Annotated in this window: 55 protein-coding genes and 2 pseudogenes (2 of these 57 running past the window's edge); 43 read left to right on the top strand and 14 right to left on the bottom strand. The window is 42.5% G+C overall.

What is annotated here, in order from left to right:
• Positions 1-778 carry the 5' portion of a helix-turn-helix domain-containing protein gene (locus VZF35_RS13855; protein ID WP_407305668.1) on the bottom strand. The gene continues 71 nt to the left of window position 1, outside the view, so only the first 778 of its 849 coding nucleotides appear in the window; it begins with the start codon at positions 776-778; its stop codon lies beyond the left edge, outside the window.
• A 235-nt stretch (positions 779-1,013) separates the two neighbouring features.
• Between VZF35_RS13855 and VZF35_RS13850 the strand changes: the two genes are divergently transcribed.
• The 10 genes from VZF35_RS13850 (at position 1,014) to VZF35_RS13805 (ending at position 10,551) form a co-directional block, all read left to right on the top strand.
• Positions 1,014-1,832, top strand: a complete 819-nt coding sequence (locus VZF35_RS13850; protein ID WP_407305666.1) for a methyltetrahydrofolate cobalamin methyltransferase — start codon at positions 1,014-1,016, stop codon at positions 1,830-1,832.
• A gap of 60 nt (positions 1,833-1,892) precedes the next feature.
• Positions 1,893-3,023: a uroporphyrinogen decarboxylase family protein gene (locus VZF35_RS13845; protein ID WP_407305664.1), complete on the top strand. Its 1,131-nt coding sequence runs from the start codon at positions 1,893-1,895 to the stop codon at positions 3,021-3,023.
• 152 nt (positions 3,024-3,175) lie between these two features.
• Positions 3,176-3,808 (top strand): corrinoid protein, encoded by a 633-nt coding sequence (locus tag VZF35_RS13840; protein ID WP_407305662.1) that lies wholly within the window; start codon positions 3,176-3,178, stop codon positions 3,806-3,808.
• Between the two features lie 276 nt (positions 3,809-4,084).
• Positions 4,085-4,801, top strand: a complete 717-nt coding sequence (locus VZF35_RS13835; RefSeq protein WP_407305660.1) for a FadR/GntR family transcriptional regulator — start codon at positions 4,085-4,087, stop codon at positions 4,799-4,801.
• A 284-nt stretch (positions 4,802-5,085) separates the two neighbouring features.
• On the top strand, positions 5,086-5,370 hold the full coding sequence (locus VZF35_RS13830; protein ID WP_407305658.1) for a UxaA family hydrolase: 285 nt from the start codon (positions 5,086-5,088) through the stop codon (positions 5,368-5,370).
• Positions 5,371-5,372: 2 nt separating this feature from the next.
• On the top strand, positions 5,373-6,527 hold the full coding sequence (locus tag VZF35_RS13825; protein WP_407305656.1) for a UxaA family hydrolase: 1,155 nt from the start codon (positions 5,373-5,375) through the stop codon (positions 6,525-6,527).
• A 413-nt stretch (positions 6,528-6,940) separates the two neighbouring features.
• Positions 6,941-8,380, top strand: a complete 1,440-nt coding sequence (locus tag VZF35_RS13820) for an NAD-dependent succinate-semialdehyde dehydrogenase (protein WP_407305653.1) — start codon at positions 6,941-6,943, stop codon at positions 8,378-8,380.
• 167 nt (positions 8,381-8,547) lie between these two features.
• Positions 8,548-9,435 (top strand): nickel-dependent lactate racemase, encoded by an 888-nt coding sequence (gene larA / locus VZF35_RS13815; RefSeq protein ID WP_407305651.1) that lies wholly within the window; start codon positions 8,548-8,550, stop codon positions 9,433-9,435.
• Positions 9,405-9,815: a hypothetical protein gene (locus VZF35_RS13810; RefSeq protein ID WP_407314622.1), complete on the top strand. Its 411-nt coding sequence runs from the start codon at positions 9,405-9,407 to the stop codon at positions 9,813-9,815. The genes larA and VZF35_RS13810 overlap by 31 nt, the downstream gene beginning before the upstream one ends.
• A 19-nt stretch (positions 9,816-9,834) precedes the next feature.
• On the top strand, positions 9,835-10,551 hold the full coding sequence (locus tag VZF35_RS13805; RefSeq protein ID WP_407305649.1) for a FadR/GntR family transcriptional regulator: 717 nt from the start codon (positions 9,835-9,837) through the stop codon (positions 10,549-10,551).
• Between the two features lie 124 nt (positions 10,552-10,675).
• Here VZF35_RS13805 and VZF35_RS13800 read toward each other — a convergent pair whose 3' ends face one another.
• The 3 genes from VZF35_RS13800 to VZF35_RS13790 form a co-directional block, all read right to left on the bottom strand.
• Complete coding sequence (locus VZF35_RS13800) at positions 10,676-11,731, bottom strand: oxidoreductase (protein ID WP_407305647.1); 1,056 nt, start codon at positions 11,729-11,731, stop codon at positions 10,676-10,678.
• 39 nt (positions 11,732-11,770) lie between these two features.
• Entirely contained in the window at positions 11,771-12,109 is a 339-nt protein-coding gene (locus VZF35_RS13795; protein ID WP_407305645.1) for a hypothetical protein, read from the bottom strand.
• Between the two features lie 129 nt (positions 12,110-12,238).
• Complete coding sequence (locus VZF35_RS13790) at positions 12,239-13,081, bottom strand: ketose-bisphosphate aldolase (RefSeq protein ID WP_407305643.1); 843 nt, start codon at positions 13,079-13,081, stop codon at positions 12,239-12,241.
• 311 nt (positions 13,082-13,392) lie between these two features.
• Between VZF35_RS13790 and VZF35_RS13785 the strand changes: the two genes are divergently transcribed.
• The 16 genes from VZF35_RS13785 to VZF35_RS13710 all read left to right on the top strand — a co-directional run bounded on the left by VZF35_RS13785 (position 13,393) and on the right by VZF35_RS13710 (position 30,479).
• Positions 13,393-14,160 (top strand): GntR family transcriptional regulator, encoded by a 768-nt coding sequence (locus tag VZF35_RS13785; protein ID WP_407305641.1) that lies wholly within the window; start codon positions 13,393-13,395, stop codon positions 14,158-14,160.
• A 400-nt stretch (positions 14,161-14,560) separates the two neighbouring features.
• Positions 14,561-15,853, top strand: a complete 1,293-nt coding sequence (locus VZF35_RS13780) for an ABC transporter substrate-binding protein (protein WP_407305639.1) — start codon at positions 14,561-14,563, stop codon at positions 15,851-15,853.
• 87 nt (positions 15,854-15,940) lie between these two features.
• Positions 15,941-17,278 (top strand): L-fucose/L-arabinose isomerase family protein, encoded by a 1,338-nt coding sequence (locus VZF35_RS13775; protein WP_407305637.1) that lies wholly within the window; start codon positions 15,941-15,943, stop codon positions 17,276-17,278.
• 12 nt (positions 17,279-17,290) lie between these two features.
• Positions 17,291-18,391: a M24 family metallopeptidase gene (locus VZF35_RS13770; RefSeq protein WP_407305635.1), complete on the top strand. Its 1,101-nt coding sequence runs from the start codon at positions 17,291-17,293 to the stop codon at positions 18,389-18,391.
• A 188-nt stretch (positions 18,392-18,579) separates the two neighbouring features.
• Positions 18,580-19,701 carry an ABC transporter ATP-binding protein gene (locus VZF35_RS13765; protein WP_407305633.1) on the top strand — a complete coding sequence of 374 codons (1,122 nt, stop codon included), beginning with the start codon at positions 18,580-18,582 and terminating at the stop codon, positions 19,699-19,701.
• Positions 19,702-19,742: 41 nt separating this feature from the next.
• Positions 19,743-20,660: a carbohydrate ABC transporter permease gene (locus VZF35_RS13760; protein ID WP_407305631.1), complete on the top strand. Its 918-nt coding sequence runs from the start codon at positions 19,743-19,745 to the stop codon at positions 20,658-20,660.
• 33 nt (positions 20,661-20,693) lie between these two features.
• Positions 20,694-21,539, top strand: a complete 846-nt coding sequence (locus VZF35_RS13755; RefSeq protein WP_407305629.1) for a carbohydrate ABC transporter permease — start codon at positions 20,694-20,696, stop codon at positions 21,537-21,539.
• Between the two features lie 29 nt (positions 21,540-21,568).
• Complete coding sequence (locus tag VZF35_RS13750) at positions 21,569-22,456, top strand: DMT family transporter (RefSeq protein WP_407305626.1); 888 nt, start codon at positions 21,569-21,571, stop codon at positions 22,454-22,456.
• A 55-nt stretch (positions 22,457-22,511) separates the two neighbouring features.
• On the top strand, positions 22,512-23,690 hold the full coding sequence (locus tag VZF35_RS13745; protein WP_407305624.1) for a diphosphate--fructose-6-phosphate 1-phosphotransferase: 1,179 nt from the start codon (positions 22,512-22,514) through the stop codon (positions 23,688-23,690).
• Between the two features lie 280 nt (positions 23,691-23,970).
• A complete protein-coding gene (locus tag VZF35_RS13740) occupies positions 23,971-24,840 on the top strand; it encodes an aldose 1-epimerase family protein (protein WP_407305622.1) in 870 nt (289 codons plus the stop codon).
• Between the two features lie 21 nt (positions 24,841-24,861).
• Positions 24,862-25,707, top strand: a complete 846-nt coding sequence (locus VZF35_RS13735; RefSeq protein ID WP_407305620.1) for a ketose-bisphosphate aldolase — start codon at positions 24,862-24,864, stop codon at positions 25,705-25,707.
• Between the two features lie 313 nt (positions 25,708-26,020).
• Positions 26,021-26,881, top strand: coding sequence for a DMT family transporter (locus tag VZF35_RS13730; RefSeq protein ID WP_407305618.1), 861 nt, complete (start codon positions 26,021-26,023; stop codon positions 26,879-26,881).
• Between the two features lie 75 nt (positions 26,882-26,956).
• Complete coding sequence (gene spoVB / locus VZF35_RS13725; protein WP_407305615.1) at positions 26,957-28,537, top strand: stage V sporulation protein B; 1,581 nt, start codon at positions 26,957-26,959, stop codon at positions 28,535-28,537.
• Between the two features lie 173 nt (positions 28,538-28,710).
• Positions 28,711-29,004: an MTH1187 family thiamine-binding protein gene (locus tag VZF35_RS13720; protein WP_407305613.1), complete on the top strand. Its 294-nt coding sequence runs from the start codon at positions 28,711-28,713 to the stop codon at positions 29,002-29,004.
• A 9-nt stretch (positions 29,005-29,013) separates the two neighbouring features.
• The gene (locus VZF35_RS13715; protein ID WP_407305611.1) at positions 29,014-29,478 is read left to right on the top strand and encodes a hypothetical protein; all 465 of its coding nucleotides are present in this window, start codon (positions 29,014-29,016) and stop codon (positions 29,476-29,478) included.
• Positions 29,479-29,906: 428 nt separating this feature from the next.
• Positions 29,907-30,479 carry an NUDIX hydrolase gene (locus VZF35_RS13710; RefSeq protein ID WP_407305609.1) on the top strand — a complete coding sequence of 191 codons (573 nt, stop codon included), beginning with the start codon at positions 29,907-29,909 and terminating at the stop codon, positions 30,477-30,479.
• Between the two features lies 1 nt (position 30,480).
• On the opposite strand, the gene VZF35_RS13705 is transcribed toward VZF35_RS13710, so the two are convergent.
• Entirely contained in the window at positions 30,481-31,350 is an 870-nt protein-coding gene (locus VZF35_RS13705; RefSeq protein WP_407305607.1) for a DMT family transporter, read from the bottom strand.
• 217 nt (positions 31,351-31,567) lie between these two features.
• Positions 31,568-32,500 carry a methyltransferase gene (locus VZF35_RS13700; protein WP_407305605.1) on the bottom strand — a complete coding sequence of 311 codons (933 nt, stop codon included), beginning with the start codon at positions 32,498-32,500 and terminating at the stop codon, positions 31,568-31,570.
• A gap of 184 nt (positions 32,501-32,684) precedes the next feature.
• Between VZF35_RS13700 and VZF35_RS13695 the strand changes: the two genes are divergently transcribed.
• The gene (locus tag VZF35_RS13695; RefSeq protein ID WP_407305603.1) at positions 32,685-33,395 is read left to right on the top strand and encodes an ABC transporter ATP-binding protein; all 711 of its coding nucleotides are present in this window, start codon (positions 32,685-32,687) and stop codon (positions 33,393-33,395) included.
• Positions 33,392-34,618 (top strand): ABC transporter permease, encoded by a 1,227-nt coding sequence (locus VZF35_RS13690; RefSeq protein WP_407305601.1) that lies wholly within the window; start codon positions 33,392-33,394, stop codon positions 34,616-34,618. Before VZF35_RS13695 ends, VZF35_RS13690 begins: the two co-directional genes overlap by 4 nt.
• Before the next feature lie 124 nt (positions 34,619-34,742).
• Here VZF35_RS13690 and VZF35_RS13685 read toward each other — a convergent pair whose 3' ends face one another.
• Positions 34,743-35,099 (bottom strand): DUF2680 domain-containing protein, encoded by a 357-nt coding sequence (locus VZF35_RS13685; RefSeq protein ID WP_407305599.1) that lies wholly within the window; start codon positions 35,097-35,099, stop codon positions 34,743-34,745.
• Positions 35,100-35,293: 194 nt separating this feature from the next.
• Here VZF35_RS13685 and VZF35_RS13680 point away from each other — a divergent pair, with 194 nt between their 5' ends.
• Complete coding sequence (locus VZF35_RS13680; RefSeq protein WP_407305597.1) at positions 35,294-35,473, top strand: hypothetical protein; 180 nt, start codon at positions 35,294-35,296, stop codon at positions 35,471-35,473.
• 212 nt (positions 35,474-35,685) lie between these two features.
• Here VZF35_RS13680 and VZF35_RS13675 read toward each other — a convergent pair.
• Positions 35,686-35,960 (bottom strand): annotated as a pseudogene (locus VZF35_RS13675) (FAD-linked oxidase C-terminal domain-containing protein); the annotation flags it as partial.
• 308 nt (positions 35,961-36,268) lie between these two features.
• On the opposite strand from VZF35_RS13675, the gene VZF35_RS13670 reads away from it, so the two are divergent.
• The 6 genes from VZF35_RS13670 (at position 36,269) to VZF35_RS13645 (ending at position 43,149) form a co-directional block, all read left to right on the top strand.
• Positions 36,269-37,261, top strand: a complete 993-nt coding sequence (locus VZF35_RS13670; RefSeq protein WP_407305595.1) for a LacI family DNA-binding transcriptional regulator — start codon at positions 36,269-36,271, stop codon at positions 37,259-37,261.
• A 31-nt stretch (positions 37,262-37,292) separates the two neighbouring features.
• Positions 37,293-39,044, top strand: a complete 1,752-nt coding sequence (locus VZF35_RS13665; RefSeq protein WP_407305593.1) for an ABC transporter ATP-binding protein — start codon at positions 37,293-37,295, stop codon at positions 39,042-39,044.
• Positions 38,995-40,794: an ABC transporter ATP-binding protein gene (locus VZF35_RS13660; protein WP_407314620.1), complete on the top strand. Its 1,800-nt coding sequence runs from the start codon at positions 38,995-38,997 to the stop codon at positions 40,792-40,794. Before VZF35_RS13665 ends, VZF35_RS13660 begins: the two co-directional genes overlap by 50 nt.
• A 34-nt stretch (positions 40,795-40,828) precedes the next feature.
• The gene (locus tag VZF35_RS13655) at positions 40,829-42,151 is read left to right on the top strand and encodes an MFS transporter (protein ID WP_407305591.1); all 1,323 of its coding nucleotides are present in this window, start codon (positions 40,829-40,831) and stop codon (positions 42,149-42,151) included.
• A 181-nt stretch (positions 42,152-42,332) separates the two neighbouring features.
• Positions 42,333-42,785, top strand: a complete 453-nt coding sequence (locus VZF35_RS13650) for a spore coat protein (protein ID WP_407305589.1) — start codon at positions 42,333-42,335, stop codon at positions 42,783-42,785.
• A 217-nt stretch (positions 42,786-43,002) separates the two neighbouring features.
• Entirely contained in the window at positions 43,003-43,149 is a 147-nt protein-coding gene (locus VZF35_RS13645; RefSeq protein WP_407305587.1) for a hypothetical protein, read from the top strand.
• Positions 43,150-43,312: 163 nt separating this feature from the next.
• Here VZF35_RS13645 and VZF35_RS13640 read toward each other — a convergent pair whose 3' ends face one another.
• The 6 genes from VZF35_RS13640 to VZF35_RS13615 all read right to left on the bottom strand — a co-directional run bounded on the left by VZF35_RS13640 (position 43,313) and on the right by VZF35_RS13615 (position 48,607).
• A complete protein-coding gene (locus VZF35_RS13640) occupies positions 43,313-43,621 on the bottom strand; it encodes a hypothetical protein (protein ID WP_407305585.1) in 309 nt (102 codons plus the stop codon).
• 191 nt (positions 43,622-43,812) lie between these two features.
• Positions 43,813-44,700: an MBL fold metallo-hydrolase gene (locus tag VZF35_RS13635; protein ID WP_407305583.1), complete on the bottom strand. Its 888-nt coding sequence runs from the start codon at positions 44,698-44,700 to the stop codon at positions 43,813-43,815.
• Between the two features lie 43 nt (positions 44,701-44,743).
• A complete protein-coding gene (locus VZF35_RS13630; RefSeq protein ID WP_407305581.1) occupies positions 44,744-46,480 on the bottom strand; it encodes an ABC transporter ATP-binding protein in 1,737 nt (578 codons plus the stop codon).
• A gap of 149 nt (positions 46,481-46,629) precedes the next feature.
• Positions 46,630-47,313, bottom strand: a complete 684-nt coding sequence (gene bshB2, locus VZF35_RS13625; RefSeq protein ID WP_407305579.1) for a bacillithiol biosynthesis deacetylase BshB2 — start codon at positions 47,311-47,313, stop codon at positions 46,630-46,632.
• Between the two features lie 81 nt (positions 47,314-47,394).
• Positions 47,395-47,745, bottom strand: coding sequence for a YojF family protein (locus tag VZF35_RS13620; RefSeq protein ID WP_407305577.1), 351 nt, complete (start codon positions 47,743-47,745; stop codon positions 47,395-47,397).
• Positions 47,746-48,211: 466 nt separating this feature from the next.
• Entirely contained in the window at positions 48,212-48,607 is a 396-nt protein-coding gene (locus VZF35_RS13615; protein ID WP_407305575.1) for a hypothetical protein, read from the bottom strand.
• A 196-nt stretch (positions 48,608-48,803) separates the two neighbouring features.
• On the opposite strand from VZF35_RS13615, the gene VZF35_RS13610 reads away from it, so the two are divergent.
• The 8 genes and pseudogenes from VZF35_RS13610 to VZF35_RS13575 all read left to right on the top strand — a co-directional run.
• Positions 48,804-49,538 (top strand): metallophosphoesterase family protein, encoded by a 735-nt coding sequence (locus tag VZF35_RS13610; protein WP_407305573.1) that lies wholly within the window; start codon positions 48,804-48,806, stop codon positions 49,536-49,538.
• 61 nt (positions 49,539-49,599) lie between these two features.
• A pseudogene (locus VZF35_RS13605) lies at positions 49,600-50,432 on the top strand (deoxyribonuclease IV).
• Between the two features lie 110 nt (positions 50,433-50,542).
• Entirely contained in the window at positions 50,543-51,652 is a 1,110-nt protein-coding gene (locus tag VZF35_RS13600) for a chromosome segregation protein ParM (protein ID WP_407314396.1), read from the top strand.
• A complete protein-coding gene (locus tag VZF35_RS13595; RefSeq protein WP_407314394.1) occupies positions 51,649-52,083 on the top strand; it encodes a hypothetical protein in 435 nt (144 codons plus the stop codon). Before VZF35_RS13600 ends, VZF35_RS13595 begins: the two co-directional genes overlap by 4 nt.
• Before the next feature lie 290 nt (positions 52,084-52,373).
• Positions 52,374-53,543 carry a cache domain-containing protein gene (locus VZF35_RS13590; protein WP_407314392.1) on the top strand — a complete coding sequence of 390 codons (1,170 nt, stop codon included), beginning with the start codon at positions 52,374-52,376 and terminating at the stop codon, positions 53,541-53,543.
• Between the two features lie 380 nt (positions 53,544-53,923).
• The gene (locus VZF35_RS13585; protein WP_407314390.1) at positions 53,924-54,412 is read left to right on the top strand and encodes an NAD(P)H-dependent oxidoreductase subunit E; all 489 of its coding nucleotides are present in this window, start codon (positions 53,924-53,926) and stop codon (positions 54,410-54,412) included.
• Between the two features lie 69 nt (positions 54,413-54,481).
• A complete protein-coding gene (locus VZF35_RS13580; protein ID WP_407314388.1) occupies positions 54,482-56,368 on the top strand; it encodes an NADH-ubiquinone oxidoreductase-F iron-sulfur binding region domain-containing protein in 1,887 nt (628 codons plus the stop codon).
• A gap of 105 nt (positions 56,369-56,473) precedes the next feature.
• On the top strand, positions 56,474-57,671 hold the 5' portion of the coding sequence (locus tag VZF35_RS13575; RefSeq protein WP_407314386.1) for an NADH-dependent [FeFe] hydrogenase, group A6. The gene runs 545 nt beyond the window's last position; 1,198 of the gene's 1,743 nt are visible here — the first part of the coding sequence; it begins with the start codon at positions 56,474-56,476; the stop codon falls past the right edge of the window.

The following is a 57,671-nucleotide window of genomic DNA, read 5'->3' as shown; positions in this document are numbered from 1 at the left end:
ATTCAGCAGAAAACCCGCATTCGACGGCGATTTCCTTAACCTGAAGGTTTGTTTTCTTAAGCAGCATCTTTGCATGGTTTAATCGAATTTTCACTACATACTCATATGGAGAATAGCCGGTATCCTTTTTAAAGGTTCTGGCAAAATGGAAAGGACTAAGATTCACATTGGAAGCAATAACTTTGAGATTGAGCTTTTCTTTAAAGTTAGCCTCGATAAATGCTATAGCTTCTAGAACTGGGTCGAATTTAGCGGGTTTTTGTAAAATAAAATCATAAGAGAGCATTAGTAATTCTGAAAGCATCCTCTGGATATAGCATGACATTAAGGGCTCGGAAATGGGGCTGCATTTTCTTGCATCTTCGAGGATCATATTTAGATACTTCGGGATTATTGGGCAATTGTTTAAAGGGATGACACATCCGAAGCGATCATAAATCAGATCAAACAGTTCCCTGCTGGTGTTACCGTCATAATGGAGCCACATCGTCGCCCAACCAGTATTCGTATAATATCGATGTGGGTTATAACAATTGATTATTACTAAATCATTTTCTTTGGCAGTATATAGTTTGTCATTATAACAGATCGTTCCTTGACCTTTTACTATATACATAAGAAGGTAACTGTTGTATTTGTCCCTTTCAACATAATAATTATGATCACAGAAAAATTTACCTGTACATATTAAATGAAAGAAAAGGGATTTTGCCAGGTTACTGGGAGTGAAAAAGTAATACTCAGATTCTTCAAGTACTCCTTTTTCATTGACCCTCATAATAAAGCCTCCTTGCAAGAATTTTAATAGCAAGATTTCGAAATACCTTAGCAACTTTAGGAAATGAAAGCGTTGCAAAATCAGTATATACTATGAATTAAGATCTAGCAAGATTAACATATAGGGCCTGTTGATGCCGTATGGCTCTGAGTAATGGGGGAAGGGGGGAAGACAAGTCGGGATAGCCTAAAATACTCTGCTTGATGTGTATTCCAAAGTAAAGGTAGGAAAGAACATGTTGATTGTAGGCGAGCTTATTAATACTAGTCGAAAAGCGATTAACGATTCGGTAGATAATAATGACGCACAGTATATTAAGAAGATAGCCATCGAACAGGTTGAAGCCGGGGCGAATTATTTGGATGTGAATTGTGGAACCAAGGTTTTTCATGAAAAGGAAACAATGGAATGGCTCATTAACACAATCCAAGAGGTCGTTCAGGTCCCCCTATGCATAGATAGTCCAAATCCTGAGGTTTTGGAAGCTGGCCTGGCATTATGTAAGTATGGACAGCCCATGATTAACTCAATTACTGATGAAAAAGAACGTTTTCAAAAAATTAGTCCATTATTATCCAAATATAAAACTAAAATCGTTGCACTCTGTATGGACGATAAGGGAGTTCCGGAAACAGCTGATGACCGTATGAGGGTACTTAAAAGTCTGTATGCCAATCTGCGGTCAATCGGGGTTCCGGATCATGATATGTATTTTGATCCGCTCGTAAAGCCGATAAGCAGTATTGAGACAGCCGGAATTGAGGTTCTCGATACTATTAAGGCTATAAAGAAAGAATATCCTAAGGTTCATTTTATGTGTGGGTTAAGTAATGTTTCTTATGGACTACCGAACCGAAAAACGTTGAACCGCATATTTATGGTTCAAACTATGACCTTGGGTATGGACGGTTATATTTTAAACCCTACTGACAGGGGAATGATGGGGACAATTTTCGTTGCCCAAGCCTTAATGGGGCAAGACTCATATTGTATGAATTACTTGACTGCACACAGGACAGGTTTATACGAAGAACAGCAAAAAAGTAAATCATAAGGGTATTGTCAAAATCTATTACAATAAATTACTTTTTTAATATGAGAGGAGTAAAAAACTATGAATCATCGTGAAAGGGTATTAGCGGTTTTAAACAAGGAAGTACCAGATCGTGTACCTATGGATTTGTGTAACTCTGCGAACTTTATTAATGATCCAGCCTATTTCGCCTTAAAAAAGTATTTTAATATTAAAGGTGATATTGAGCAGTTTCGTAAAAATTTTACAGCTAACTATTACGACGAGCGTGTGTTAGAAGCGCTAGACATTGATTTTCGTCACGTTGGGCTTAAACCACCTAAAGGCTATCAAAATAAAACCTACGCAGATGGAACTTTTTCTGATGAATGGGGTGTAGTGTATAGATTATTGGGAAATGAAAGAGCTATCGTGAAATATCCGTTAAAAGGTGCAGATGAGAGTGATCTTGATAAGTATCCCTGGCTTGATCCACTTGCATCGGGGCGTACTGAGGGTGTAGCCGAACGTGCTCGTGACTTATACCAAAATACAGATTATGCTGTTGCCGCACATGCTGCGCATAATTATGGTTTTTTTGATACTGCGTGGATTTTAAGGGGGTTTGATGATTTTCTCGTTGACCTCATGATAAATAAGCCATTTGCCAGACATCTATTAGGAAAAATTTTTGATCTATTTTTAGGATTACATGAGGTGTATCTAAATGCAGTGGGTCCATATATTCATACGATAACATTTTGTGAAGACTATGGGATGCAGAATGCTCCATTTATCTCCCCTGCATTATATAAAGAAATGTTACAACCGTTTCATAAAGAACTTTTTGCCTTCATTAAAAAGAAGGCACCTCAGGTAAAAATAATATTCCATAGTTGTGGGGCTGTTTATCCTCTAATTCCTTTGTTTATTGAGGCAGGAATCGATATCCTAAACCCTATTCAGCATACGGCTAACGGAATGGATCCGCTTAAAATTAAGAAGGAATTTGGTTCGGAAGTTATATTTCATGGCGGTGTAGATATTCAGCATGCTCTATTCGGAACTGTCGAAGATGTTCAAAAAGAAGTCAAACAAGTGATTGATGAATTGGGACAGAACGGTGGTTACATTGTAGCCCCTGCCAATGTCATTCAAGGAGAAACTCCGCCGGAAAACATCGTAAGTCTATACAGGACGGCAGCGGAATATGGCACATATGGTCAGAAATAATTGTAGTTAGGCCGAAGTTATCTTGTACTACCAGAAAGTATAAACTTGCGTTATATACTTTCTAAGCATAAGAGCAACTAGGCAGCCGCCTTCGCCAGAGGCTTAGCGCCAGCCAAGTTTTCTTTATTTAAAATAGAAGGGGAGTAGAAGAAATGCAAATCCTTAATGAAATTAAAGAAGCACTTATGAGCGGAGATGCCAATGAAGTTCGGAAACGAGCCACTAAAGCACTTGAAGCAGGCCTAGATCCAGTTGTGATTATCAATGATGGATTTATATCGGCTATGAATATTATTGGTATTAAGTTTAGAAATAATGAGGTTTATGTACCCGAAGTATTAATTGCCGCTAGAGCCATGCATGCTGGAATGGATACAGTTAAACCCCATTTGACGGGCGATGCCCTTCAAGAGAAAGGGACTATATTAATTGGTACAGTGAAAGGTGACCTTCACGATATTGGAAAGAACCTAGTTAGCATAATGTTGCAGAGTGGCGGTTTTAGAGTCATAGATGTGGGAATTGATATCTCGGTAGAAAAGTTTGTTGAGGCAGTTGAACAAAACAAGCCGGATGTGGTGGCAATTTCTGCCCTATTAACCTCGACAATAACCTATATGAAGAACATTATTGAAGGATTAGCAGATTATCGCGATCAGTTAAAAATAATCGTGGGCGGAGCCCCAGTTACGCAGGATTTTGCGGATCAGATTGGTGCCGACGCTTATGCTCCGGATGCTGCGTCTGCGGTAGAAAAAGTTCGTAAACTTCTTGGTATCGTCTAAAATGATTCTTATCCTTAGTGGGTAAGGTCCCTTCCTAGAGCACTTAGAAAATATATGCTGTAAAAAGGCCCGTCAATGTTAATTGAAACGTTGATGGCCTTTTTATTTATGTGTGATGTTTGTTTGTGTGGAAGGACAAAATTGGGAAGATAGAAAGCATGTTCTGCCGAGAAATACATACACTCATTAAGTGGCTTATATGATATAATACCATTGTCTCTAAACATTCGTTTTATTTTGAGTTTTTTTGTAAAAAGTATAAGGTCGGTGGGTGTTATGTTTGAACCTGTTAAATTTTATGGTAACCTATCCGAAGGCATTGTAAATCAAATAATGCAAGCAATTAAAAATGGCGAACTTAAGCCAGGTGATAAGTTGCCTCCCGAACGAGAAATGTGCACCATGTTTTCTGTGAGTCGAACAGTGATTCGAGACGCTCTAAAAGTGCTCGTTGGGTTGGGCGTAGTTACGATTCGGCATGGTATGGGGGCTTATATTAATGAGGTGGATGAAGCGGAAGATGTCACTCGATTAGCTTCCCTACTTCAAATCTCACATGGGACCGTAGAAGAGCTATTTCAGGTCCGAGAGGTATTAGAAAGCCAAGCAGTGATTTGGTGTACCCAGAACGCTAACGAGCAGGATCTTCAGCAACTCGAGCATATTGTTCGTAAAGGAAAAGAATTAGGGGATACGGGTGAGTCTAAACTCGCTTTACTTGACGCTGAATTTCACTTGAAAATCGTGGAAGCGGCAGGTAATAGGGTCCTAATGAGATTGATGATTAACCTGTTGGATTTGCTCGGTGAAAATAGATCCAGAACTCTAATGGTTCCAGGACGGCAACGTTTATCCGTTCTAGATCATGCTTCGATTGTTGAAGCGATTAAACAAAGAGATTCAGAATTAGCGCGTCAAAGAATGCTGAGTCATTTAGTGAATGTTAGAGAAGCTATCCAATCTGTAGCTCAGGCTTCTGAGGACCGGAAGTAGATTAAAATATACTTAACTCAACTTAACTATACGATTTACTTATCCAATCGATCCGATTGCGAAAAGTAGATCTTTTTTCTTTTAAACACATTGACAAAAGTGAAAAAAAGGATTATTATTTGATCACGGAAGTGGTAATACCACATACCACATACTACATACCACGTACCACATTATGCATCGATGAAATCCAGAAATGAAGTACGATGCGTGAGAGGTGGAAGCCAATTCCACGAACATTTCGCAACCCTAGAAGGCTAAATTTAAAACAAGGAGGAGAAATCATGAGCAGCCACAAGTTTTTGGTACATGCCGATGATGATAGTGTCGGCGTAGCAGTAGAGGATTTCAAGGCAGGAGAAACTGTCATTGGTATCATTATGGATCCTGACCATGAAATCACGGTGAAGTCCAACCACGACATCCCCCTAGGGCATAAGATAGCGCTTAAAGATGCCAAAGCCGGTGACTTTATCATCAAATATGGTGAAAAGATCGGTAAAGCAACAATGGACATCAAGGTCGGGGACTGGGTGCATACACATAATCTAAAGAGTGCGAGGTGGTAAAAATGGATACAAAGATTTATGGCTATCGCCGGGAAAACGGCAGCGTTGGGATTCGTAATTTGGTGTTGATTATTCCGGTAGACGATCTGTCCAATTCCTCTGTCCTCAAGGTGGAAAGCGCAATCAAAGGAACGTTGGCTCTCCCGCATCCTTACGGACGGCTGCAGTTTGGTGAAGATTTGGATCTGCACTTCCGTACTTTGATTGGCACCGGGTGTAACCCGAACGTGGCCGCAGTCATTGTCATAGGCATTGAGCCCAACTGGGCGAAAAAAATTGCTGACGGTATCGCTGAAACAGGCAAACCAGTGGCATACTTCGGGATCGAAGGAAATGGTGAAATGAAGACCGTGGAGATGGCATGCTGGAAAGCGCAAGAGTTTGTCCAATATGCTACTTCTTTGCAAAAAGTTGAAGCTGACATTTCCGAGTTGACGATAAGTTTCAAATGCGGTGAATCGGATACAACGTCCGGTTTGGCTGGTAACCCGACCGCCGGGGTAGTCGGTGATCGCTTAGTAAAAATGGGAGGCACGGTAATATTCGGTGAAACTTCCGAGATTACTGGTGGCGAACACATTTTAGCGAGACACTTTGCTACCAAAGAGCTGAGTGATGAATTTTTACAAGTCCATGCCAACTATCTGAAAAACATTGAAGATAGTGGTGCCGATTTACTTGGTTCCCAACCGACACAAGGTAACATTGCCGGTGGTCTGACTACAATCGAGGAAAAGGCGCTGGGTAACATTTCAAAAGCGGGCACAAGCCCCATTCAAAGTGTTTTGGGCTTAGCTTATCCTCCTAAAGGCAAGGGTCTGCACTATATGGATTCTTCTTCAGCTGCAGCTGAATTCATAACCCTTATGGGAGCAGCCGGAGCGGCACTGCACTTATTTATCACCGGACAGGGTAACATCGTGGGTAACCCAGTAGTTCCGACGGTCAAAATCTCTGCCAACCCCAATACTTGCAAATATATGGCTGAACATATCGACGTTAATATCAGCGGTTTATTGACGCGGGAATTAAATCTCCAAACAGCTGCGGATAAAGTCATGGAGTGTATGATCCAAACAGCCCGTGGTCGGTTTACCGATGCTGAGGCTCTGGGACATCACGAATTCGTTCTGACTCGCCTTTATCCGAGCGCGTAAGCAAAGTCTTCTTAAGGTAAGGTTTATTTTATATCTTGTGGATCGAATGCTTACTGATTGGGTTTCGGGGGTTTAGGATTTAATTGAGTAATTATTAAATCTTAAACCCTTTTCTAATCTTTGTTATTGACTGAAAAACGAGTATAGTAAAAATAGAAATTATTTATTAGAAGTATGCAAATTAAGCTTCCGTATGGACGAGAAAGTCAGGTTTGCAATGATTTAAAGTACATATAGTTAGAGGTAAATTTATTAGATGGGATTTAGCTCTGGGGTAGAATTAGGTCATTTAGGAGATAATCCGGCTCGTCTAGACTTAGAAGATATCTACAAGCGATTGCCGAACATCCGGTAGAGGCTCATCGACGAAGGTGGAACTATTATTTAAAAAATTTTGGAAGGAGCAAATAATTATGGAAACAGAGATTAAAAAGTCGCTATTTATCGATGGAGAATGGAAAGAGGCAATTAATAAAGAAAGCAAAGGTGTTGTTAACCCTGCAACTGGCAAAGTTTTTTGCGAGATAGGTTACGGTGGAGTTGATGACGCTTTATCGGCTGTAGACGCTGCTGATCGTGCTTTCGTAGCATGGTCTTCAACCTCTGTACGAGAAAGGGCTAATATCTTAAATCGGGTGGCAGATCTCTTGCGGCAAAGAGCAGATCACATCGGCCAAATTCTGGCTTCAGAATCAGGGAAACCCGTTTCTCAAGCAGTTGGTGAAGTGAGGTTTTCTGCTGAATATTTCCAATGGTTCTCGGAAGAAGTACGAAGACCTTATGGACAATATATTCCTGGTGATGCAGCTAACAAACGGCATATTGCTTATACACAACCGGCTGGAGTCGCGTTATGTCTTTCCCCTTGGAATTTCCCAGTCTCTATTCAGGCACGAAAATTGGCTCCTGCTTTGGCTGCAGGCTGTACCGTTGTAGCCAGGGGTTCTGAAGTAGCTCCATTAAGTGTCATAGAGTTGTTTAAATGTTTGCAGGATGCCGGTATTCCAAAGGGAGTGGCAAATTTAATTCAAGGGCCGGCTGCTGCTACAACAGCGGCGATGATGAAACATCCTGCGGTACGTGTCGTTAGTTTTACAGGATCTACTCCTGTTGGGCGTAGTTTAATGTGTCAAGCGTCAGATAGAATTATACGTTTAGCTTTGGAATTAGGTGGAAATGCTCCCTTCATTGTCTTTGATGATGCCGATATTGAAAAGGCTGTTGAAGGCGCAATGATTGCGAAATTCAGGAATAACGGGCAATCCTGTATAGGAGCAAACCGTTTTTATGTTCACGAAAAGATATATGACAAATTTACTGCTGTTTTTGCTAGTAAAATCTCGCAAATGAAGATCGGCAACCCAATGGAAGAGATAGATCTTGATCTTGGGCCAATGGTGAATTTAAAGAGTAAAAATAGAATTGAGATATTAATCAGTGAAGCAGAAGCACTTGGAGCTAGGTCTTTAGCGCCCAAAGCTGAAGTGCCTGCTCAAGGTTATTATGTTCCTCCTGTCATTATGGAAAATGTGCCGGAAAGTGCGGCACTCGCAAGTGAAGAATTATTTGCACCTGTTGCTCCAATATTCAAGTTCACGGATGAGAAAGAGGTTATTATAAAGGCAAATAGTTCGGATATGGGGCTCGCGGCTTATGTCTATACTAATGATTTATCTCGATCTATCCGTGTCACAGAAACTCTGAGATTCGGAATAATTGGGCTCAATAATGCATTGCCATCAGTGGCATATGCGCCGATGGGTGGGGTAAAACAAAGCGGCATCGGTCGAGAGGGCGCGAGAATAGGGCTTGAGGAATTTATGGATTTGAAGTATGTCGCAACAGAAATTTAAAAGACTGGTCAAAAGTGGATTGAATGCTTACTGATTGAGTTTCGGGAGTATAAGATTTAATTGAATAATTATTAAATCTTATACTCCTTTTCATTCTTCGTATGTTTTTTAAAACAGCCTAAAATATATGGGTTAAACCATAGTATTTAATTAGAAGGGAGAAAACTATGCAAATTAAGGTTCCTTATGGACGAGAAAATCAGGATTGTAATGTGCCTGAATCGGTACAATGCATGTATGGAAAACTACGTCAGGTTGAACCTGAGCAAGACCCTTCATTACAGATTCGTTTCGCCATAAAAAATCTAATCGGAGATATAAAGCAAGATAAATTAGTTAAGGCCCAAAAAATTGCCATTGCCGTCAGCGATATTACACGTCCGGTACCCAGTCGATTGATTTTGGAAGAACTTGTCCTTTGGTTAAATCAATTGGATATAACTGAAGATCAGATCATTGTTCTTGTAGGTGGAGGATTACATCGTCCAGCGACACCTAAAGATTTAAAGTATATATTAGGAGAAAACTTATTAGACCGGATTAAAAATATCGTTCCTCACGATGCAGACGATGAGGGAATGTTAGCATTTCTGGGGATTTCTGCTCAGGGAACTCCCGTATACGTTAATAAATATTTTGCCCAGGCTGATTACCGTATTATAACTGGAATGATAGATGCTCACCAGTTTATGGGCTTTACAGCAGGAGTCAAAGGAGCGGTTATTGGGTTAGGAGGTCGTCCTACTATCACAGGAAATCATGCTCGGCTATTTAGCCCTGGGGCAGAATTAGGGCGATTAGAAGATAATCCGGCTCGTCTGGACTTAGAAGATATCGGGAAAATGATTGGCGTTGATATGATTGTCAATGTTGCTCTTAACGATAAGAAACAGGTGGTAAAAGCAGTTGCCGGACATCCGCTAGAGGCCCATCGTCAAGGGGTGGAATTTGCTAAAGGAATTTTTGGGGTCCCTATGGCTCCTGCCGATATAGTGATTGCTTCGCCGGGGGATATCCAAAGGATATCAATGTTTACCAAGCTCAGAAGGCATTAACACCTGCTTCCCAGATTGTTAAAGAAGGCGGTACTATTATTTTAGTTGCCGAGTGTATAGAAGGGACAGGGGAAGAAAGCTTTGAACAAGAAATGTCCTTGTATAAAACCCCCTGTGAAGTGATGGAATCATTTGCATCCAAAGAGTTCGTCATCGGCCCTCATAAGGCTTACCTTTGGGCCAGGACTTTAGTAAAAGCAAGGACAATTATTGTTTCAGACCAAATTCCCCCCACACTTGCTAAAACTTTGATGATAGAAGTGACATCCTCATTGCAGGAAGCATTGGATATGGCTTTGCCTAATTATACTTCTCCGAAAGTAGCCGTTTTGCCTTATGCATCTTCAATGATACCTATTATTAACACCCCTTTGGAATAAATTAAGGTCGGTGGGGATTATGTTTGAGCCTGTTAAATTCTATGGCAACCTATCCGAAGGCATTGAAAATCAGATTATGCAAGCAATTAACAACGGCGAACTTAAACCGGGTGATAAGCTGCCTCCCGAACGCGAAATGTGCACTATGTTTTCTGTGAGTCGGACAGTGATTCGGGACGCACTAAAAATGTTGGTCGGTTTAGGTGTAGTTACGATCCGGCATGGTATGGGGGCTTATATTAATGAGGTGGATGAAGCGGAAGATGTCTCTCGGTTAGCTTCCCTACTTCAAATCTCACGAGGGACTGTCGAAGAGTTATATCAGGTACGGGAGGTTTTGGAAAGCCAGGCAGTGATTTGGTGTACTCAGAACGCAAACGAGCAGGATCTTCAACAACTCGAACATATTGTTTGTAAAGGAAAAGAATTAGGAGATGCGGGTGAGTCAAAACTCGCGTTGCTTGATGCTGAATTCCACTTAAAGATTGTGGAGGCAGCAGGTAATCTTGTCCTGATGAGACTGATGCTTAACCTGTTGGATCTGCTCGGTGAAAATAGATCCAGAACTCTAATGGTTCCAGGACGGCAACGTTTATCCGTTCTGGATCATGCTTCAATCGTTGAAGCGATTAAACAAAGAGATCCGGAATTAGCGCATCAAAGAATGCTGAGTCATTTAGCGAATGTTAGAGAAGCGATCCAATCTGTGGCTCAGGTCTGGGAGGAATGGGATTAGAAAAGTAAAACATAGGCAAGAAGGGGCTGCTGCATTAACGAACTAAATCGTTCGTAGTGACGCAGCCGCTTTTTTTGCCTTGGAAATAGATACTGCGGGTCCCGAAGAACCCGCAGATGGCATTTTACGATATGTCTACAGTCATCCTTCGTGCTTGGCTATCCATGGCGGTTTCAATAATCCGGATAATATTGCTGGCTTCTTCCGGGTCGACCATTTGTTCAGCACCGTTGACAATAACATCATAAATATTGTGATAAAAAGCTAAATAGTTCCCAGGAATCGTCTCGATCTTTCCAACAAAATGTATACCGTTAAGAGTAGTATTCAGAGTTCCCCATGTTTCCGGACTCTCCACACCCCAGGCAGAACCGGCCCCGGGAGTTGCACCTTGCTTGAGGGCTTCTTCTTGCGGGTCTAGGCCGAACTTGATAAATGAGCCTTGGGTACCATGCAGGGTATAGCGTGGCCCTGGTTCTCTGATCAATAACCCGCCCTTGAGAGTGACCTTTAATTGATCGTATCCCATGATCAGTTCAAAACTGTCCTCTATGTCACTATTTTCCCGCTGAATTCTAATGTCAGCAGTAATAGTCTTAGGTACCCCGAATAAGACTAAGGCTTGGTCAACCAAATGTGATCCCAAGTCATAAAGGATACCCGAGCCCGGACCCTCTTTTTCCTTCCAGGTTGATGGCCGGATATAGTTAACAAAGCGATCATAATGAGCTTCATACTCGACTAGTTTTCCCAGAAAATCCCCTTCCACGACGCGCTTAACGGTAAGGAAATCGCCATCCCATCTCCTATTCTGGTAAACGCTTAAGACATTTTGTTTCTGTTTTGCCAATCTAATTAGTTCCTGGGTTTCGCTAAATGTCACGGCAAAAGGCTTGTCGACGATCACGTGTTTCCCAGCCAGAATAGCCTGACGGGCTAAGTCAAAATGAGTAGCGTTGGGAGTCGCCACAATCACGAGATCGATATTCGGATCAGTCAGAACATCTTCGACATAAGGGACTGACATAACCCCCGGATACCGGCTGCTCGCCTTATTACCATGACGCTCAACAACCTTTGCCAGCCGCAGACCCGGAACAGCAGTAATCGTCGGAGCGTGAAACACCTGACCGGCTACCCCGAAACCGATCAATCCTACATTTAGGACTTTTTGTTCCAAGTTTATTCGCCTCCAGTTTAAATTTAGAATTCATGGAGCTTATAGTTTGAAAAACTTGATGTTGCTTTCAAGATCTTCAGCCATTTTCGCTAACATGGTTGCCGCATGCCGAATATCTCCCATCGAAGCATCTTGCTCTTCAGTCATCGCGACAATGCTTTCCATACTACCGGCGATTTCCTGAGGGATTTGGGCGACTTCCTTGATCGCAGTTACCATGCCATTAAGCTGAAGACCTATTTCCCTGACCGCAACTGCAGCTTGTCTTGCTAAAGCGGTAAAGTCGTTAACCCCTGTCAGAATGATTATTGGCAAAACAGTCATTAAAGTCTTAAACTGAATACCGACAAAACGGGAATTCCGGCTTTTCCAGTTCACTCGACTGGTGATCCAAGGGATTTTGCCTTTGACAGCAGTTAAAGTACGACTAAATCGGGAATTCTTGACTCTCAAATTAGCTATTTTTCATCACACCTTAACCAGGTTATTAAAGAAAAAAACCATTCACTACGCTTTGCCTTCGGACCCGCATAAGCTGATTTTATGCGCAACAACTCGTCCTACTGCTTCCCGCACCTTGAGAACGGCTTTCCAGGGTTCTTGCTCCGTAATCAATGTTTCTGCCATGGACCTAGCCCAAGCCACTTTTAATTCAGTGCCAATATTGACCTTGGCAATACCTTTTCTGATGGCCTCGCGGATCATGTCATCAGGAATTCCCGAACCGCCGTGGAGAACTAACGGTACCTTCACAAGGGTGCAAATTTTCTCAATCAGTAAGAAATTGATTTTTGGTGTGAATTTATACAAGCCATGAGCGGTTCCTACAGCGGGAGCAAAAGTATCTATACCGCTTTCAGTTACCAACTTGACGGCTCCTGAAGGATCGGCCAGGGCCATGTCAGGATTACCAGTTTCTTGTGAATCTTCAATTCCACCGATATGTCCCAATTCAGCCTCAGTCGTGGCACCATGTGCACGAGCCAACTCAACAGTTTTCCTGGCATGGGCGATATTTTCGTTTAACGGCAGCGCGGAGGCGTCAATCATCACGGAGGTAAAACCATGTTCTAGTGCCCACTGAATCCACTCGAGGCTGTTGCTGTGATCGAGGTGCAAGGCAACGGGTATTTTAGCGGCCTTGGCAACTCCTCGAGCCATCGCCGCCGCGGCAACATCTCCGATTTTCTCCAGATAGGTGGGTGTGATTTGGAGAATTACCGGAGAACGATGGTTTTCAGCAGTTTCGATAATAGCCTGTAATATCTCTAAATTGTGGAAGTTAAAGGCTGGAACAGCGTATTGTCCTTGTCTAGCTTTGTTGAGCATCTGAATAGATGGTTCTAACATGGTATTTCCTCCTAACTAATATGAATTATGAGAATTCCTCAAAAATTCCCTCTTGACAAGAGAATACTACCATACTAAAATTACATTGTAAATATGCAATATTGCAATATTTAAAAACAAACAATATTGCAATATTGCTCATAATCCAATCTTTCTTACCTATCTACTTAGAGTGTAAGAGTGAAAATTCCATACGGTTACATAAGCCGTTTAATATCCAATTTCCTTCGCTTGACGATAAACTTTGTTTGATATAATCTAATCATGAATGTGTAATATTGCAATATTGTTGGGTAAGGGAGTAAGGAAACGTGGAATTAAAGAAAATGGAGTCGATACCTTTACATTATCAATTAACAAACACTCTACGGGATGCCATTAGGGACGGAGTCTGGAATCTGGGAGATGCTTTTCCTACTGACAAGGATTTAATGGTACAGTATGGCGTTAGCAGTACAACTGTAAGGCGCTCCGTGGGGCAATTAGTTCAGGAAGGACTGCTCGATCGCAAAGCGGGTAAAGGAACATTTGTCAAGAATAAGCCTGTAGAAGAAACGCTGGGACTTTTGACGGGTTTCTTTCAAGAAATGATCAGCCGTGGGTTTTCACCGAGTGCCGAGTTGATCAATCTCTGTCCCATCGAAATAACTGCTAAAGAATTGGAAAGAGTCCCTGAGTTATCTATCTTTAACGATCAAAAGATGTTTCTGATCGAAAAGGTACAAAAACTGAATGATGAGCCTATTGCTTATTTGCAAAGCTATTGGCCATATGAATATGGCTCTCGGATGGCTGCCTCTGACTTAACTAAAATTGGCCTGTACGATATCGCTGGTAAGGAATTGGGCCTGGTTTTAACTAAGGCTGAACAAACGATCGGCGCGGGGATTGCCCATAAAAAAGTAGCACAGTATCTGGGAATTAAAATCGGTTTTCCAATCCTCACCATGAATCGTATTGCCTATTGCGGTGAACAGCCTGTTGAACTCTCACTTAACTCATATCGGGCAGATAGGTACAAGTATAAGGTCTTACTTCAGCAGCACACGAGTAGAAACATAGAAGGCCTTTTCCTCTAGGAATGAATAGAACATAACACCTATTGCATGATTTTTCCTTACAATCATCCCTGTTGCTGCACGTGCCATACAGTGTGATGAGGATCGAGTAGTAATTCAATTCAAGCTTTAAATCAAACATAGTTGCTTTCGGGGGGAGGTGATTGTGCGGTTTCCTATGCGTTCGTTACAACCAAGCAATACCATAGGAGACCGAACATGGTAGTATCTGGTGAAAAAGATCACAAATAGCTATGGGGATTCTGCGAGAATTTGCGGCGCAGGAGGATCTGGAAGGAGAAATATCGGAATTACATCTAGCAAGGAAGGTGCATACAAAAAGCATAAATTATAATATAAATTGTCGAAATGTTTGGAATTAGAGAATAAAAAAACTGGGGATCGGAAGGAGTTTATGAGTATGTTGATGAAAAAGTTGCTCAGCTTGTCCATGATATGCTCGTTATTAGTTTTCGGTACTGTTGCTTGCGGTACAAGCAATTCCACTTCCGCTGCTGGTCAAAGCGATAGTCAGCAACCTGTAACAATTTCGTTTGTGAACTGGGCTACTGCTGAAGAATCAACCAAACAAAAGACACTGGATACTATCGCCGAATTCGAGAAACAAAATCCGAATATCAAAGTCAAAAACGTGCCTATTCCTGTAAGTGATATTTTAAATCAGTTAACGATTATGAATAGTGCTGGTAATGCACCGGATATTGCCCAAGTTGATAATGCTTCAGCGATTAGTTTAGCTTCCATGGGGGCCTTGTCGCCAACCGACAACTTATTGTCGCAACAATTCATGTCGGATATGGATAAAGCTTCTTACGAATTAGGTGTATTGAACAATCAGCACTATGCTGTTCCCTGGGCAGGACAACCGATGGGTTTATGGTATAACAAAAAGCTGATGCAAGCTGCGGGATTGGATCCCAATAACCCGCCAAAGACTATGGATGAACTGAACAAAGACATGGACATTGCTAAGCAAAAGTTACCGAAAAGTGTAGTAATGCTGCAGGTTGATACAACGATACGGACCATTGGCTTGGAGCAAGAATGGCCGCTGATGGAATCTTACGGGGCAATTAAGGACGGTAAGGTCAATGCCGGTCAGATGGGCTCCTATGCCGAATGGCTGCGAGGAATCATACAAAAAGGATATACTTTGCCTGGGAAAAAATTTGGTGAATTCAGACCTCTAGCCGCTCAAAACAACCTGCTGTTCGGTATAGATGAGCCTTGCTTTAAAGGAATTGTCCAAAGTATGGACAAAACCTTAACGGATGATAAGTTTAATCAAACATGGGCAGTGACAAAATTGCCCGATGGTACAAGCAAATCCCAATGCATACCTGGAAACCACAATCTCGTTATTTTTAAAGCGTCTAAAAGCCAAGCAGCGGTTGCAAAATTCGCTGAGTTCTTAGCGGGGAGTGACTTTGCCCTTAAAAATTACGTGCTTCCTACAGGATACGTACCAGTAGTTAAAAGTGCCAGCCAACGCTTCCCACAACAATTTACCGACCCCTCACTTAAGAGTTTTGCTGAAACAGTAGCCCCAACCGAAGTTCGTGCTCCCTGGGGTCCGGACTATAGTAAATATGCTACTGATGTCATGACTAGTATGCAAGAAGTCATTACCACGACAAAACCGATTCCAGATATTCTTAAAACTCTACAAACTAAGCTACAGAGCTATAAGTAATTGGATTGACGATCTGGACCGTACGGCAAGTGGGTTACCCCACTTGCCTCCGAACTTTAAAAACAATAGGAATGGAAGGCGTAAGATATGTTAAAGAGTAATTCAAAGGTCGGTCTAGTTTTTTTTGTTAGACCCCAGTTTGATGTGAATCTGGCTAAGGACTTTTTTCACAATGCCCAATCGGCTCTGGTACGGGCGGGTATTGCCACGGAAGTGTTTGAGCAACCAGTTGCCGTAGGTGCTGAAGCGTTATCCTTGGCTGAATCGATCAACAATCGTTCGGATTTACATGCTCTAATTATTATACAGGGAACTTTCTGCGATGCTTCTCTAATCCTGAATCTGGCCAGTAATGTCAAATTGCCTATTCTGATTTGGGCGACCAAGGAGGAGCCTACCGGTAAGCGGTTGAGTCTCAATTCATTCTGCGGCCTCAACTTGGGCGCACACGCGCTGGTGAATGCCGGCATCAAATTCAAAGGTGTTTACGGCAGCCCTGATTCGCCTTCGACGGTTAAGAAGGTAGCAGCTTTTGCACGGGCTGCTGGAGCAATCAAGTGGCTGAGAGGAAAACGCATCGGGCTGTTTGGACACCGACCTTCCGGTTACTATCCCTCTAATTTCAATGAGATATTGTTGCTTCAGCAATTTGGAATTTCGGTTGAATATATCTCGCTCAATGAAGTATTTTCTCGGGCACAAGAAATTGAAGTCGAGGATATTCAACAATATATCACTAATTTAGCCGGAACGGAAAACTTAGAAATGAACGCGACCAGAAAATCAGTTCAAGCCTATTTGGCACTCAAAGAAATGGTTTCCGAGAAGGCACTTGATGCGGTCGCTGTAGAGTGTTGGCCAGAATTTATGGCGAACTTTGGGGGAGCTGTATGTTATGCTCTCAGTCGTCTAAACGATGAAGGTATTGTGGCTGCCTGTGAGGCAGATATTAATGCGGCTGTGACAATGCTCATCGGATCTTACCTTTCTTCTCAAGCTAATTTCATTGCTGATTTAGTCGGTGCCGAAGAAGAACGAAACCAGTTGATTTTTTGGCATTGCGGCAATGGACCACGCTCACTGATTGCGCCAGATACAATACCGCTGGCCGGTGTTCACCCGAACCGGAAGATCCCTCTATCCCTATATTTCCCCTTGAAAGGCGGTCAGGTGACGATAAGCCGTTTAAGCAGTGATCATAACGGAGATTTGAGGCTTTTGCTTGGCTCAGGTACGGGTATCGAGACCAAGCTGCTCTATAGCGGCAATAGTTTGCCTGTTCAGATTTCTGGCTCAGTGCAACAAACCTTGGACACAATTTTGTACGAAGGTGTTGAACATCATTACATTGTGACTTACGGTGATTTCACTTGTGAATTTAGGGAACTAGCTGAACTTCTCGATTTACGAATGATTAATTTTTAACGGAGGATCAAAATGTCTAAAAAGCTAGAAGAAATTGCTATTAAGGAACAGAGGGTTTTAAGCTTATTAAAAGAAAATGAGCTTGACGGCATCTGTCTTTCCCGAACAGCCAATTTTGCCTGGATGACAGCAGGTGGCAATAACCGGGTTGTCTGGGGTCAGGAAACAGGGTGTGCTGCCTTGGTTCTCGTAATGGGCCGTAAATTCCTCGTCGCTCCTAAAAATGAAATCGAGAGGTTGATGCAGGAGCAGGCCGCTGATACGGGTTTTGAGCCCTGGACTTACGAATGGTATGAAGACCGACAGCAGGCAATTGAAAGATTAGTGGGGAATAAGAAAATAGGTACGGATATTCCTATGGGCAATTGGCCGGTGATCGAAGCTGAGCTCAAGAGGCTCCGCTTCAGCCTGACCGTCCACGAGGTGGAGCGGGCTGAGAAGCTGGCAGCGATCTGTTCAGATGAGCTGTCTGCTGCCTGCTTAGCCATTGTTCCTGGCTGTTCGGAATGGAACATTCAGGCTGAATTGTCAAGCCGGCTACTCAATCTAGGAGTGCGTGCCAATGTGCTCTTGGTGGGAGCGGATGAGCGGACAAAATTCCGGCATCCAGTGCCCGCAGTGAACAATGTTAATAAGTACGTTATTGTCGGTTTGGTTGGTGAACAAGGCGGCTTGCACATGGCCCTAACGAGATCGGTTTATTTCGGCAAGATTCCGGAGGTTCTGCGACAGAATTATGAGAGCTGTTTAGCAGTTGAAAGGTCTTTTTGGGAGAATAGTGTTGTGGGAGCGGCGAGTAAGCAGGTCTTTGATCAGAGCATCAGGACTTACGCAGATTTGGGGCATCGGGAAGAATGGAAGCGTCATCATCAGGGCGGTGCCATTGGTTATGCACCACGTGAGTATCGGGCAGGCGAGGGAAGATTGGAGATCATTCAAGCTAATCAAATGATGGCCTGGAATCCCACAGTTGAAAATACCAAGTGCGAAGATACATGTCTGGTTACTCCAGCCGGACTGAAGTTGTTAACAACAGTACCAGCCACCTGGCCGACTACAACGATCAAAGTGAACAACAACAATTTTCAGCGTCCTCTCATCCTCGAAAGGTAAAATTTTTGGACCTAAATATTGTAATATTGCAATATTTTAACATTATTTGAACATAGTTGATGTAGATTTTTATTTTGCTTATGAAAGAAAATGATGACCTAATTCGTTAATCGTTAAGTAATAAGTTCTATTAATTAAACCTTCTGACCAAATTTTAAACTATAAGACTAACTTGGGAGGGAAAATAATTGGCAGGAGTTAAATTGCAAGGTGTCTCGAAAGTCTACGGTACCACAACTGCTGTATACCCGACTGATCTTGAAATTGAGGACGGAGAGTTTCTGATCCTTGTAGGACCTTCCGGATGCGGTAAAACGACAACGTTACGGATGATTTGCGGGTTGGAGATGCCATCCGAGGGGAGCATTTTTATCGGAGATCGTAATGTTACTAAGCTTGAACCAAAGGATCGGGATATAGCCATGGTTTTTCAAAGCTATGCTTTATATCCCCATAAGAATGTATATGACAACATGGCTTTCGGTTTGCGCATCAGAAAAAGGCCCAAACAAGAGATTGATGCCTCCGTTAAAGAGACTGCCGAGATGCTAGGCATATCAAAGTACCTTCATCGTTTCCCCAAAGAATTATCTGGGGGGCAACGGCAAAGGGTTGCTCTAGGGCGGGCCATTGTTAGGAATCCTCAGGTATTTCTAATGGATGAGCCTCTCAGTAATCTGGACGCTAAGCTTCGTGTCCAGACTAGAGCAGAACTTATTAAACTTCACCAAAACCTTAAAGCTACAGTTGTATACGTAACTCATGACCAAATTGAAGCCATGACCATGGGATCACGGCTTGTGGTGATGAAAGACGGCCTAGTCCAACAAGTCGGCTCACCAAAGGAAATCTATGGTTATCCTGTGAACAAATTTGTCGCTGGTTTTGTCGGGTCTCCGCCGATGAATTTCGTCACAGGTAAAGTGGAAGTTGATAAGAATAAGCTTTATTTTAAAGCGCCAGATTTTACCGTTGAATTTCCTCTCTCCGAGACATCGACATCCCTTGATAAAGCTGTGGCCATCTTGGGGCTTCGACCAGAAGGTTTTGCCCGTGCTGACCAAAATGAGACCAAGAACGTCATTTCTTGTAAAGTCGAAGTCGTGGAACACATTGGAGCCGAGGTAATCATCCATGCCCGACTGAACTCCGGTGAGGAAATTGTGGTTAAGCAAAACGGGTTTGAAGAAGCCCCCGAGGTAGGTTCCATTGTCAAGGTAAAACCGTTCCAGGGAAATATTCATTTGTTTGACGCACAAAGCGAAAATAGGATTATTACATCGACGGTGGTTTATGGTGAAATACATTAGGTAGTAAAGCATATGCGGATGAGCATAGGAGGGGAGCCGCAATGGCGAATTGGCCGGAAAGCCAGGACAATCCACGGAGTATGGGAAGGATACGGATACCGCTTCATGTGAAATTAATCTTTCCCGCGGTTTTTGTCCTCGGTATTGTAATACTTTATCCTTTAATAAGTTCTTTAGTACTGTCGATGTTTCATTATGAGTTAACCAGGCCAGATCAGACGAAGCTAAGTGTGCTCGAAAATTATACCAAGATGATCCATGATGACGTATTTTGGTTGTCTCTAAAAAATACCGTAATTTTTACGGGTGTTTCGGTAGTTGTCAGTTTGATCGTCGGCTTAATTGGGGCAATAACAATTGATCAGCTGCCGCAACGATTGGCTGGGGTAAGGGGAGTAATATTGGTTCCTTGGCTCATCCCTGGTGTCATAGTGGGTTTTTTATTCATGTTAATTTTTGATGTCCAAGTCGGACCGGTCAACATGATCTTGCAGCATCTGGGAATTATTAAAGAATTCTTGCCCTGGTTGATGGACGATAAATTGGCAAATATCGCCGTAGTGGTTGCGAATATTTGGAATCAGATTCCGTTTTATATTTTAATGTTTACGGCCGGTATCAAGGCAATTCCAGCGGAGATTAAAGAAGCTGTTATTGTAGAAGGGGCAGGGCGTTGGGAAGAATTTGTTCATGTAACGTTGCCCCACCTCCGTGGAATTCTTATAATAACCAGTTTATTAATGATCATTCGTAACTTCAATAACTTCCCCTTAATTTACACTATGACCGGCGGTGGTCCGGTCTACTCAACGACGACCTTTGTTATCTATATTTATCGTCTGGCCTTTGAGCAGTTCAATATCGGTTATGCCTCGGCGGTTGGAGTTGTTTGGTGTCTAGTGTTATTAGTGCTTTCCAGCCTTTATGTAAAAATGCTTTCTAAACAGGATCAATTGTAATCACGCAATAATAACGTAAGAGGGGGTTAAAGAATGTTTCGACGGCGATTTTCATCAGGCTGGGCAATATTTGTCTGGGGCTCAGTGGCCGCTCTCTTGGTTTGGTCCCTATTCCCTATCTTTTGGATGGTATCGACTTCTCTGAAAACGGACCTGGATGTCTTTAAGAATCCTCCGGAAATATGGCCAATGCATCCGACCTTGCAGAATTATATTGGTCTAACTTCGGGAATCAACCCCATTCCCCGATTCTTCTTTAATAGTTTTTTTACTGCTTTATTAACCGTTGTTTTGACGATTGTGTTGGCAACCTTTGCGGGTTATGCCTTATCTCGTCTGAAATTCCGCTTTCGCGATCAAATACTCGTTAGTGTATTAGTAACCCAAATGTTTCCTTTAGTTGTCATGCTTGCCCCACTTTATCTCCTTTATGTGAAAGCTCATTTATTAAACACCTACTTTGGTATGGTCATTGCTTTCACTTCTTTTGCTCTACCTTTTGGAATTTGGATGATCAAAGGATTTATCGATTCTGTACCGGTAGAAGTTGAACAAGCAGCGATGGTTGACGGATGCAGCCGTATGCAGGCAATGCGGATTGTTGTATTGCCTTTGATAACTCCCGGGATTGTGGCGACAGGGATCTTTGCCTTCCTTGATGCTTGGAATAACTTACTCTTCCCCTTAACACTTACTAATGAGATCGCCATGAAGACTCTGCCAGCTGGGATGGTTTTGGCTTTCGCCGGTCAATTTAAAAGTGACTGGGGCGGGATGATGGCAGCATCCTTCATAACCACGCTTCCGGTACTGATTATTTTCATTCTCTTACAACGCTATCTTGTTGAAGGACTAACCGGGGGCGCGGTAAAGGGTTAGTATGACAGAATAAAGGCGGTCATTAGGTTATGAAAATTGGGATGATCAATGGTATTCTCTCTGCTGCTTTAATCGGAATCCTGCTTAGCTTGACTAAGATCTGTATTGTTAACGTGCCGGTTATCTTCTTTAGTATGGCCCTAATGGGCGGAACTCATCTTATCTTTCTTGCGGTGTTGTTAATACGACGCCAAGGCGGATTGATTTGGGCAGCCGGTAAACGTTATCCCGAGCTGTATCTGGTAGGCTTTCTGTCTTCCGCCCTGAACCTGATGCAGAACTGGGGGTTGAAGCTCAGTTCACCGGCTAATGTCGCCATACTGATGCGGGGGGATTTATTCTTTAGCCTTGTTATCGGGTATCTTATCTGGAAGCAGAAGTTGAATCGGCTGGAATGGGCAGGGATGGGCGCCATGCTTATTGGAGTCTGCCTGGTTTTGCAAATCTCTTGGGAGGGAGTCAGCATTGGCTCGGTGGGTGACCTCTTAATCCTTGGCAGCGCTTTTTTGTTGGCAATTAATGCGGAGATTATCAAACATAGGCTCAGTGGAGTCGAGGGTATTTTGGTGGCGTATTATAATTCCGGAATGTGTTTTGTCGTATTTCTCTGTGGAGCAGCTTGGACGGGGGAGCTTAGAGCATTGCCGGAGGTCAATGGGGTAATCTGGTTATTGGTTTTGACAAGCATTGTCTTTCAAGTGGTACAGTTTTTGGCCTATTATCGTTCCTTAAAGGGACTGCCAACCTGGCTGGTTCGTGTTGTTCATCTGTTTACTCCGGTTGTTGCTATCGTCACAAGCTCTTGGTGGCTGCATGAACCCATTAATTTTGTTCAAATTGGGGGAATGTTGCTGGTAGGCGGTGGAATTACGCTTGTTTGTCGGGTTCATGCTCAAAAGTCTCTCGCGGGCCTTTAACCTAAGACCAAAAACAGATTGGACTAGGCAATATTTTTGGAGGTGATTATTTTTCGTGAAAGCAAATGTAGCTATTGTTCAGGCCGGTGGTCCCACCTCTGTGCTGAATTCAAGCCTAGCTGGTTTTGTGGAGGCTGCAACTTCTTCAAACCAATATAATCAGATCTTGGGCTTTTGTAACGGGTTCGAAGGTTTGATTAAGAATCGGGTAATGCATTTAGAAGGACTTGGTGAAGCGCAGTTAGAGGCTCTTAAATCTCAACCTGGGGCAGTTTTGGGGGCAGGGAGATACCCACTGACTTCACAAGGGTTGTCAACGATACGCAGCAATCTGCAGCTGCGTGGTATTAGTCAGTTAGTTTTAGTCGGCGGTAATGGGACAATGTGGGCTGCTGACCAAGTTGCAGCTGCATGTCCGGAAGTTCAAGTAGTCGGAATCCCGAAAACAGTGGACAATGATCTGTGGGGAACAGATCATTCCCCAGGCTATCTGAGTGCTGCCAAATTTATTGGAGAGGCCGTTAGATCGTTAGCTCTAGATCTCTGGGCAATGCGTAATTTCGAACGTGTACGGGTTGTTGAAGTAATGGGACGAAATGTTGGATGGTTAGCCGCGGCTGGAAGCCTGGCGCAAAGCTCGTTACCTGATTATCCGCCATTCCATTTCTATCTGCCGGAAAATTCCTTTAACTTAGAGAATTTTTTCACGAGAGTAAATGAACATCTTCATAATTATCCCTGCATGCTGGTTATTGTCAGCGAAGGGCTTCGCGCAGCAGATGGAAACCCAATTGCCGAATTTGAGATAGGTGGAAGCAAGGTACCGGGTGGGGCTGCTCAGTTGTTGTCTTCCGAGTTACGTAGCCGGGGAATCCCTTCCAGAAGCGAGGTTTTAGGTATTCTGCAGCGGGCTAATACTTGGGCCTTGTGTGAGCGTGATCGCCAAGAAGCCATTTTTCTGGGAAGACAGGCTGTCAAAGTTTTAGGCCAGAGTAAGAGCAACGTCATGCTGGGTTTGCCTTCGGATTTGATCGATTTTGCCGAAGGACAAAAAGTACAATTGGTTGAATTGAAAGGCATTGCGGGGTTGGAGCGCCCAGTCGACCCTCGTTATTTGACAGAGAGTGGAATTGATCCCTCATTTACGACTTGGCTGCAAAATAAAATGGGAGAACCTCTGGCGGAAGCCGACAGCGCCCGTCAAGTGTGGTCGATTGCGGCGGCACAATTGTAATTATGACTTATCACTCTCCGCTCTGGGGTGCAATCACTACTGCATCCCCTTTTTCTTACTGGCAGAAAGTATAACTCCGTGGAATCACTTTCTACAGGTCCCTTCTCGCCATCCTTGGTTCAGGGACACTTGGTCATCTATGGCCAGCGCATCAGTGCCGCTAACGGCTTCTGCTCTCGCAAGCTAACAAGTGCGAAGACAGTGTCTTCGGGCACAAGCCGAGTTTTCTATATACGGTAAGGATTTACTTTTAGAATTTTTATAAAGTGAGGCAAGGTAGATGTTTAAACTGGAAAACGAATTTATATCGGTTGAAGTGAATTCTAAAGGGGCTGAAATGTATAGTCTGAAATCGAAAGATGACGGAACGGAATTTATCTGGCAAGCGGATTCTAAATATTGGCCATGGCATGCACCTGTTTGCTTTCCTATTGTTGGGAAATTGGCAAATAACCAATATCAAGTAGGTGACAACACATATTGTCTTAATGTGCACGGATTTGCCAGAGATATGGAGTTTCGGAAAATTGAGGCTGCCGATGACCGGGTTGTATATCGTCTGGATTATGACGATGCCACCCTCGCCAAGTTTCCTTTCAAATTCCTGCTTGATATCAGTTATACGCTGGTAGGTAGGGGGGTCATCATACAATACAATGTGAAAAATGCGGACGACAAACCTATTTGTTTTTCTATTGGAGCTCATACAGGATTTAACTGCCCGCTTTTGCCTGATGAAATGTTTAGTGACTATGAACTAGTTTTCGAAACAGCCGAAACAGCCAAACGTCTTTTACTTGACGACGGCTTAAGATCTGGGCAGACAGAATTGTTGTTGAAGAACGATAATACCTTACCGTTATCTCGGGAACTTTTCAAAAAGGATGCTTTAATTCTCAAAAATTTAAAATCCCAGTACGTTACTTTAAGAGGACGGAAATCTGGTAAATCCGTAACCGTTAACTTTATGGGCTTTCCTTATATGGGTATCTGGACCAAACCGGAAGAAGCACCCTTTGTTTGTATTGAGCCTTGGTACGGAGTAACTGATACTACTGGAGAAAGCAAGCGGATCACGGAGAAAGAAGGTATTCTTTTTTTGGTACCTGAACAGGAATTTAGATGTGCTTACCAGATTATTGTTGGATAAACAAAACAAGGGGGAATTATGATGAAAAAACATGTTCGGAATGTGCTGTTCGAGGCTCGTGAAAAACGTTATGGGTTAGCAGCTTTTACTGTTCAAAATGCCGAAATGATCAAAACAGTTCTCAAGGTATCAAAGGAACTCGCTGACCCGGTGCTCTTGATGCTCGGACAAAAGCCCCTTCAGCATCTTGACATGAAAGTCCTAATTAACATTGCCAGAACGTATGAAGATATTTATGAAACCCCGGTTTATCTCCATCTTGATCACAGCCGGAATCTGGATCAAATCCAAAAGGCTATTAATTTAGGGTTTGATTCCGTGATGTATGATGGATCTCAGTTATCATGGGCAGAGAATATTGCGAATACGAAAAAAGTCGTTGCTATGGCCCAAGTAAGAGATGTAGCTGTTGAAGCAGAAATAGGAAAGATTGCCGGCGTAGAGGATGACATTCAAGTCCGTGAGAACGAAGCTTATTTGACAACCCCGGAAGAAGCGAAAGAATTTGCAGAGTTGACAGGAACTGATTGGTTAGCGGTGTCCATCGGAACAGCCCATGGTTGGTATCGTGAAACTCCAAAGCTTGATTATCCACGCATTGAGGCTATCCGGGCTGCTGTGAAGATACCGTTGGTTATGCATGGCGGCTCTGGCCTGTCGGATGATGCTATCAGGCGGGCAATAAAAGCAGGTATTACAAAGATAAATGTTGACACAGAACTGCGCCGAGCATTTATGAGTGGAGTATCGGACTCCTTATCTTCAAATCAGGCACTGGAAGATTTAGTTAGCCATTTTAAGGTTGGTGAAGAGAAATTAGCTCAGACTGTTCGGGAAAAGCTTATGTTATTCGGAACAGGTATTTAGTCTTACTCTATGAATTTGTGGGTAAGTGTTTATTGAGGCCTAGAATTTGAATGAGGTCTCTATGAAACAAATATTTATCAATCTTAAACGGTTGGATGTCGCGAAAAGTTTGGGAGGAGTTTGTCAGTATGTAAGCTTGATTAGAATACAAGTGAGCTATCTATGGTCCGAGGGATTAAAGGGCGGATATTCTCAGGGCGATGAAAATTCGATGCAATAAATAAGGTGCAAGAAGTAGTAGGGATTAGCAAAAAAAAGGAGAATTTATAATTCATAAATATTGGACATCAGAGGGATCAGATAGGAGGAAAAGGTGAAAGGGAAACTGAAAATCTTAACGGCTATGCTAATCTTCGGCAGTATTGGGGTCTTTGTGAAGAAAATTGATCTGCCTTCGAGTGAAATCGCCTTTCTCAGAGGGATCATTGGAAGTTTGTTTTTGATTTTTGCCAGCGTTCTTGTCAAGCGGAAGCTTTCGCTTAAATCAATCAGAGAAAATATTGTGCTTTTAGTGGTCTCAGGTACAGCCATTGGTTGTAATTGGATTTTTCTATTCCAAGCTTACAAGTATACGACCATATCAAACGCTACCCTAAGCTATTACTTTGCTCCAATCTTTGTAATGATGATAGCTCCTTTTGTTCTTAAAGAACGGTTAACGCCAGGTAAGGTAGGCTGCCTTATTGCTGCCATGATTGGATTATCTTTAATTAACCTCGGAGGCAGCGACACAAGCAGTGCGAGCAATCATTTGATCGGCATACTATATGGCCTTTTAGCTGCAGTGCTTTATGCCAGTGTCATTTTAATGAATAAATTTATTAAGGATCTCTCTGGTTTTGAGACGACATTAGTACAATTAATCATATCAAGCATTGTGATGCTGCCCTATATTTTATTAGAAGACACAGTAGATTTCTCAAAGCTAACGTCATCGTCGATAATTATTATACTTATTCTGGGTATCATCCACACAGGTGTTGCTTACTTCCTATATTTCACTGCGATTAAAGAACTAAAGGGACAAACGATAGCCGTTCTAAGTTATATTGATCCTATTTCGGCAGTGATCATTGCGGCAATCTTCTTGGGGGAACGTATGAATTTTGTGCAAATCGTTGGAGGCATCCTTATATTAGGTTCAACATTTTGGAGTGAAAGGATAGAGAAATAAAGGCCCAAAACAAGTGTTAATGATTCAAGATTTGCATATACATGTAACCTAATCCATCTGTAGGAAGGTTACAAAATGAAGAAACAAAGTTTGGTAAAAGGAGCCTTTGTTCTCACGTTAGCTTCCTTTATAACAAAGTTGTTAGTTTTAATAAATTCAGTGGTTCAAGCAAGAGTTCTTGGTTCTGAAGGAATTGGGCTAAAAATGATGGTTATGCCCTTCATGGGCTTGATGGTTACTCTAACGACAATAGGACTTCCCGTTGCGATATCGAGATTAGTGGCGGAAGCAGACGCTCAAAGAGACGGGGCGAACGTTAAGAGGATACTTATAGTATCTTCAGCCATTACCGGAAGTCTGAGCATTGTGGTAGTGGCTGTGGCTATCTTATGCGGCAACGTCTTTTCTGCATATTTTTTAACAGATCAGCGCTCTTATTATTCATTTATGGCACTGATCCCAATTATTCCAATCGTTGCGGTTTCAGGTATCCTCAAAGGTTATTTCCGAGGAATGCAAACGATGAATCCGATCGCTTTGTCTCAAGTTATTGAGCAAACTGTACGAATTTGCTTTACTTACTTCTTAGTTCAGCGGTTGATTCCTTATGGGGTTGAATATGCTGCTGCAGGCGCTGTTTTCAGCAGTGTGATCGGAGAAGCCGTCTCTTTGTTCTACTTGATGGGGATGTTTAGATTTACACACCGTAGGAAATTTCACATTCCCAATTCCCTTTGGAGTAAAATAACCAATGGAAAGGCAGTAGTTGTTGATTTATTACAGACAGCCCTTCCTACCATGGGTAATGGGTTGATTTTTTCAATTTCCAAGGCTGTTCAGCCTATTATTATCACCAAAAGCTTAGTAATTGCCGGAGTTAGTTCCGCCATGATCGCGAAAGATTATGGAATGTTAACAGGCTTCGTCATGCCGCTGCTTTTTTTCCCGGGGTTTATTAACCAGTCGCTGGGGGTTACTTTGGTTCCCGCGATCAGTGAAGCGAGCGCCAAGAATAATAGTCGTTTAATCCACCGCAGAATTTATCAAGCGATATCTGTTGCTCTTAGTGTCGGAGTTCCCAGTACGGTACTGTTATACCTATTTGCGCCCGAATTAATGACAGTGATTTATAAATCACCGCAAGCAGCACCCTTTTTGAAATTCATTGCGCCATTTTTTTTGCTGCATTATTTCCAAACTCCTCTCCAATCCGCCTTGATTGGCTTAGGGCATGCGAAAACAGCCATGTTCAATAATATGATTGCCAAAGCTTCCACGCTTATGTTCATCTACCCCTTAGCAGCTCATTTTAGGCTTGGAATCTATGGAGTGATCTTGGCAATAAGTATAGGAGTTATTTTGGAGACATTACTGCATTTTTTGTCTGTCTACAAATTAATTGGATTCTATTTTAATTCCTTAGAGGGGATAAAGATATTCTTAGCAGGGATAACTATGGGGTATAGTGGTAAAATTATCGTTACTTATCTAAGTCATAGAGACTTAACATTAGGATTTACGACAATGTTGGCGATGCTTACTTCGCTCCTGTTATATCTCATCATCTTAGTTTATTTTAAGGTGATTCGCCGCGATGAAATTGGCAGAATACCCCTAATCGGCCAGGTTCTGATCCTCTTAATTCCAGTGAGATGATAATGTGATGGGGTTGCACAATTTCCTCTCCTATGCAAAGTTTAAGAAAACCGCGCACAGCATGCGTGGTTTTTGTAATTTCCCCCAAATTGACAGCACTTGTCCAGGCCTATCGGCATCAAAACATTTCGGTTTGATTGCTGAAAGGAATCATTGAGAAGGAGGGTTAAAGAATGGCTAAGATTATGATGGCGTTTCAAGTATTGCCAAAAGTAGAAGATGCCCGACTGTTTGAAGTGGTGGATGAAGCCATCGCAGTCGTAGCTGCCAGCGGCGTGACGTATGAGGTAGGTCCGATGGAAACGACAATGGAGGGCGAGCCGGATCAATTATGGGCTATTGTGCGCGAAGCTCAGGATGCCTGTATTAAAGCTGGGGCTTCCCGTGTGATGACGTATATTAAGATGGATTACAACCCAGGTCGAACGACCATCGAAGAAAAGATCAAAAAGTACCGGGAGAAGTAAGGTGATGCAGTGATGTCGCTTAAAACGGGGCGGTTCCCTAAGAAATGGCGGGATAGTATTCCGGCACTCGTGCTTTTATTGGTCTGCTTTGTGGTTTGGCAGATCATGGTTGATTTTTTTAAGATACCTTTATGGCTTATTCCGTCGCCGGCAGCAATAGCAAAGGCTTTCTGGCACACACGAGACCTGCTTTGGACGCATACCTTGACCACGATTATGGAAACAACCACAGGTTTTATACTTTCCATAATTTTTGGCCTGGTCGCAGGGGTGGTCATGGTGTTTTCTCCTATGGTGAAGCGCCTGTTCTATCCCTTGCTTATCGTCTTAAGTCAAAGTCCAGCCTGTATTTTAGAAAAGATTGCAGTCCCTTTTTCCAGGCCGCGTGATCCGGACATTCTTCTTTCCAGCGAGGCGATTGGGGTGAAGAAACATTTGCTGGATTTGCTCCATAAAAATCAGACAAGATCATGAGATATGAAAAGGGGGTTGCAGCAAACTTTTTTTCTTAGTTTGCTGCAACCCTGAATATATTCCAGCTAAAACCAAGTATATAATTTGATAATCTGAGAATCTTAAATGTGACACTTCAAAAGGGGGTAAACTAACCATGGCTAAAAAAACCAATAATAAGTCTCGTAAGCCAGATAACACAGAGAAGATTCCCCTTCCTTATGACGCTGATAAAATTGGAAAAGATGTAGCAAAAGACCGGGTCTAACCTGGTCTTTGTTTTTGGATAAAGATCTGAGAATCGTATAGAACTATTATCTTAAAATGTAAGATTCAGAAGATAGGGTGTCTCGACGTTTGAATGTTTTCCCTATCGTTGAGTCGGTTAGTGAAATAGCAACAGTTCTGCTAAAATGGTCTTAATAACCTAACGAAAGAGAGAGCAGCAAATGTTTGAGCTAATAAGAAATTATCTTCCCTACAATGAGCAGGAAGCAAAGGATAAAGAAATCTTTTTATATTGCACTGAGGTATTCGAGGATGTTTTAACGAGGAACAATGAGGTCGCACATATTACCAGCTCGGCGTTTACAGTGAACAGAGCCAAAGATAAGGTTCTCATGATCCACCATAATATCTATAATTCTTGGTCTTGGATAGGAGGGCATGCCGACGGGGAGGAAGACTTATTAGCTGTTGCCATCAAAGAACTAAAGGAAGAGACTGGGGTAAGGACTGTTCAGCCTGTATCCTCAGACATTTTCTCCCTGGATGTCTTGACCGTATTAGGGCATATAAAAAGAGGACGCTATGTATCTCCTCATTTGCATTTATCCGTTGCTTATTTAATTGAAGCGGATGAAAATGATTGGCTCATGGTAAAAGAAGACGAGAATAGTGGCGTCAAATGGATTCCCTTGGATGAAATCAATGTCTACAGCACTGAGCATCATATGCATAAGCTCTATGAGAAGCTGATATCCAAAATTCATTCTCAAGCATTATGGCAGGGAAAAGCATGAATTAAAACACCGAGAACTTCAAAAAAATAACTCCCACAGAAACGATGGCTATCCCTGTAATCTTCCTTTTCAGATTCCAGCGTTCTTTTAGCAGGAATATTCCGAAGATGATCGTCAGGACTGTGGAAGTTTGCGCTAATGGACCCACAACAGAAAGTTCACCTATTTGATAAGCCGCATAAAGAGATAATGTAGAAATGATCTGAACGAAACAGGATAATAAGATTAGGTAATTATTTTTTCTAGGTCTAATAAGATGCTTCATTTTCTCTAAAGTTCTTGGAAAAAGGATGATGGTAATAGTTCCCGGCAAAAAGTATAATAATGAGTTATATAGCCCGACGGAAAAATATCCTAATGCAAATTTATCAAGTGCGTAAGCACAGCTAACCAATAGAGCATAAACCAAAACAAAGATATGATGTTTTCCAAAAGAGGTCTTCGCTCTTTTCTGGTAATAGATTACCAAAAGTCCTGCAAAAATTAAGCCGACTCCCAAAAGCTTACTGAGATTCAATGTTTCCTCAAAAAATAACGCACCTAATATCACAAACCATATAGAACGAGTGGTTGAGATTGCCTCTGTCTGGCTTAATTCTGTATTGTTTAGAGCGTGGTAATATAGTAGTAAACAGGCAGAATAAATAGATGCTGATAAAAGAACAATCAGCCAAATTTTCAGCGAATGTGGATAGATTAACTTAGCCGTGAAGATAAAAGGAAGACCAATTATCCCGGACATTAAATGCCAAAAGGCGCCAAAAGCAGTTGGGTCAACTACTTCATCTTCCATCACATATTTTTGAATAAGTTTAGAAATTGAATTCATAACGATATAGATAAGAACAAGATAAAACCAGTTAAGAGTCAAGACAGAGCCCCTCCTTAGAGTATAACATGTCCAACTGAGTTCAAGAGTTTCAGGAAAATAAAATAGATCCCCTTTCTATGAATAGAGTTAAGGGATCTAGTAATAATTTTTCCCTACTACACATTTTCCCCATGAAGGTCATTGCTTAATATAACTAATAGTTTCGTATAATATGGAAAAGGAAAGATGGTTCTTATTCGATCAAGAGAAGGAAGATTTAGCTACATATTGCGGTAATGATTTGACGGCCAGCTACTTCCTTTAAGCTGACATCTTTAAAATCAGCATCTGTTAGCCAGTCGGTATACTGATCTAAGGTCCAGGTGCCGCCGTTAGCAGTATTAAGCAGCATATTTACACCAAAAACGGCTGCAAAAGGATTTGTTCCACGCACCATATCAACAACAGCAATACGTCCGCCAGGGACCAGCACATTCTTGACCTTTCGGAACAATTCCCGGTTTTCTGTCTCGCCAAAAATGTGGCAGACATTCCCGAGATAAGCCAGATTAAAAGGGCCGGGGGGTAAACCTTGGTTAAAATCCCCGGGGATCAAAGCGATACCCATCGTGTTTGCTTTCTCTTGCATTAATTTTACCACCGGAGGAAGATCCAGCACAGTTACTTTAGCCCCTCGAGCACTAAAGGCACTTCCGTAAATCAAAGGTCCGCCGCCAATATCCAATAGTTGGATGCAACTGCCGGTATCCGCGAGCAGATAATCAGCAATGGCCGGAGCGCTTTTTTCCGCGCCATGTCTCATACCCTCCATAAAATAGCGGGTGTTTTCAGGGTCCTGTTCCCGAGTAGGAAGTTGACCGTTGATTAGAACTTCAGGAAGGCGAACCCAGGAACGGATCATATTGTAGCGGTGCATAAAAGCAAACCCTATATAATTAGGTGCTTCGGGGTCATAGATCATTTTTTGAGCATCTTCGGAGAGAACTACAGTTTCTCCTTGCCTGGTGATGTAACCAAGATCAGCTAAAGCTTCAATCACTACCCGGACGGCTCGGGGATTTAGGTTTAGTTCTTTGGCTAGAGTCGAGTAAGTAGTGCTTTGACGCAAAGCCTCGACCATTCCGGTTTTCACTGCCGCGCCTAAGATCAGGAGTTCTTGAGGTAAAGCCATAATTTTGTCATCCGGCATGGATACCACCTCTTCCTGTTTCTTAATAGTTTATCAAGTTCTTTAGTTGTTGACTATCCGGCAATCATTATTTTTAAAAAAATTCAGAGCTGTTGTGATGATGATTACAAGAAAAAAGAAACCTAATATCAGCGAGAATGTTTAGGAGCAATATGAGAACATTGACAATAAAGGTGATTAAACAATGGAATTACTCAAAGTAACGATTAACCATGCTGGATATTCCGGCAACACTGATGTCATAAAAAAAGTTGATCTTTCTGTAAAATCGGGTGAACTTATTGGACTCATCGGTCCTAACGGAGCCGGGAAAAGCACGACTATCAAGGCAATCATGGGATTATTGCCGGTCATGGACGGTAAGGTTGAATTCGCCGGAGAGGGTAGAAACTATTCCTATATACCGGAACAACCCGTTCTCTACGAAAGGTTAACGCTCTGGGAACATTTAGAGCTTGCAGCTGCTGTCTATGAAATGGAGCGGAACGTTTTTTTGAGCAGAGCCGAGGATCTCCTAAAACTCTTTCATTTAAGTGAAGTCAAGCATCATTTGCCCGGCACCTTTTCAAAAGGCATGCAGCAAAAAGTCATGCTTATTTTAGGCTTTCTCCTTGAGCCAGCGGTTTATGTGGTGGACGAGCCTTTTTTAGGTCTGGATCCCCGAGGTACAAAGGATTTTCTGAGTCATTTAAACCAGGCCAGAGTTAAAGGGGCGGGGGTATTAATGTCTACTCATGTGCTGGATACTGCGGAAAAAATCTGTGATTCCTTCGTCTTAATGAACGCTGGGACTGTAGTTGCCGCAGGGAACTTGATGGAAATCAGGAAACAATGCCAATTGCCTGAGGGTTCCTTGTTTGAATGTTTTGATCAGTTATTGGAGAACAGCAAATGATGACAGTCACGAGACTTTTTTTTCAACGTCTTAATTCTGAATGGAAATATCAATACGAGGTATGGAAGACGGCTGTGGATTGGATCGTAGCCCTCTATATTGTGATTCCCTTCTTCGCTATCTTTCTAAACTTTTATCGTTCGTGGTGGAGAAAGCCTCCGGGATGGCTGGATTATGTTCCTCTTAATGCCCTATTAGCTTTTATTCTTATCGTTGCTTGGTCGGGAGCAATACGGATTTTTGTCGAGGAAGCGGATCAACTTTTTCTCTTACAACGTAAAGCTTGGTTTAGTCGGATGCTTATCTATAGTTTAGGTTATTCCATAATCTATAACTCTGTGGCGGCTTCCTTATTGCTGATAATTCTGGCTCCGTTTTTATTTTTGCATTACGGTTTTTCTTGGCTAAGTATCCTGTGGCTAACTGTCTTTGTCGTTCTTCTTAAAAATTGTATGGGTATTTCCAAACAGCTTATCGAATTTCGATTCAAGGGTTGGTTTCAGCGCATCGTGAGGTCGGTTATTTTCTTAGCAGCGGGCGTATATGTGCGGCAAAGTGTGTCTTTTTTACAAAGCCGTAGGGGTCTGTTCTATCTGTCTGTGTTGGGGCTTTTGCTTGTCCTAAGTGTCCTTTTATTCAAAAGACTGAAACTGAGAGGGGCTTTTTTTGAGGATGTCTCCAGAGAACAGACCGCTAAACTACGATTAGCGAAGTTCATGCTCCAAAGAGCCGGGACTTATGTAAAAAAACCAAGGTTTTTGAGGAAACGTCCTATAATGTTTAGAAATTCTAACCTTTTCTTTAGAAGACGTGATCCTGTGAACGGTTTAGTCGAGGGTTGTCTCAAGGCTGTGCTGCGCAATGAGGGAGATGTCATCTTTTACCTCCAAGTTGTAGGGCTTTATTTAGGACTGATCTTGCTTATTCCAACGTATTACAAATGGCTTCTTGAGATCGTCTTTTCAATTGTGATGACGAATCTCGTTTGGTTATCCTGGCGTGAGGCTATTAATGAACCGTTTGTTTGTTTATTCCCCTGGCTTCCAGAAACGAAAGTGGCAGCGGCGAGGAAAGCTCTATTTCTGTTAACCTTGCCAGGTCAGTTCATTCTCAGTGTTGTTGTGGCAATACAAACTCAGTCATGGTTAGGAGTCCTGGGAATTTTACCTGTTGGGATTATCGTTGGATATTTTTCCGCTAAAAGGGTTTCCTTAAGGTCTTGAGCGAGGATAGCAATTGTTACCCTGAGTGATGATGAATCGCCCAGAAGTATATAGAGAAATAGAGCCCCCCAATGTAATGAGTTGGGGGGCTGTTCCAGTTCATAATCTGTGAGACTGCTTAAGATTACGTGTTACTTGGAGAAGGATTCGTTTTGGGGGTGTCTTGGGTATTGCGTTTGCACCCTTTATCCGAACCATGACCGTGTTTCTTCCCAAAGCCAGTGTACTGTCCCTTTGCAAAATCTTCTTCAACCTGCTTTTGGCGCTTTTCGATGAAGGACTTAATCTTGGCAGCCTTCTCCTGATCCAGGATTCCGGCCTCCAACTGTTTATCCACCATTTGCTTCTTCAGCGTAAACATTTGTTGGTTTAACGCTTTAAGCTCATCAAGTTTAGCAGGATCGGGAGCAGCTAAGCACGTTCCGGCGCCTAAGGCCAGAAAAGCTACGGTTAGAAAACTCACTGCAAACTTTTTTAACATTTGCACTCCTCCTTAGTTTTGGTTAACTGGAACGTTTCTTAGAATGCCCAATTTAAGATAAGAACATCTTAAGAACTTGTCAAGAATTTATAAATATTCTGTCTCCAAGCTTCGTGTATAGAAAACTTCTGCAATTCAAAAGCTAAAGAGTAAGAACAGAGAACTGTTTTAAGTCTATGCGGAGGTGTTTGTCTGTGCGAGAATGGAAAGATTTAACCAAAGACGAGAAAGAGATTATTACGGCAATGAAAATGCAGGGTATTACTCCTGAAGAACTAATACAAAGGATGCGCAGCTCTGGGAGAATGGATGAGCGAGCCCTTGAGGAATTGAAGAAAGCTCTCGATGATGTCAGACCGTTTCTTTTACATTAGTAAGCAAGGTTGAAGAATTAAAATCTGCCGTATAAATTAAACATCACCCGCGCCCCTCTGAAGATATTTTGGTATCCTCTTACCGGAATTCTAGTCAGAGCTCGGAGTAGGGTGATTTTATTTGTCCTTGCAAGAACAAGTCTTAATAAGATTGAGAGAATTAGAAATAATAACCTTTAATCAGAACTCGAACTACGGTTCATACTGATCAACATATATCCCTTTTTAGCATAGCCAATACCGTGCTCTCCAGACACTAATCCTTGGAGTTCCCGAGATTTGCAATACATAGCCTCAAATATTTCAGCGAGTTTCTTTTTCCATGCTTCATCGGTAAGCTGGTCTTTTAACACATATACGTGTAAATTACCATCCCCGGCATGACCGAAACTTCTAATTCTTCCGTGCTATTACCATCAAAGGTCAACAATAGGTAGGCATCAGAAGAGTTATCAGGGAATTTCTTTCCCAAAAATTCTTCAGCGGATCTGGTCAGACCATCAGACCAAGCAAATTTATAATAGTATAACATTCAGAAGCGTTCAAAAGTTATTGTTCACAATCATTTGTGAAAGTTTTTCGTAATTAAGAATTTTTATACAGTGAAATTCTTTATAGCTGGAATGTACCAAAGGGGCAGTTTGTTTCGAACTGTTTCGAGAGTATCCTTGTAAGCTTCGGCACATAACGATATAAATATCAAATTATAACGATAATGAAAGCATAAAATAACGTTAAAACAACAGAATAATTAACGTTATGTGGTATAATATAAATACGTTAGGGGGATTGATTATGAAATCTGAGAAGACAACCATGTCCGATATAGCCAAAGCCCTTGCAATCTCCAATATCTCAGTCAGCAGAGCCCTTTCTGGGCAGGACGGAGTTAGTGAAGAACTAAGAAGCAAAATTTTAATGAAAGCAAGTGAAATGGGATATTTAAGGCCCGGGAACTCAGGCGATAAAAGAATACTGGTGCTCCATCAAAAACCCTTTATCCAGGACAGCAGTAACTATAGCCACATGGTTCAGGGCATTGAAAAAGCCCTGCAGACGGTAGGCTGCGAATATGATGTGGAATTTGTGGATAAGAGCCGGCAGGAAAAACTGTATCTTCCTAACAAAGTTGCGAAGGGCACAGGTTTTGACGGGATTATTTTTATCGGGGGATTTGAAAACGGTTATGTGAAATTTATTGCTTCAAAAATAAGAAATCAGGTATTTTATACGGGCTACTCGCCATCCGCTGACTGCGACAGTGTCTGGTATAACTTTAATAACAGCGGATATAAGCAGTGTGATTACCTAATTAAAAAGGGGCACAAAAGGATCGGCTTTATAGGCAGCAGCAGCGCCTATATCAATAAAGAAAAAGTACTTGGCATTGAGTCAGCTTTAGAGGACCATGCTTTGTTGGTGAGGGATGATTTCCTCATTTATGCCGAGGGAAACTTTGAAGAAAAGGTCAATGAACTGCTCCATGACAGTGAGGGCCCCACTGGGATCATATGCCAGTGGGATTATACGGCGATTAAGCTGATCAAATATTTGTATGAAAAAGGGGTCAGAGTACCGGAGGATTTATCCGTAATTGGGAGCGGGAATACTGAGATGGCTTCGCTTAGCATTCCCGCTCTGACAACTTTGGAATTGTACATCGATTATGCTTGTGAATGCGTGGTCGAACTGCTCTTAAAAAGAATAGAGGAGCCGGATAAGCCTTATGAAAACATCTTGATCAACAGTACGCTTGTAGAAAGAGACTCGGTAAAGGTTATTGAGTAATGCAGCTTCAGCATAATCAAGGGGGCACCGGATGGGCAAAACTATAATTATCGGGTTTATAAAAGATCATAAGTTTTCCTATATCATTGGCATTCTCTTCATGCTTCTCTCTTCTTACATCCAAACTCTTTTCCCAAAGGTGCTGGGGAATACGGTTGATGTTTTAAAAAATAGTGGGTTTCATCCGAACGCTGTATATGTTAATATTGCTTACATTTTGCTTATTGCAGCGGGTACCTTTGGATGCACCTACGTTTGGCGGAATTTAGTCATAAGAAACGGGCGCAGCCTGGAATGTTTTCTGAGGGAAAAACTCTTCGATCAGTTTCAAAAGCTCTCTCCCGAATTTTACAGCCGCAGAAAAACAGGCGACTTGATTGCTTACGCCATCAATGATATCAATGCCGTGCGTCAAACCTTCGGCCCCGCCGCTTCGCTGGCTATCAACGGAATTGTGGTTTGCCTGATTTCCATTTATGAAATGGCGAGAGCAATCAACTGGCAGCTGACCCTTTTGTCGCTGCTCCCGATTCCTTTGATTGTTTTCATCATGGTTTACATCGGTAAGATTGTAAAAAGGCGTTTTAGAAACGTGCAGAAGACCTTTGCCGCCATCTCCGACAGGGTCAATGAAAACATCACCGGTATCCGCGTGATTAAGGCCTACGTTCAGGAAGAGAAAGAGGTCAAGAGGTTTCAAAATCTGAACGATCAGATGGTGGAGGCCAATTTGAGCATGGTGAGGGTTTCGGCTTATCTGGCCCCAGCGATCGAATTGTGTTTTACCGTCAGTTTTGTCTTCAACCTGATCTGGGGGGGGAATATGGTTCTGAAAGGGAACATCTCCCTCGGGGACTTTGTTGCTTTTAACGGCTATCTGACGATCATACTGGCGCCTGTCATCTCCATCGGTCAGGTGATTACGATTTTTCAAAGGGGCATGGCATCTCTCGGCAGATTGAATGAGATATTCAATGTGGAACCCGAGATAAAAGAAGGCGGCCCCATAGGGATATTTCCTGAGGGATGCTCTATAACGATGAACTCCCTGTCATTTTCTTATCCCGGAGCCGAAAAAGAAACCTTGAGTGACATCAACCTCGAAATTCCTCAAGGGCATACCTTGGGTATCATCGGGAAAACAGGGTCGGGGAAAAGTACCCTCGTCAACCTGCTGTTAAAAATGTATAACGTCGATAGAGGAAAACTATTGATTGGCGGACATGACATTAACGATTTCAAGCTGGAAGCGCTGAGAAGCGGCTTCGGGTTCGTTCCGCAGGATAACTTTTTGTTCAATGCTTCCATATCCGAGAACATTCGATTTTTTAAAGACAGCTATTCCGGCGACGATGTAGAACGTGCCGCGCAGAACAGTTGCGTCTATCAAACCATTATGGAATTGCCTAATGGTTTTGATACGATTCTGGGGGAACGGGGCGTCAACATCTCGGGAGGGCAGAAACAGAGGGTTTCCATTGCCAGGGCGCTGATAAAAGACCCTGAAGTCCTTGTGCTGGACGATGCCCTTTCCGCGGTGGATACCGTCACCGAGGCGGAAATTCTGATCAATCTCCGGAACGTAAGAAAAAACAAAACTACCCTGATTATTGCCAGTAGAATCTCCGCGGTCATGGAAGCTGATGAAATCATAGTCCTTCACCAGGGCAGGATCTCCGAGCGAGGAACCCATTCGGAGCTGCTTGAGAAAGGAGGGCTGTATCGTGAAATCTATGACGTTCAATTCGGTGGTGAAACCAAGCCGAAAAACCAAGCCTCTTAAACAACACAATTTTAAAAGGCTGCTGTCATTAAACCTTCCGCATCTGAAGAGGATTGTGCTGGCGTCAATCTGTGTGTTGCTTGTCAATGGTGCCCTGCTTGCCAAGCCTTATATTCTCAAGATCGTGATTGACGACTTCCTGACCAAGCATATGGCTCAAAGAGGGCTGTTTTCGCTGACCTCCATGGGCATACTGTATTTTATTGTCGTGGCCTTCAGCGGATTTTTCGCCATTGCGCAGGTGAACCTGATCAATAAAGCCGGTCAGGAAATTATGAGGAGCCTACGGAGCCGCGTCTTTAAAACCATTCAGCTGCTGCCGCTCCAGTATCTGGATAAGACATCCTCGGGCAGCCTGATCACCAGGGCTACCAATGACGTGGAAGCCTTGAGCCAATTATATACGGACGTGCTCATCAATCTTTTTCAAGATGTATTTCTGATTTTGGGCATCATTGGCGCAATGTTCCTGATGGATGCCCGGCTGGCCTTAGTTTCGTTCTCCGTGATTCCTGTCATGTTCACGGTCATTTTTCTCCTGCGGACAAAGATCAAACGGAATTTTCAGATCATGAAGAGCCTGATCGGGAAAATTAATGGCTTTATGGCCGAGAACATATCCGGCATGAAGTTGATCCAGTTTTTCCATGGGGAAAAAGAAAAGAAGCAAGAGTTTATGAAACTAAACGGAGACTATTACAAAGTCACATCCTTCCAGGTATGGATGAACAGCTTTTTAAAGCCGATGTCGGACGTATTTCAAAGTCTGGCTGTCGCCATCCTGATCTGGTACGGCATGGGCAAGATCGGGGACCAGACCCTTAAAATAGGCGTGCTTTACGCCTTCACTACCTATATCAAACAGTTCTTCAACCCTATCTCGGACCTTGCCGACAATTATACGTCCATTCAATCGGCTTTCGTTTCAGCAGACAGGATTTTTGAATTGCTGGACCAGGAAGACAATCTGGAGGAGCTGAACGTGGGGCTCGCCATGGAGCGGATGCAGGGAAACGTAGAATTTAAAAACGTTTGGTTTTCCTACGACAATAAAGATTGGATTCTCAAGGACATCAGCTTTAGCATCGAAAAAGGACAGATGGCTGCCTTCGTCGGCCAGACCGGTGCAGGCAAGACTACGATCATGAGTCTTGTCAGCGGGTTCTATCAGATTCAGAAGGGCGAGATCCTGATTGACGGCGTTAACATCAGCGATATCAGAAAAAGAGATCTGAGACGAAACATCGCCGTGGTGCTTCAGGACGTCTTTCTGTTTTCTGAGACCATAGGGAAAAATGTTTCGCTCAATGACGACATCGACGACACTGTAATCGAGGAGGCCCTAAAAACTTCTTGCGCCCAAGAGTTTGTTGAGGGTCTCCTCAGGAAAATCAACGAGCCTGTTATGGAAAGGGGGAGCACACTCTCCGCAGGTCAGAGGCAACTGCTTTCCTTTGCCAGAGCCGTGGCGCACGACCCTTCCGTGATTGTTTTGGATGAGGCCACTGCCAATATCGACACCCACACCGAGGTTCTGATTCAAAATGCCATCGAAAATATGGCCAAAAACAGGACCACCTTAATCATCGCCCATCGGCTTTCCACCATTCGGAATGCCGACAAGATCATCGTCTTGAAAAAAGGTGAAATTGTTGAAACGGGCAGTCACGCCGAACTGATGGAAAAGGGCGGCTATTATAAAGACATGGTATTGGAGGGGACCAAGGGAAACATCCATCTCTCTGCTTAATGCCAATAAATAAATTAAGACAGGTGTGTGTAACATGCATACTACCGCTAAAATTTCATCCGCGCTTAAAACAACGTTTGTCTCTTTAAAATATAAAAACTTCCGCTATTTCTGGATTGGGCAGTGCATCTCACTGACGGGGACCTGGATGCAGAGGACAGCTCAGGTATGGCTTGTCTATACGATCACGAAATCTCCGCTTCTGGTTGGCTTACTTGGGGTATGCCAGTTCATGCCAATGCTCTTATTCACCCTCTTCGCAGGGGTTTTTGTCGACCGGTTCCCTAAGAGGAACATCTTGATTATGACTCAAACGGTTTTTATGACGTTAGGTTTCACAATGACACTCTTGGTTTTTCTGGGTATCGTAAAATACTGGCAGATTCTTGTGATCACAACACTCTTTGGTTTCGCCCAAACCGTCGACATGCCGGCACGGCAATCCTTCTTCATTGAGCTTGTCGGGAAAAAAGACATCATGAACGGAATTTCGCTCAATTCGACGATATTCAATCTTGCCAAGATCGTGGGTCCTGCAATTTCCGGGATTGTCATGGTGAAATTTGGAGCTGCTTTTTGCTTCTTAGTCGATGCGGTCAGCTATATTGCAGTCATCGGCGGACTTTTCATGATTAGGACGGACTATGTCGCCCCACAGAGAGTGAGGAGACAGGTGGTTCAGGAAATCAAAGAAGGCCTTAAATACATTAAAAGCAATGAAACGCTGGTCATCAATTCCCTTGTCATGGCGGTGATCTGCACCTTTGCCTTCAACAACGATATCATTATTCCTGTTTTTGCCAAAACGGTGCTGAATCAGGGGGCCAGTATCTATACCGGCCTGATGTCTGCGGCCGGCATCGGTTCTTTTATCGCGGCCATCGTAATGGCCACCATTGCCAAGTATGGGATCAAAAAGAATATGTTTGTCATGTGCGCCGTTGCGACCTCCTGCATGCAGGTCCTTATGATCTTCGCCAGAAATTATGGTCTGGCTTTGTTTATGGTGGCTGTCATAGGTTTTATAAACATGGCTTTTCTCAACCTCTGCAATTCTCTCTTTCAGGTGAACACCTCAAGCGAATACCGGGGCAGGGTGATGAGCGTCTATTCGTTTCTCAACCAGGGTTCTACTCCCATCGGAAACCTTTATTCGGGCTCAATGATGGAACGGTTCAGCGGCATCTCAGGATTTCCTGCCTGCGGAACGGCTGCTTTGCTGCTGCTGATCCCTGTATTTGCGATTAAAAGAAAGACAATCTCCTCTTGGCTTGGCCGGGCGGTGCTAATCGCTTTTGAGAGGAGAGTCCCTAAAAAATGGGTAGGGTTTGGATGGTATAAAAGTAAGTCCCAATAAACGTATTAACCACAGAACGTGAGATTGATGTTTTAGAGGTAATTGTACCGGTATCGATCTGCTGTAAAAACTTTTGACGCATCAAGTGGTGAGGTTTGTAAATCCTGCATAGCTTTAAAAAGGCTGGGGAATGATATCGATCAAGTGAGTCCATTAGTCTATGTAGGGAAGGTGGTTCTCCATGATCAGTCAAAAAGAACGTATGCTATTTCAAGATCAGAAAAGCCATGAAGAAATGTGTGTCGAAAAGTACACCAAGTATGCCAATGAGGCTCAGGATCAAGAGCTGAAACAATTATTTACCACGCACGCTTCTCATGAAAAACAGCATTTTAATACACTCAATGAGATTTTGAATGGACAAACACCGGCAATGAGTGGTCAAGGGCAGCAGATGACGGCTCAGAATCCAACCAATCCATCCGGACAGACTGTAAACCAAAACGACATTTCTTTGGCCAAAGATATGCTTACGACGGAAAAATATGTTTCCGGCACCTATGATACCGTCATCTTTGAATGCCAGGATCATAATATTCGCCAGGCATTAAACCATATTCAAAAGGAAGAACAGCAGCATGGTGAGGACCTTTTTAATTACCTTAATAGTAGAGGCGCTTACCCTATGCAGTAAGACCTTGAATTTTGGAACAAAACAATAAGTTAATCAAGAAACAGCAGTTAATCCTAAATTAAGGACTTAACTGCTGTTTCTTAGATTTCGGCTGAATTAGGGATGTGAACCGTCTTGAAATGATGTTAAAGGTCATGCATAGCTAAAAAAAGCGATGGGAATGATATCAAACGAGAACTAGTTTATCAAGAATTTTGCATAAGAAGGGTGGTTCATCATGATGCGCAGTCAAGAAAAACCTATGCTATTTGAAGATCAGAAAAGCCCTGAGAAAATGTGCGTCCAGATTCAAAAGGAAGAAGAACAGCATGGTGAGGACCTTATCAATTACCTCTATAGCAAAGGAGCTTATCCTATACAATAACTGATATTTATTTTTTAAAGTAGAGCTTCTTTTAAAGTCTAGCCATTTAAATAGATTCGTCTAAAGCAAGGAGCTAGATCACCATTACTTTCTATGTAATAGACTTCTCTTTAGCTATCTGATTGATTTGATTCAATGTCAAATCACATCAGATAGCTTTAATTTATTGTCGTGATAATGGAGCGGATACTGTTGAATGAGGCGTTTTTGAAGAAGCCGCGGCAATCCGGCTGTTACGTAGGTAAATCAGGAGATCGGCTAATACCATAAAGAAATTGAGTAGGTATAAATACACTACCGCATCATACTGGTTAAAAATTTTATGTAAAATCCCAGCTACATATCCTACGAGGATAACGATGAGAAACGATAAACTTTTGCCTTTAGTTGATCGGGATGTATATGATTTGTAAATGGAAAGGGGCCAAGCAGCGCCGAAACAAACTAACATGATGATTTCAAAGATACTCATAAAAGCCACCTCATTTAAAAGTTTGTATTTACTTTCACATTTAATTTGACGCTCTCATTATACAACGTTTCCTTACCCAATTGTTTTTCCTCGAAAATGTTCTATTATTCAAAAAAGAGTGAAAAGGAAGACGCAACAGGAGATTGAACGAAGAAAAAGCTTCTCCCAGTGATGAGAGAAGCTTTAACAATTTAATGCGGGAGTATCCAAGTAGCTCCTATTTCCTGGAGAGCGATTTTCTCTAGCTGCCCGGACGCTGCTTGGCGGAAACGAACAATAGGTTCTTCCATGGGTTCTTGAGATAACTTGAAAGTGCCCCAATGCATAGGGATAATCCATTTTGCAGAAATTTCCTCGCCCATTCTCCAGGCCTGTTCAGGAGTCGCATGTTTCGATTCAAAAGATTTTGGGGAGTAAGCGCCAATACCCATTATGGCTAAATCAATAGTTACCTCACTCAGTTGTTGTCTGATAAGTTCAGTGTAGCCTGTGTCAGCACCAAAAAACAGATTAACACCGTTTTTAGACAACAGAAGACTGTTTGCCTCCATACCTTTTTTCCACGGTATTCGAGCTCCCCAGTGCCTTCCTTCGATAGCTTTAACCGTAACCCCGGCAAAAGATTTGCTTTTTTGCCAATGAAGCTCTTCTACGGCTTGGAATTTCATGCCGTTCCATAAAGGCAGGGTATTTTTGGCGGTGACGGCAAAGGTATTGGCTGATTGCAGCTTGCGTAACGTGGGATAATCGAAGTGGTCGGTATGAGCATGTGATACAAGTATCAAATCAATAGGACCAACTTGATCGATCTTTAGGGCTGATGCGATATAACGGCTAGGCCCGATGGTTAGGTTTCCTATGGGAGTAATGCCGATATTTGAATTTAGAACAGGATCAATGAGAATCCTTGTTCCAAAAAAGTTGATTAGAAAACTGGCGTGGCCTAGCCAAGCTACCGTGACCTCATGGTCGGACCATTTGTGAGGAGTAGGAATATAGTTAGGTTCTATTAGTTTATGTCTGAGCTGATTCTCTTTTTGCTCATTAGATACGCTATTTATGACGATTCCCCCAGTCAATCCTAAAATAGATTCGAAAATTGAATTTTAACAAGCTGCTATTTTATTCCAAGCCTTCAAACTGCATATTATAGTAATGCGCGTAGATTCCGCCGTTTTCAATTAACTGCTTGTGGTTTCCTTTTTCCTGGATGCCTTCATCGGTCACTACGACGATCTCGTCAGAATTTTTAATGGTACTTAACCTGTGGGCTATTACAATGGTTGTCCGGTTCTTAGCGAGCTTTTCCAGGGATTTTTGGATATAGAGTTCGCTTTCGTTATCCAGAGCTGATGTAGCTTCGTCCAAGATCAAAATCGGAGGGTTTTTTAAAAACACCCGGGCGATTGACAGCCGCTGCTTTTGCCCACCTGAGAGCCTGACGCCACGTTCTCCCACATAAGTATCGTATCCCTCATCGAGAGACGTTATGAAGTCATGAATATTGGCATTTTTAGCCGCCTCGATAATTTCTGCATCTGTCGCATTAGCCCTGCCATAAGCGATATTTTTTTTGATTGAACCGTCAAACAGATAGACATCCTGCTGCACAATACCAATGGCATTTCTTAAAGACTTCAGTGTGATATTCCGGATATCTTTCCCATCAATGGTTATCGATCCAGAAGTAACATCATAAAATCGTGGCAAAAGAGAACATAATGTTGTTTTTCCGCCGCCGGAAGGCCCGACTAAGGCGATTGTTTTTCCAGATCTTATCGTTAGGCTTACATTATTTAAAACATTGTAATCATCGTTATAGCGAAACGATACATTCTTATATTCAATCTCTCCTAAAACGTTTGTGAGCGGTTCGGCGTGGGTTTTGTCCACTATTTCGGGTTCTGTGTCTAATACTTCAATAAAACGTTTAAATCCGGCGTACCCTTTCTGAAATTGCTCGGTAAAGTTAATCAGCACATCGATCGGATTGACAAAGATATTGATGTAAAGAACATAGATCGCCAAATCGGTGATTTTTAGGGATCCTAAAGCGATAAATAACCCTCCGGAAATAATGACTACGACATAAAGCAATCCTTCGAAAAACGAATTCCAAGCGTAGAAGCTCCCCATGGTTTTATAAGTCTCAATTTTCGATAATAAAAATGCCCAATTGCTTTTGCAGAATTTTTCGCGTTCCATATCTTCATTGGCAAAGGACTTGACGACCCTAATTCCAGAGAGGCTATCCTGTACGCTGGAATTTACAGCGGCGATTTTAACACGGTTATCCGTAAAAATAGGGGCCATCTTAATATTTTTATGGACCGTGTAGAGTACCATAATGATAGTGACAAATAACAATATTAAGGTCATTGGGACATTGATCATCGTTAGAATAATAAAGGAACCGAGGATTTTCAAAGCGGAGATAAAGAGGTTTTCTGGGCCGTGATGAGCAAGTTCAGAGATGTCAAAGAGATCCGCAACCAGTTTGGACATCATTTCCCCAGTGTTGTTCCTATCATAATAGGAAAAGGATAGCCGCTGATAATGATCGAAGAGATCGTTTCTCATTTCGGTTTCCATTCTGGCGCCCATGATATGCCCCCAGGAAATAATAAAGTACTGGCAGAAATATTTTATGACGTACATGGCCACCAAAGCTATGCCAATAAACCCTAAAGCATGCAGAATCAATGATTTATCCTGAGTAAACAGAGTTTTCGTAAGGTTACTGAGAATTAGAGGAAAGGCCAGATCAATTATAGAAACAATCACAGCACAGAGCAAATCCGTATAAAATAGAAATTGCTGAGGTTTATAATATTTAATAAATTTCTTAAAGATATTCATATGATGGCAGGGCCTCCTCTCTAAAATTTCACCTGCATGGTAGGGTGCAGGTGAAATGGGCTTGTAATAAAGAGACTCAGCCGCTGGATTCGGCTGAGTCTTAAAATTCCGGCAGATTCTTGAAAGATCCTATTGGGAACTAGGTAGCCTTACGAAAAACGGTAGGTCCAGAAAGATTCGCGAATGAGCATATGATTAAACTGATTTCGAAACTGGTTCTTCGAGGGCTTGGTATCGGATTGCCCTTTCAAATTGCCTGCAATAATCAATTGGGATTGCGACCTGTGGGCGCGGATTGCAGCCAGCTTCACTTCTGACACAGCCGAAATGTCGTTAATGATATCCGGAGGACCAATCACCTTTTGACAGTCGCGTTCAAAAGCGTGACCGTATACCGTAGGTCGTTCTTGAACAGAAAGACGAGAAAGGGCACGGATCGTCAAATCGCCGAGAGCATTGTGATCCGGATGTACTGCATATTTTGGATAATGAGTAAGGACCAAAGAAGGTTTTATCTCACAGATGATCTGCTCGATTCTATCGATCAAGGGCTCTGGGTCTTCAAATTCAATGGTTTTATCTCGTAATCCCAGCTTAATTAGACGTTGAATACCGATGGCCTTACAGGCTTCTTCCAGCTCTGCTTCCCGAACTTTAGATAATGATTCTCGGGTAGCAAAAAAAGGTTTCCCCATATTTCGCCCCATCTGACCTAAAGTGCCGCAAATATATGTGACTGGAACCCCTGATTTGGCAAAGAGCGCTAAAGTTCCGCCGCAGCCAAACGTTTCATCGTCTGGATGTGGCAAAACAACAAGAACGTGCTGTTCCAATGAATATTCCCCCCTAAGTAAATCCGAATTCTACGAACAACGCCTAAAATGGGTGTTTGACCGCGGTTTTAGGCTCAATCGTTATAAATCAAATGGGTATAAACTGAGTTCCAGAGCAACAGCCAGTCGCCCTTCATGATCATGACCAGCGAGTAAAAGCTGGCCTTCTTGCTCCATTTCAAAATCGGTCAATCCTTCGGCGTAAACCCAGCCGTATTCCATCTTAAGTCCGACACGATAGGGTCCTTCCCCCGTGATGACTCCCCGTCCAAAAGAGATGCGTCCGTTGCGGATATAGGCACCTACAGTCATGGTGCTCTCTTGTCTGTGGGCGGCATAGGCTCCATTGGTCGTCTCAAGGTGGAGGTAAACTTCGCGATTGAGATAACTATCCAGTGCTTGCTGCACGATTGACTTGTCTATTGGGTTCATAACTATCTACCACCTCTCTTAAAACCAATGATTCAAATTCAACCTTGTTCAAAATCAAGGTTTTTTTCTCATTATATACTATTTTTATGGTAAATGAACAGGTTGATATTGATGTTTCGTTGCGCCACAGTCTTAGCGTTAGGCAGCGAAGGCGCCCCACCAGCTAATAGTGCTTCAGGATGAAATTCAAAGATTTGTACCTTGAGGCAAGGAATGGAACGAGTATTAAACGGCATTATAAAAAGACCGACTAAGAGCACGCGAGATCCTTGTTGTCTCCTAGACAGCCTTTAATTAGTGGAAAGTTAGTCGTTCCTGCTTGAAAGGGTGGTTTTGATGTTATAAGCAATTTCAGGTCTAAAGATATAGGATGGCTTAAATTGAGGCAAGGCGCAAGTCGCATGCCTCAGTTGTACAACCGGAAGTCATATCTTTAAGATAACAATACATCAAATTGTCTAGAATCTTAGGTGGAACTAGTAATTATCAACAAGACATTAGTTCCAGTTTGCTGAGGTAATAAGGCGACCGTATGATTGTCTTTTTGAGCAACGATGCTGGCAGGTTTTTTATCTTTTGTATAACTCCAGTTTACAGTCCAACCATCTTTCTTTAAGATGTCGGCATAGTCATTTAGGACTTTATCTGTGGTTGTATTTTTTATGAGATATCTTGCGATACTTTGTTTTTGCGGGGTCTGGGTAATACTTTGATATTCCATGTTACTATAAGCCGGCAGATATGGAAACTCTTTGGTATAAGAAACAGTGGTTTGAGTAGTATCCGTTGGTGTCTTAGAATTGCATGCAGTTAGACTTAATAGTAGAACAACGGCTAAACAATAGATTATTATTTTTCTCATAGATATCACCTCGAAACTATTTTTTTGCTATATATATTTTAATATACATGCTAGGGTAATTGCAAAACGTTATGTAGTTATTTATCGTTGATATGGCAGGGATTCATTGAAGAGTGGAGAACTTTGAACAATATTGAAACTTTTCTGTCAGTCCAAAATCCTATAGAACATATTAACTATTATATAAGGAGACATTATGGAGAGAATAGCGGTAATATCTGATATTCATGGAAATATGCCTGCCTTGGAGGCAGTGCTGGAAGATATTCGAAGCAGAACTATTAATAGAATAGTTTGCCTTGGAGATTTAGCCGGAAAAGGACCGAGTTCAGCAGAGACAGTTGATCTGATCAAAGAACATTGTGAAGTCGTGATTAAGGGTAATTGGGATTATTATCTGGCAGACCAAAAAGGCAAGGAAGCATTAATTTGGCATCAAGATAAATTAGGAGCAGAGCGACTAAAGTATATGAGGGAACTGCCAATCTATCAAGAATTTTATATCAGCGGAAAGTTATTAAGGTTGTGTCATGCCTCTCCCAATGATCTTTTTCATAGAGTTTACCTTTCAACGGAACAAAGTGAACGATTAAAATTATTTGAACCAACCCCAACTCTTAACCTTGAAGCAGATGTGGTCGGATATGGAGATATTCATGGTGCGCACATTGATCACTTCGAAGGGAAGACTATCTTTAATGTTGGAAGTGTTGGTAACCCGCTTGATATGCCTCAAGCTTCTTACGGAATCATAGAGGGAAGATTAAATGATGACAACAAAGGGCCGTTTTCGATTGCTCTAGTTAGAGTGCCCTATGATATCGATTTGGCAATTAATCAGGCGGGGCTAACGGACATGCCAGAGAAGCAGGAATATATTAATGAATTGAAGACAGCGATCTATAGGGGTCGAAAAGTGACTCATTTGTGACAAAAATACGTTAAGTATGCTGAGAAACGAAAAAAGACTTACAAAGGAAAGAAGGAAAATAATGTTAAGAATTGGTTGTCATCTATCCATTTCAAAGGGATTTAAGGCCATCGGTAACGATGCCTTGAAAATACAGGCGAATACGTTTCAGTTCTTTACGCGTAACCCCAGAGGCAGTAAAGCGAAAGAAATCGATTCGAAAGATACCGAGGCCCTGCTTAAGATTATGGAAGAAAATCAATTTGCATCAATTTTAGCCCATGCCCCCTATACCCTCAATGCCTGCTCCCCCAAGAAAGAACAAGAGAGTTTGCAGCCCAAGTCATGCTGGATGATCTAGTTCGCATGGAATATTTGCCTCACAACCTCTATAATTTCCACCCTGGCAGCCATGGAGGACAAGGCACAGACATTGGCACTCGGCAGATTATTGCACAGCTTAATAATCTCTTAAAGCCTGAGCAGACGACAACCATCTTGCTGGAAACTATGGCAGGCAAAGGCACAGAGGTTGGCGGCACCTTCGAAGAACTCAGATGGATTATTGACGGCGTAACTCTCTCTGAAAAAATGGGTGTTTGCTTAGATACCTGCCATGTCTACGATGCCGGTTATGATATTGTTAATGACCTTGATGGAGTGCTTAATAATTTTGATCAAGTTATTGGCTTAGACAGGCTCCTGGCGATTCATCTCAATGACAGCATGAATCCAAAGGGCAGCCGCAAAGACCGTCATGCTAAAATCGGTGAAGGTTCCATAGGTTTGCAAGCCATCTCGCGATTTATCAATCACCCCAAGCTCCGCCACCTGCCATTCTTTCTTGAAACTCCCAATGACATTTCAGGTTATGCAGCAGAAATTGCGTTACTAAGAGAAGCCTACGAGGAATAGAGCAGCCTTACATTTTTACAAGCGCGGTTTGTTCGTATATAATGGTAAGTATTAGTAGCATGGCGAAATTTGTGTAGATTTGAAGAGAATCTTGACGAGGAGGAAAGAGTGTGCTTGACAGTGATATTCTCATAGCTGGAGCTGATCCAGGATTCGGAGCGATTAAGCTTGAGACCCAAGACGCGAAGATCTTATTTCCTGCAGTGATTTGTAAAGGTAATGAACGGATTTTTTCGACCTTGGGTAATCTTTTAATCAGTAAGGGTTCAGACATAGAAACTCAGATCTCTTCGCTTGATGTGATCGTTAAAAATAATTCCACAGGTGTAGAACGGCATTATTTTATGGGGAGCTTAGCGGAGAGTTTAAATCCGAATGAAGCACACTATTGTTGGGATGAAGACAAGTCTTCTGATGAAGAGGCTACTGCTTTACTGGTAGTTGCTCTGGCCTTAGCTCAACAAAATCCAAAGGTTAATGTTTACCTGGGGACAGGTGTGCCCGTGAAATACTATTCCAGCTTAAAAGAAAAGTATGAAGCCGAATTAAAAGGCTCCTTTGCTGTAACGTTTTTATCGGGTCCTTTTGAGGGGATGACGCGTCATCTAAATATTTTACGTTCACGAGTGCTCCCGCAAAGTTATGGCGTGTTTATCAAAGAAACTCTCAATGAATATGGACTTCCGGCCAATGATAAACTTTTTGGTGGTTACGTTGTTGTCATCGATGTCGGTTTTCGGACAACGGATATTGCGACCTTTTACGATGGCGTCATGCTTGACCCACCAAATTCCTTCAGCCTTGAGAAGGGTTTAAAATGGGCTTATACCGGAGTGGCAGAAAAGCTCAAGGAAATGACTAGTAACCACGAAAATCCAATCGAAACGGATGATAAAGAACTTGATAAGATTTTCAGAGTCAATGCAGGAAAGTATCCTTGGAATAATGGGTCACTAAATCTTAACCCGATTATGCAAACGATGCTTTCGCAGTTAGGAACGGATATTACTCGAGAAGTAAAGAAAGCTCTAAAGCCAATGCTCAGCAAATTACACACAGTTCTTGTTGCAGGGAAGGTCGGAGAAAAGGTATTCGACTATATTCAAGTGGACAATAAACTATTAATTGAAAATCCACAGTTCGGAAATGCTTCTGGATTCAGGATCATGGCTTCAACCCTAGTTAATACTATAACAAAGAAAGCTAATACGTCGGTATGATGCCATCGTTACCGTCCTCTATTTCCCTGAATTTTGACGAAACTGACTCTGAGCTTTGGCAGGTTTTACATCAGATTGAACCGGAGCTAAGAAGCGCCTTCATCAAAGAAGCCTTGCGGCTAATGTTACAAAGCCATAGTATATGGGAAAGATTTTTATCCCGTTCAGGAACAGAAGTCTCAGAGTTAGGCGAAGAAGCTCCAGGGAACCGAGAGAATCCAGCTCCAATGAGATCCGAACAGTACGAGGATGAATTACAACCCTTTTCACTTGAAGCTCTATTTACCGAGGATCAAGTGCCGGGTTTAAACGAACGTGATTCCAAATTGCCCAAAGGATATCAGTATATGATGAAGAACATCATCGGACTGGAAGATGATGAAGAGGTACTAAAGGTTTTGCAAGGTCTTCCTAATCAACGGGCTAAGTAGATTAAAATGATCGAAGAGTTCTCAGAGTTCTAAGAAGGATGACTATTAGATCATCATAGACTTATTCGTTGCTTTATCGACGAGAAACAAAGGGGACAGGTATGTTGTTTCAATGATTTGAAACACAGTACTTGTCCCCTTACTTACTTGATGAAATTGTTATATTCCATTTTTATAGAATAATTTAAAAACTTTATTTTAAAAAAAGAGGTATTCTAACATAATTCGTGAATATATTTAAATGATTCTGTATTTGGACATTAGTTAGGTTCAACGAAAGAGGTGCACCCGTGCGTTCGCTCAGACATCGAATGTTAATATTATTGCTGGGTTCGCTTGTTATTTTGGCATCTAGCATCATCATAATTCTTGGCTGGTATATTAAAGATCGAGATATAGCTGCGGCTACTAATAAGGCACAAATTGATTTGGCAACTTGTATGGAAATTATCGATACGAAATACCCTGGCTCTTGGTCAGTGCAAGATGGGGAGCTTTATAAAGGAGCTATCAAAATAAGCCTTAATAATGATATGGTAGATCATTTAGCCCTACTCACCGGAGATACTGTCACAATATTCCTTGGAGATACTCGAGCAGCAACCACAGTACGCGGCTCAAATGGAGAACGAGTGATTGGTACCAAGGTTTCGCCGAATGTCGCGCAAACAGTACTAAAAAATGGTCAAACTTATATCGGAGAAGCCGATGTAGTGGGTCAGCTGTGCCAAACAGTATATGCTCCTTTGCGCGCAGCAAATGGTGATATCCTTGGAATGTTCTACGTTGGAATTTCTCATGCTTATGAACAAGAATTTATTAATAGATCGTTGATTACCATGGCGGGATTAGTATTAGCCCTAACGATTTTAGTTGCGCTTCTCGCTTTGTTTTTCTTTCGCAGATGGGTCAGATACCCTCTAAATAGTCTAATAGGAGTTCAGGAAGTTGCGGCTGAACATAATAATCAAAAGGTCAGTATTTCCGGTACTGTGGAAATAGAAAAACTTGAGGATGCTTTTATTCAAATGGCAGAACAAATCCAAACATTAACTGGAGAAATCAGTCGGTCAACTAACAACAATGTCGAGAACACTCCATTAAAAAGTGACATTAATAACGTTTTAGAGCAAATCAAGGCAAGCGAGCAAATAAGTGAGCGAACGAATACTTTCATACCAGCTACCGAGGCTGAGCTGCTATCCAGGCTGGAAACTCCCTGGTACAGTAGGGCTGAGGGTCTTCCTAAAGGGTTAAATAAAGCAACCCTTGACCAAATTGTCCAATTTTTACAAGCAACACATCGACCGATTTCAACAGAAGAAGTTGCAGAAGGCGTTAAGTTAACCAGAGTCACAGTACGCCGCTATCTTGAATTTCTTGAAGAGCACGGTTTACTTAAATCCGAACAGAAATGTGGTACGGTAGGCCGACCGGTTAAAATATTTATCCCGTTATAAAGGAAGTAACGATTTATACACTCAACGTTAAAAGTGGCTGTCTCCTCCTAGAAATTAACTTTTTCTAGCAGGAGACAACCACTTTTTGGTTAGATTGTCTTCCCAGCGGTGATTTAATAATTTAAAAATCATTTTAATAATTAGGTGTATTTTAAAAAGTATTTTATTTATTCATAAAATACTTTATTTATGTTAATAAACGAGACAATTCCTCCTAAGCACGCTAAACTACAGCTATGAGTCGATTAACTTTTCAATAAATTCTTAATTGTGATTGAATAGCTTGATCGAGTCTAAGAACTCATAATATCTTAATTAATAAAGTTCAAAGGGAGGCCTGTAAAAGTTAAGCCTAATTTTTAACCAAAAGGAGGATTTTCATGTGTAACAGCTCTTCGCCTAATGAGTTCGCGCAAAAACTGGATGACTATATCGACAGCATACCCAACAAAAAGGAAAATCTGATTGCTATTCTCCACTATGCCCAAGAAATATATGGATATCTGCCTCATAACGTACAATGGCATATCGCCCAGAAGCTTGATATACCATCAGCCAAAGTTTACGGGGTGGTAAGCTTCTACTCATATTTCACTATGAAACCTAGGGGAGAACATGTTGTGAATGTATGTATGGGTACTGCTTGTTTTGTTCGTGGTGCCGAAAAGTTAAAAAATGAACTTGAAAATCAACTTAAAATAAAAGCCGGTGAAACAACTCCAGATAACCTTTTTACCTTAGAAACCCTGCGCTGCGTTGGGGCCTGCGGACTCGCCCCAGTTATGATCGTTGATGGTGAAGTTCACGGACGTATGCACGAGGCTCAGGAAATTAACGAGGTCCTGGCAAAGTACCGTCCAGAAAGTTAAACCTGAAAAACAACGTTTACAAAGTGGATGGGTGTGGAAGAAGCGTCATCGAAGGAAGGGAAAAGCCATATGAAACTTAATAACACCGATGAATTAAATGCCCTTAAGGCTCAAAGCCTTAAGCTCATCGAGACACGTCGAGTTGCCGAGTCTGTCAGTACTAAGAATGCTCGGGGTCTAGTCAGACACGTTATGGTCTGCGGCGGACCCGGTTGTCACTCCTCAGGCAGTCCCCGTATTGCTGAACTTTTGGAAGAAGAAATAAACCGCTTGGGATTATCTGACCAAGTTAAAGTATTTCAACCGGGTTGTTTTGGTTTTTGTGAAAAAGGCCCTATGATCGAGATTCATCCCGATAACGCAACCTATTGTGAAGTTTCCGCTGAAGACATTCCCACGATCGTCAATGAACATTTTATTGAGGGTAAGCAGGTAGAACGTCTTCTCTACATGGATCCGAATACAAAAGAACGTTTTGCGACTAATATTCCCTTTTATGATAACCAACTTCGAATTGCCCTTCGTAATGTTGGCTATATTGCCCCGGAAAATATTTTAGAATATATTGCCGCTGATGGTTATCAGGCCTTAGCGAAAGTTCTTTTCCGAATGACTCCCATTGAAGTCATTGACGTTCTTAAAGTCAGTGGACTGAGGGGGCGTGGTGGGGCTGGTTTCCCAACTGGGTCAAAGTGGGAATTCACACGCAAAAGCCAAGCCGATCAACGTTACATTATTTGCAATGCGGATGAAGGGGATCCAGGTGCATTTATGGATCGTTCCGTCTTAGAAGGCGATCCTCACAGTGTCCTGGAGGCGATGCTCATCGCGGGTTCCACGATCGGAGCTTCCGAGGGTTATATCTATGTCCGCGCAGAGTACCCTGCCGCCATTCATCGTTTGAAAATTGCTATAGAGCAAGCACGAGAGTATGGATTACTAGGTAAGAATATCTTGGGCAGCGATTTTAACTTTGACATTGAGCTCAAATACGGCGCTGGAGCCTTTGTTTGCGGTGAAGAAACTGCACTGATTCATTCCATTGAGGGATCTAGAGGAGAACCTACCGTTAAACCTCCATTCCCTGCTCAAAAAGGGTTATGGGGTAAACCTACCTGTGTCAATAATGTAGAAACCTTAGCCAATATCCCTCCGATTATTTTAAAAGGAGCGGAATGGTTCGCTAATATCGGTACAGAAAAAAGCAAGGGAACAAAAGTGTTTGCTTTAGCTGGAAAAGTAAACAATGTCGGGCTGGTGGAAGTCCCCATGGGAACAACCCTTCGAGAAATTATCTTTGGTATTGGCGGGGGGATTAAACATCATAAAACGTTTAAAGCAGCCCAAACCGGAGGTCCTTCCGGCGGATGTATTCCGACCAAATATTTAGACTCTCCTATTGATTATGAATCGTTAGCTTCCATCGGTTCCATGATGGGCTCTGGGGGGCTTATTGTCTTAGATGAAGATGACTGTATGGTTGATATCGCCAAATTTTTCCAAGAGTTCACCATGGATGAATCCTGTGGCCGCTGTACTGCCTGTCGCGTAGGTACCAAACGTTTGCATGAGATCTTGGAAAAGATTACGGAAGGCAGAGGGACGTTAGAGGATTTAGAAAACATGGAGAAACTGTGCCTTATCATCAAGGATACTGCCCTTTGCGGACTGGGACAAAGTGCTCCGAATCCAATTCTTTCAACCTTGAAGTATTTCCGGGATGAATACATTGCCCATATCGTGGATAAAACCTGTCCTGCCGGGGTTTGCAAAAGTTTGTTAAAATTTGAGATCACCGATAAATGCGTGGGATGTACTCGATGCGCAAAACAGTGCCCCGTGCGCTGCATTACCGGTTCACCTAAAAAACGCCATGTCATCGACCAAGAACGTTGCCTGAAGTGTGGAGCCTGTATGGAACAATGCCGCGTTGCTGGCGCCATCATCCGCCGTTAAGGTACCTGTGTACCCTGCTTATTAGAATGCGTGGGCATAAGTGCAACTAGGCGGCCGCTTCACAAGCTCAGCGCCAGCCAAGTTTGCTTTAAAGGAGGATTCCCAATGGATATACAGCTAACCATCAACGATATATCCCTAACCGTTCCGGAAGGAATGACTATATTAGAAGCAGCTCGAACAATTAATATAGATATTCCAACACTATGCCATATGAAGCTTCATGAAATGCATTACAACAATAACATAGCTTCTTGTCGAGTCTGTGTCGTTGAGATTGAAGGCCGACGTAATTTAGCTTCCTCATGCTCCACACCGGTCATGAATGGCATGGTTGTTAAGACCGATTCCTTGCGTGCTATCCAGGCCAGGCGAGCCATGGTTGAGCTATTGCTTTCTGACCACCCAAAATCTTGTTTAACCTGTGCCAAAAATATGGATTGTGACCTCAGAGCTCTTGCCGCGGAATTAGGCGTACGTACCATCAGCTATGAAGGGGTAGAATCTGAATTTGAAATTGATCAATCGAGCTCCTCAATTGTTCGCGATCCTAATAAATGTATACGTTGCCGGCGCTGCGAAACAATGTGTAATGAAGTACAGACGGTTGGGGTATACTCTGCAATGGGTCGCGGCTTCGAGACGGTGATGAAAACAGCCTTCGATTTGCCTCTCAGCCAAACCGCTTGTACCTTCTGCGGACAATGTCTGGCGGTATGTCCAACAGGTGCGTTAACCGAAGTGGACCAAGTCGACAAAGTATGGAAAGCTCTCAATGATCCTAACCAATTTGTCGTTGTGCAAACGGCACCGGCGGTACGGGTTGCCCTAGGAGAGGAATTTGGCTTAGAACCCGGGACGGTTGTTACCGGCAAGATGGTGGCCGCTCTTCGGCGACTTGGATTCGACCGCGTCTTCGACACAGATTTTGCGGCTGACTTGACCATTATGGAAGAAGCAAGTGAACTTGTTCATCGCATCAAGCATGGCGGACGCCTGCCGCTGCTGACAAGTTGTTGTCCGGCTTGGGTCAAATTCTTTGAACATCAATTTCCCGATCTTTTGGATATCCCTTCGACCTGCAAATCTCCTCATCAAATGTTAGGAGTTTTAATCAAGAGCTATTATGCTAAAACCTTGGGCGTTGATCCTAAATCCATCACCGTTGTTTCCGTGATGCCTTGTGTCGCCAAAAAATACGAAGCCGCTCGCCCTGAACTTGCCCAAAGTGCAGAGACTTCGGATGTGGACATTGTCATCACGACAAGGGAATTAGCTCGCATGATCCGCGAAGCCAGCATTC

Source organism: Desulfosporosinus paludis (genome assembly GCF_045689965.1).
In the GTDB taxonomy this organism is placed as follows: domain Bacteria; phylum Bacillota; class Desulfitobacteriia; order Desulfitobacteriales; family Desulfitobacteriaceae; genus Desulfosporosinus; species Desulfosporosinus paludis.
Note: the sequence above shows the minus strand (reverse complement) of the source record. Positions and strands in the feature narration are given on the sequence as shown.

What these genes read in the sequence shown, in the direction of transcription:
- larA (WP_407305651.1), top strand. Translation starts at nt 8,548, where the DNA reads ATGCAAATTAAGGTTCCTTATGGACGAGAAAATCAGGATTGTAATGTG.
- VZF35_RS13770 (WP_407305635.1), top strand. Translation starts at nt 17,291, where the DNA reads ATGTCTAAAAAGCTAGAAGAAATTGCTATTAAGGAACAGAGGGTTTTA.
- VZF35_RS13835 (WP_407305660.1), top strand. Translation starts at nt 4,085, where the DNA reads ATGTTTGAACCTGTTAAATTTTATGGTAACCTATCCGAAGGCATTGTA.
- VZF35_RS13735 (WP_407305620.1), top strand. Translation starts at nt 24,862, where the DNA reads ATGAAAAAACATGTTCGGAATGTGCTGTTCGAGGCTCGTGAAAAACGT.
- VZF35_RS13700 (WP_407305605.1), bottom strand. Translation starts at nt 32,500, where the DNA reads ATGCCGGATGACAAAATTATGGCTTTACCTCAAGAACTCCTGATCTTA.
- VZF35_RS13650 (WP_407305589.1), top strand. Translation starts at nt 42,333, where the DNA reads ATGATCAGTCAAAAAGAACGTATGCTATTTCAAGATCAGAAAAGCCAT.
- VZF35_RS13690 (WP_407305601.1), top strand. Translation starts at nt 33,392, where the DNA reads ATGATGACAGTCACGAGACTTTTTTTTCAACGTCTTAATTCTGAATGG.
- VZF35_RS13695 (WP_407305603.1), top strand. Translation starts at nt 32,685, where the DNA reads ATGGAATTACTCAAAGTAACGATTAACCATGCTGGATATTCCGGCAAC.
- VZF35_RS13630 (WP_407305581.1), bottom strand. Translation starts at nt 46,480, where the DNA reads ATGAATATCTTTAAGAAATTTATTAAATATTATAAACCTCAGCAATTT.
- VZF35_RS13805 (WP_407305649.1), top strand. Translation starts at nt 9,835, where the DNA reads ATGTTTGAGCCTGTTAAATTCTATGGCAACCTATCCGAAGGCATTGAA.
- VZF35_RS13755 (WP_407305629.1), top strand. Translation starts at nt 20,694, where the DNA reads ATGTTTCGACGGCGATTTTCATCAGGCTGGGCAATATTTGTCTGGGGC.
- VZF35_RS13585 (WP_407314390.1), top strand. Translation starts at nt 53,924, where the DNA reads ATGTGTAACAGCTCTTCGCCTAATGAGTTCGCGCAAAAACTGGATGAC.
- VZF35_RS13825 (WP_407305656.1), top strand. Translation starts at nt 5,373, where the DNA reads ATGGATACAAAGATTTATGGCTATCGCCGGGAAAACGGCAGCGTTGGG.
- VZF35_RS13750 (WP_407305626.1), top strand. Translation starts at nt 21,569, where the DNA reads ATGAAAATTGGGATGATCAATGGTATTCTCTCTGCTGCTTTAATCGGA.
- VZF35_RS13820 (WP_407305653.1), top strand. Translation starts at nt 6,941, where the DNA reads ATGGAAACAGAGATTAAAAAGTCGCTATTTATCGATGGAGAATGGAAA.
- VZF35_RS13685 (WP_407305599.1), bottom strand. Translation starts at nt 35,099, where the DNA reads ATGTTAAAAAAGTTTGCAGTGAGTTTTCTAACCGTAGCTTTTCTGGCC.
- VZF35_RS13850 (WP_407305666.1), top strand. Translation starts at nt 1,014, where the DNA reads ATGTTGATTGTAGGCGAGCTTATTAATACTAGTCGAAAAGCGATTAAC.
- VZF35_RS13580 (WP_407314388.1), top strand. Translation starts at nt 54,482, where the DNA reads ATGAAACTTAATAACACCGATGAATTAAATGCCCTTAAGGCTCAAAGC.
- VZF35_RS13645 (WP_407305587.1), top strand. Translation starts at nt 43,003, where the DNA reads ATGATGCGCAGTCAAGAAAAACCTATGCTATTTGAAGATCAGAAAAGC.
- VZF35_RS13620 (WP_407305577.1), bottom strand. Translation starts at nt 47,745, where the DNA reads ATGAACCCAATAGACAAGTCAATCGTGCAGCAAGCACTGGATAGTTAT.
- VZF35_RS13830 (WP_407305658.1), top strand. Translation starts at nt 5,086, where the DNA reads ATGAGCAGCCACAAGTTTTTGGTACATGCCGATGATGATAGTGTCGGC.
- spoVB (WP_407305615.1), top strand. Translation starts at nt 26,957, where the DNA reads ATGAAGAAACAAAGTTTGGTAAAAGGAGCCTTTGTTCTCACGTTAGCT.
- VZF35_RS13710 (WP_407305609.1), top strand. Translation starts at nt 29,907, where the DNA reads ATGTTTGAGCTAATAAGAAATTATCTTCCCTACAATGAGCAGGAAGCA.
- VZF35_RS13615 (WP_407305575.1), bottom strand. Translation starts at nt 48,607, where the DNA reads ATGAGAAAAATAATAATCTATTGTTTAGCCGTTGTTCTACTATTAAGT.
- VZF35_RS13610 (WP_407305573.1), top strand. Translation starts at nt 48,804, where the DNA reads ATGGAGAGAATAGCGGTAATATCTGATATTCATGGAAATATGCCTGCC.
- VZF35_RS13670 (WP_407305595.1), top strand. Translation starts at nt 36,269, where the DNA reads ATGAAATCTGAGAAGACAACCATGTCCGATATAGCCAAAGCCCTTGCA.
- VZF35_RS13595 (WP_407314394.1), top strand. Translation starts at nt 51,649, where the DNA reads ATGATGCCATCGTTACCGTCCTCTATTTCCCTGAATTTTGACGAAACT.
- VZF35_RS13845 (WP_407305664.1), top strand. Translation starts at nt 1,893, where the DNA reads ATGAATCATCGTGAAAGGGTATTAGCGGTTTTAAACAAGGAAGTACCA.
- VZF35_RS13780 (WP_407305639.1), top strand. Translation starts at nt 14,561, where the DNA reads ATGTTGATGAAAAAGTTGCTCAGCTTGTCCATGATATGCTCGTTATTA.
- VZF35_RS13640 (WP_407305585.1), bottom strand. Translation starts at nt 43,621, where the DNA reads ATGAGTATCTTTGAAATCATCATGTTAGTTTGTTTCGGCGCTGCTTGG.
- VZF35_RS13665 (WP_407305593.1), top strand. Translation starts at nt 37,293, where the DNA reads ATGGGCAAAACTATAATTATCGGGTTTATAAAAGATCATAAGTTTTCC.
- VZF35_RS13790 (WP_407305643.1), bottom strand. Translation starts at nt 13,081, where the DNA reads ATGTTAGAACCATCTATTCAGATGCTCAACAAAGCTAGACAAGGACAA.
- VZF35_RS13660 (WP_407314620.1), top strand. Translation starts at nt 38,995, where the DNA reads ATGACGTTCAATTCGGTGGTGAAACCAAGCCGAAAAACCAAGCCTCTT.
- VZF35_RS13760 (WP_407305631.1), top strand. Translation starts at nt 19,743, where the DNA reads ATGGCGAATTGGCCGGAAAGCCAGGACAATCCACGGAGTATGGGAAGG.
- VZF35_RS13775 (WP_407305637.1), top strand. Translation starts at nt 15,941, where the DNA reads ATGTTAAAGAGTAATTCAAAGGTCGGTCTAGTTTTTTTTGTTAGACCC.
- VZF35_RS13655 (WP_407305591.1), top strand. Translation starts at nt 40,829, where the DNA reads ATGCATACTACCGCTAAAATTTCATCCGCGCTTAAAACAACGTTTGTC.
- VZF35_RS13720 (WP_407305613.1), top strand. Translation starts at nt 28,711, where the DNA reads ATGGCTAAGATTATGATGGCGTTTCAAGTATTGCCAAAAGTAGAAGAT.
- VZF35_RS13740 (WP_407305622.1), top strand. Translation starts at nt 23,971, where the DNA reads ATGTTTAAACTGGAAAACGAATTTATATCGGTTGAAGTGAATTCTAAA.
- VZF35_RS13840 (WP_407305662.1), top strand. Translation starts at nt 3,176, where the DNA reads ATGCAAATCCTTAATGAAATTAAAGAAGCACTTATGAGCGGAGATGCC.